Origin of the sequence: Rhodococcus indonesiensis (genome assembly GCF_047782815.1) — a bacterium.
Taxonomy (GTDB): domain Bacteria; phylum Actinomycetota; class Actinomycetes; order Mycobacteriales; family Mycobacteriaceae; genus Rhodococcus; species Rhodococcus indonesiensis.
Genome location: NZ_CP180630.1, coordinates 1,355,465 through 1,413,135 on the forward strand (window position 1 = coordinate 1,355,465; position 57,671 = coordinate 1,413,135).

The 57,671-nt window shown below is 70.7% G+C and carries 53 protein-coding genes and 1 tRNA gene (2 of these 54 running past the window's edge); 29 read left to right on the forward strand and 25 right to left on the reverse strand.

The genetic code is table 11. The features are described from left to right. The 3 genes from ACM26Y_RS06455 to metG form a co-directional block, all read right to left on the reverse strand. A protein-coding gene (locus tag ACM26Y_RS06455) for an NAD(P)/FAD-dependent oxidoreductase (RefSeq protein WP_416062953.1) crosses the window boundary here: on the reverse strand, positions 1-132 show its 5' end (the start). It extends 1,014 nt beyond the left edge of the window; the window shows 132 of its 1,146 coding nt (coding positions 1-132); its start codon is at positions 130-132; its stop codon lies off the left edge, out of view. A gap of 87 nt (positions 133-219) precedes the next feature. After that, a complete protein-coding gene (locus ACM26Y_RS06460) occupies positions 220-1,398 on the reverse strand; it encodes a DUF2786 domain-containing protein (RefSeq protein WP_416062954.1) in 1,179 nt (392 codons plus the stop codon). 42 nt (positions 1,399-1,440) lie between these two features. After that, positions 1,441-2,988, reverse strand: coding sequence for a methionine--tRNA ligase (metG, locus tag ACM26Y_RS06465; RefSeq protein WP_416062955.1), 1,548 nt, complete (start codon positions 2,986-2,988; stop codon positions 1,441-1,443). A 36-nt stretch (positions 2,989-3,024) separates the two neighbouring features. Between metG and ACM26Y_RS06470 the strand changes: the two genes are divergently transcribed. After that, a complete protein-coding gene (locus ACM26Y_RS06470; protein WP_416062956.1) occupies positions 3,025-3,855 on the forward strand; it encodes a TatD family hydrolase in 831 nt (276 codons plus the stop codon). A 43-nt stretch (positions 3,856-3,898) separates the two neighbouring features. Beyond that, positions 3,899-4,966, forward strand: coding sequence for a maleylacetate reductase (locus ACM26Y_RS06475; RefSeq protein WP_416062957.1), 1,068 nt, complete (start codon positions 3,899-3,901; stop codon positions 4,964-4,966). 183 nt (positions 4,967-5,149) lie between these two features. On the opposite strand, the gene ACM26Y_RS06480 is transcribed toward ACM26Y_RS06475, so the two are convergent. Then, positions 5,150-6,127 (reverse strand): pirin family protein, encoded by a 978-nt coding sequence (locus ACM26Y_RS06480; RefSeq protein WP_416062958.1) that lies wholly within the window; start codon positions 6,125-6,127, stop codon positions 5,150-5,152. After that, the gene (locus tag ACM26Y_RS06485; protein ID WP_416062959.1) at positions 6,128-6,637 is read right to left on the reverse strand and encodes a VOC family protein; all 510 of its coding nucleotides are present in this window, start codon (positions 6,635-6,637) and stop codon (positions 6,128-6,130) included. Positions 6,638-6,833: 196 nt separating this feature from the next. Between ACM26Y_RS06485 and ACM26Y_RS06490 the strand changes: the two genes are divergently transcribed. Then, on the forward strand, positions 6,834-7,259 hold the full coding sequence (locus tag ACM26Y_RS06490; protein WP_416062960.1) for a DoxX family protein: 426 nt from the start codon (positions 6,834-6,836) through the stop codon (positions 7,257-7,259). A gap of 42 nt (positions 7,260-7,301) precedes the next feature. Here ACM26Y_RS06490 and ACM26Y_RS06495 read toward each other — a convergent pair whose 3' ends face one another. Then, positions 7,302-8,072 carry an amino acid ABC transporter ATP-binding protein gene (locus tag ACM26Y_RS06495; protein ID WP_416062961.1) on the reverse strand — a complete coding sequence of 257 codons (771 nt, stop codon included), beginning with the start codon at positions 8,070-8,072 and terminating at the stop codon, positions 7,302-7,304. Continuing rightward, positions 8,069-9,469, reverse strand: coding sequence for an amino acid ABC transporter substrate-binding protein/permease (locus ACM26Y_RS06500; protein WP_416063624.1), 1,401 nt, complete (start codon positions 9,467-9,469; stop codon positions 8,069-8,071). The genes ACM26Y_RS06495 and ACM26Y_RS06500 overlap by 4 nt, the downstream gene beginning before the upstream one ends. Positions 9,470-9,754: 285 nt before the next feature. On the opposite strand from ACM26Y_RS06500, the gene ACM26Y_RS06505 reads away from it, so the two are divergent. From ACM26Y_RS06505 to ACM26Y_RS06525, 5 genes are all read left to right on the forward strand, one after another. Then, positions 9,755-10,882, forward strand: coding sequence for a transglycosylase family protein (locus tag ACM26Y_RS06505; RefSeq protein WP_416062962.1), 1,128 nt, complete (start codon positions 9,755-9,757; stop codon positions 10,880-10,882). 48 nt (positions 10,883-10,930) lie between these two features. Beyond that, positions 10,931-11,083 (forward strand): hypothetical protein, encoded by a 153-nt coding sequence (locus tag ACM26Y_RS06510; RefSeq protein WP_416062963.1) that lies wholly within the window; start codon positions 10,931-10,933, stop codon positions 11,081-11,083. 68 nt (positions 11,084-11,151) lie between these two features. Beyond that, positions 11,152-12,066: a 16S rRNA (adenine(1518)-N(6)/adenine(1519)-N(6))-dimethyltransferase RsmA gene (gene rsmA / locus ACM26Y_RS06515; protein WP_054371885.1), complete on the forward strand. Its 915-nt coding sequence runs from the start codon at positions 11,152-11,154 to the stop codon at positions 12,064-12,066. A gap of 239 nt (positions 12,067-12,305) precedes the next feature. Further along, entirely contained in the window at positions 12,306-12,512 is a 207-nt protein-coding gene (locus tag ACM26Y_RS06520) for a cold-shock protein (RefSeq protein WP_003937832.1), read from the forward strand. A 411-nt stretch (positions 12,513-12,923) separates the two neighbouring features. Further along, positions 12,924-13,130 (forward strand): cold-shock protein, encoded by a 207-nt coding sequence (locus ACM26Y_RS06525; protein ID WP_003937833.1) that lies wholly within the window; start codon positions 12,924-12,926, stop codon positions 13,128-13,130. 82 nt (positions 13,131-13,212) lie between these two features. Here ACM26Y_RS06525 and ACM26Y_RS06530 read toward each other — a convergent pair whose 3' ends face one another. Beyond that, positions 13,213-14,202 (reverse strand): helix-turn-helix transcriptional regulator, encoded by a 990-nt coding sequence (locus ACM26Y_RS06530; RefSeq protein WP_416062964.1) that lies wholly within the window; start codon positions 14,200-14,202, stop codon positions 13,213-13,215. 75 nt (positions 14,203-14,277) lie between these two features. Here ACM26Y_RS06530 and ACM26Y_RS06535 point away from each other — a divergent pair, with 75 nt between their 5' ends. Together ACM26Y_RS06535 and ACM26Y_RS06540 are read left to right on the forward strand one after the other, a co-directional pair. After that, entirely contained in the window at positions 14,278-15,204 is a 927-nt protein-coding gene (locus ACM26Y_RS06535) for a 4-(cytidine 5'-diphospho)-2-C-methyl-D-erythritol kinase (RefSeq protein WP_054371883.1), read from the forward strand. A 21-nt stretch (positions 15,205-15,225) separates the two neighbouring features. Then, positions 15,226-17,022, forward strand: coding sequence for an ABC-F family ATP-binding cassette domain-containing protein (locus tag ACM26Y_RS06540; RefSeq protein WP_416062965.1), 1,797 nt, complete (start codon positions 15,226-15,228; stop codon positions 17,020-17,022). Between the two features lie 285 nt (positions 17,023-17,307). Here the strand turns inward: ACM26Y_RS06540 and ACM26Y_RS06545 are convergent, their stop codons facing one another. Both ACM26Y_RS06545 and ACM26Y_RS06550 read right to left on the reverse strand, forming a co-directional pair. Next, positions 17,308-18,102: an enoyl-CoA hydratase-related protein gene (locus tag ACM26Y_RS06545; protein ID WP_054371881.1), complete on the reverse strand. Its 795-nt coding sequence runs from the start codon at positions 18,100-18,102 to the stop codon at positions 17,308-17,310. Next, positions 18,099-19,613, reverse strand: a complete 1,515-nt coding sequence (locus ACM26Y_RS06550; protein ID WP_416062966.1) for an acetyl-CoA acetyltransferase — start codon at positions 19,611-19,613, stop codon at positions 18,099-18,101. The genes ACM26Y_RS06545 and ACM26Y_RS06550 overlap by 4 nt, the downstream gene beginning before the upstream one ends. Before the next feature lie 97 nt (positions 19,614-19,710). Between ACM26Y_RS06550 and ACM26Y_RS06555 the strand changes: the two genes are divergently transcribed. From ACM26Y_RS06555 to ACM26Y_RS06570, 4 genes are all read left to right on the forward strand, one after another. Then, positions 19,711-20,334 carry a TetR/AcrR family transcriptional regulator gene (locus tag ACM26Y_RS06555; protein ID WP_416062967.1) on the forward strand — a complete coding sequence of 208 codons (624 nt, stop codon included), beginning with the start codon at positions 19,711-19,713 and terminating at the stop codon, positions 20,332-20,334. A gap of 97 nt (positions 20,335-20,431) precedes the next feature. Beyond that, entirely contained in the window at positions 20,432-20,911 is a 480-nt protein-coding gene (locus ACM26Y_RS06560; RefSeq protein WP_003937841.1) for a nuclear transport factor 2 family protein, read from the forward strand. A gap of 45 nt (positions 20,912-20,956) precedes the next feature. After that, positions 20,957-21,403: a VOC family protein gene (locus ACM26Y_RS06565; protein ID WP_054371878.1), complete on the forward strand. Its 447-nt coding sequence runs from the start codon at positions 20,957-20,959 to the stop codon at positions 21,401-21,403. 84 nt (positions 21,404-21,487) lie between these two features. Beyond that, positions 21,488-22,525, forward strand: coding sequence for an enoyl-CoA hydratase/isomerase family protein (locus ACM26Y_RS06570; protein WP_416062968.1), 1,038 nt, complete (start codon positions 21,488-21,490; stop codon positions 22,523-22,525). Positions 22,526-22,616: 91 nt separating this feature from the next. Here ACM26Y_RS06570 and ACM26Y_RS06575 read toward each other — a convergent pair whose 3' ends face one another. Next, positions 22,617-23,129 carry a hypothetical protein gene (locus ACM26Y_RS06575; RefSeq protein WP_416062969.1) on the reverse strand — a complete coding sequence of 171 codons (513 nt, stop codon included), beginning with the start codon at positions 23,127-23,129 and terminating at the stop codon, positions 22,617-22,619. A gap of 106 nt (positions 23,130-23,235) precedes the next feature. Further along, the gene (locus tag ACM26Y_RS06580) at positions 23,236-24,906 is read right to left on the reverse strand and encodes a peptide chain release factor 3 (protein WP_416062970.1); all 1,671 of its coding nucleotides are present in this window, start codon (positions 24,904-24,906) and stop codon (positions 23,236-23,238) included. Between the two features lie 217 nt (positions 24,907-25,123). Here ACM26Y_RS06580 and ACM26Y_RS06585 point away from each other — a divergent pair, with 217 nt between their 5' ends. Next, positions 25,124-26,758 carry a fatty acyl-AMP ligase gene (locus ACM26Y_RS06585; protein WP_416062971.1) on the forward strand — a complete coding sequence of 545 codons (1,635 nt, stop codon included), beginning with the start codon at positions 25,124-25,126 and terminating at the stop codon, positions 26,756-26,758. A 47-nt stretch (positions 26,759-26,805) separates the two neighbouring features. Here ACM26Y_RS06585 and pth read toward each other — a convergent pair whose 3' ends face one another. The 4 genes from pth to ACM26Y_RS06605 all read right to left on the reverse strand — a co-directional run bounded on the left by pth (position 26,806) and on the right by ACM26Y_RS06605 (position 31,028). Beyond that, positions 26,806-27,378 carry an aminoacyl-tRNA hydrolase gene (gene pth / locus ACM26Y_RS06590; RefSeq protein ID WP_003937848.1) on the reverse strand — a complete coding sequence of 191 codons (573 nt, stop codon included), beginning with the start codon at positions 27,376-27,378 and terminating at the stop codon, positions 26,806-26,808. Between the two features lie 103 nt (positions 27,379-27,481). Further along, positions 27,482-28,087, reverse strand: coding sequence for a 50S ribosomal protein L25/general stress protein Ctc (locus ACM26Y_RS06595; protein WP_416062972.1), 606 nt, complete (start codon positions 28,085-28,087; stop codon positions 27,482-27,484). A 204-nt stretch (positions 28,088-28,291) separates the two neighbouring features. After that, positions 28,292-29,761, reverse strand: a complete 1,470-nt coding sequence (locus ACM26Y_RS06600; protein WP_416062973.1) for an FAD-dependent oxidoreductase — start codon at positions 29,759-29,761, stop codon at positions 28,292-28,294. An 88-nt stretch (positions 29,762-29,849) separates the two neighbouring features. Continuing rightward, complete coding sequence (locus ACM26Y_RS06605) at positions 29,850-31,028, reverse strand: aminotransferase class V-fold PLP-dependent enzyme (RefSeq protein WP_416062974.1); 1,179 nt, start codon at positions 31,026-31,028, stop codon at positions 29,850-29,852. A 45-nt stretch (positions 31,029-31,073) separates the two neighbouring features. On the opposite strand from ACM26Y_RS06605, the gene ACM26Y_RS06610 reads away from it, so the two are divergent. From ACM26Y_RS06610 to ACM26Y_RS06635, 6 genes are all read left to right on the forward strand, one after another. Further along, entirely contained in the window at positions 31,074-32,315 is a 1,242-nt protein-coding gene (locus ACM26Y_RS06610) for an APC family permease (RefSeq protein WP_416062975.1), read from the forward strand. A gap of 79 nt (positions 32,316-32,394) precedes the next feature. Then, entirely contained in the window at positions 32,395-33,627 is a 1,233-nt protein-coding gene (gene egtA / locus ACM26Y_RS06615; RefSeq protein ID WP_416062976.1) for an ergothioneine biosynthesis glutamate--cysteine ligase EgtA, read from the forward strand. Beyond that, positions 33,624-34,919: an ergothioneine biosynthesis protein EgtB gene (gene egtB, locus ACM26Y_RS06620; protein WP_003937854.1), complete on the forward strand. Its 1,296-nt coding sequence runs from the start codon at positions 33,624-33,626 to the stop codon at positions 34,917-34,919. The genes egtA and egtB overlap by 4 nt, the downstream gene beginning before the upstream one ends. Continuing rightward, complete coding sequence (gene egtC, locus ACM26Y_RS06625) at positions 34,912-35,658, forward strand: ergothioneine biosynthesis protein EgtC (RefSeq protein ID WP_040783192.1); 747 nt, start codon at positions 34,912-34,914, stop codon at positions 35,656-35,658. Before egtB ends, egtC begins: the two co-directional genes overlap by 8 nt. Then, positions 35,655-36,611, forward strand: a complete 957-nt coding sequence (gene egtD / locus ACM26Y_RS06630; RefSeq protein ID WP_289377323.1) for an L-histidine N(alpha)-methyltransferase — start codon at positions 35,655-35,657, stop codon at positions 36,609-36,611. Before egtC ends, egtD begins: the two co-directional genes overlap by 4 nt. Positions 36,612-36,682: 71 nt before the next feature. After that, on the forward strand, positions 36,683-37,879 hold the full coding sequence (locus ACM26Y_RS06635; protein WP_081005119.1) for an MFS transporter: 1,197 nt from the start codon (positions 36,683-36,685) through the stop codon (positions 37,877-37,879). Between the two features lie 4 nt (positions 37,880-37,883). Here the strand turns inward: ACM26Y_RS06635 and ACM26Y_RS06640 are convergent, their stop codons facing one another. Continuing rightward, entirely contained in the window at positions 37,884-39,113 is a 1,230-nt protein-coding gene (locus ACM26Y_RS06640) for an MFS transporter (protein WP_416062977.1), read from the reverse strand. A gap of 54 nt (positions 39,114-39,167) precedes the next feature. On the opposite strand from ACM26Y_RS06640, the gene ACM26Y_RS06645 reads away from it, so the two are divergent. Then, positions 39,168-39,809, forward strand: coding sequence for a class I SAM-dependent methyltransferase (locus ACM26Y_RS06645; RefSeq protein WP_003937859.1), 642 nt, complete (start codon positions 39,168-39,170; stop codon positions 39,807-39,809). 94 nt (positions 39,810-39,903) lie between these two features. Here the strand turns inward: ACM26Y_RS06645 and ACM26Y_RS06650 are convergent, their stop codons facing one another. The 6 genes from ACM26Y_RS06650 to ACM26Y_RS06675 form a co-directional block, all read right to left on the reverse strand. Continuing rightward, positions 39,904-42,465: a LuxR C-terminal-related transcriptional regulator gene (locus tag ACM26Y_RS06650; protein ID WP_416062978.1), complete on the reverse strand. Its 2,562-nt coding sequence runs from the start codon at positions 42,463-42,465 to the stop codon at positions 39,904-39,906. Between the two features lie 237 nt (positions 42,466-42,702). Beyond that, positions 42,703-43,356, reverse strand: coding sequence for a hypothetical protein (locus ACM26Y_RS06655; RefSeq protein ID WP_054371866.1), 654 nt, complete (start codon positions 43,354-43,356; stop codon positions 42,703-42,705). A 194-nt stretch (positions 43,357-43,550) separates the two neighbouring features. Continuing rightward, complete coding sequence (locus ACM26Y_RS06660; RefSeq protein WP_054371865.1) at positions 43,551-44,180, reverse strand: DUF2461 domain-containing protein; 630 nt, start codon at positions 44,178-44,180, stop codon at positions 43,551-43,553. Positions 44,181-44,234: 54 nt separating this feature from the next. Then, positions 44,235-45,215, reverse strand: coding sequence for a ribose-phosphate diphosphokinase (locus ACM26Y_RS06665; protein WP_003937863.1), 981 nt, complete (start codon positions 45,213-45,215; stop codon positions 44,235-44,237). Then, entirely contained in the window at positions 45,212-46,690 is a 1,479-nt protein-coding gene (gene glmU / locus ACM26Y_RS06670) for a bifunctional UDP-N-acetylglucosamine diphosphorylase/glucosamine-1-phosphate N-acetyltransferase GlmU (RefSeq protein WP_289377318.1), read from the reverse strand. Before glmU ends, ACM26Y_RS06665 begins: the two co-directional genes overlap by 4 nt. Before the next feature lie 71 nt (positions 46,691-46,761). After that, positions 46,762-46,833 (reverse strand) — tRNA-Gln (locus ACM26Y_RS06675). Positions 46,834-47,069: 236 nt separating this feature from the next. Between ACM26Y_RS06675 and ACM26Y_RS06680 the strand changes: the two genes are divergently transcribed. From ACM26Y_RS06680 to ACM26Y_RS06705, 6 genes are all read left to right on the forward strand, one after another. After that, positions 47,070-47,663, forward strand: a complete 594-nt coding sequence (locus ACM26Y_RS06680) for a TetR/AcrR family transcriptional regulator (protein ID WP_003937865.1) — start codon at positions 47,070-47,072, stop codon at positions 47,661-47,663. Between the two features lie 159 nt (positions 47,664-47,822). Then, positions 47,823-48,458 (forward strand): ScbR family autoregulator-binding transcription factor, encoded by a 636-nt coding sequence (locus tag ACM26Y_RS06685; RefSeq protein ID WP_416062979.1) that lies wholly within the window; start codon positions 47,823-47,825, stop codon positions 48,456-48,458. Between the two features lie 51 nt (positions 48,459-48,509). Beyond that, a complete protein-coding gene (locus tag ACM26Y_RS06690) occupies positions 48,510-48,842 on the forward strand; it encodes a helix-turn-helix domain-containing protein (RefSeq protein ID WP_416062980.1) in 333 nt (110 codons plus the stop codon). A gap of 12 nt (positions 48,843-48,854) precedes the next feature. Continuing rightward, positions 48,855-49,424, forward strand: coding sequence for a PIN domain-containing protein (locus tag ACM26Y_RS06695; RefSeq protein WP_371384225.1), 570 nt, complete (start codon positions 48,855-48,857; stop codon positions 49,422-49,424). Positions 49,425-49,567: 143 nt separating this feature from the next. Beyond that, positions 49,568-53,200 carry a transcription-repair coupling factor gene (mfd, locus tag ACM26Y_RS06700; protein WP_416062981.1) on the forward strand — a complete coding sequence of 1,211 codons (3,633 nt, stop codon included), beginning with the start codon at positions 49,568-49,570 and terminating at the stop codon, positions 53,198-53,200. Positions 53,201-53,329: 129 nt separating this feature from the next. Continuing rightward, positions 53,330-54,217 carry a MazG family protein gene (locus ACM26Y_RS06705; protein ID WP_416062982.1) on the forward strand — a complete coding sequence of 296 codons (888 nt, stop codon included), beginning with the start codon at positions 53,330-53,332 and terminating at the stop codon, positions 54,215-54,217. Here ACM26Y_RS06705 and ACM26Y_RS06710 read toward each other — a convergent pair. Beyond that, on the reverse strand, positions 54,202-55,572 hold the full coding sequence (locus tag ACM26Y_RS06710) for a glutamate-1-semialdehyde 2,1-aminomutase (protein WP_040274485.1): 1,371 nt from the start codon (positions 55,570-55,572) through the stop codon (positions 54,202-54,204). The genes ACM26Y_RS06705 and ACM26Y_RS06710 overlap by 16 nt on opposite strands. Before the next feature lie 292 nt (positions 55,573-55,864). Between ACM26Y_RS06710 and ACM26Y_RS06715 the strand changes: the two genes are divergently transcribed. Continuing rightward, positions 55,865-57,259, forward strand: a complete 1,395-nt coding sequence (locus ACM26Y_RS06715) for a polysaccharide pyruvyl transferase family protein (protein ID WP_052455340.1) — start codon at positions 55,865-55,867, stop codon at positions 57,257-57,259. Positions 57,260-57,547: 288 nt separating this feature from the next. On the opposite strand, the gene ACM26Y_RS06720 is transcribed toward ACM26Y_RS06715, so the two are convergent. Continuing rightward, on the reverse strand, positions 57,548-57,671 hold the final stretch of the coding sequence (locus ACM26Y_RS06720; protein ID WP_416063625.1) for a GNAT family N-acetyltransferase. Its footprint extends 596 nt past the window's final position; 124 of the gene's 720 nt are visible here — the last part of the coding sequence; its start codon lies off the right edge, out of view; the stop codon is at positions 57,548-57,550.

Genomic DNA, 57,671 nt, shown 5'->3' on the forward strand with positions numbered 1-57,671 from the left:
CCGCACCCTCTCGACGAACACCGGTCGCGGCGCGACGACCGTCACCGATACCTCCGGATGCGCGGCGAGCAGACGGTTCGCTGCCATCACTCCCGCGTACCCGGCTCCGAGTACCACCACGTCGGTTGCCATCCTGATCACCCCTTCTGTTGTCGACGATGTCCGCGGTCGTAGATGGGACACCGGCCGGCCCGGGAACGTGACAGGCGGTGGCAGTGCTCACCCGGGCGGGGGTGCGAGGAAGGCGGTCTCGGCGGCGTCGCGGCCGGCGAACCACCCCTCGGCATCGACGCTGCGCGTGCGGGTCGACCGGGTCGTCGGAAACAGCCGGCGGAACTCCGCGTCCACGGCCTCGGAGCGACGGGCCAGCAGCGGCGCGAGTTGCGTGACGGACATACTCGCGTCGGCCGCGGCGGCCGCGGTGGCACCTGCGTCGGCCTGCCGTAAACGTTCGCCGATCCGGTATGCGTACCCAGTCAGGAAGGCACGGCGGAACGCCGTCGCCGCACCGCCGGTGCGGCCCTCTGGTCCGGCGGCGCGTACGGCCCGGGCGGCCTGCACCGACAGCGACGCGAACAGCACTTCGACCTGCTGCAGGTCGACCTCGGCCCCGACGATCGTGGCGATTCCGACCTTGGTGAACCACACCGTGCGCGTGCGGTTCGCGTTCCCGATCGCGGTGAGCAGCAGCACCTTCTCCTTCGCGTACGGATTGTCGACGTGCACGCGGCGCCCGCGCGTGGTGTCCGCGCCGGCGCGGGTGACCAGGGCCGTGCCGATCGCGTACCGGGTCATCAGTTCCTGGGCCTTGGCGGTGAGGGTCTCGGCCTCCTCCGGATAGTTCGTGGACTCGGCCTTCGCCAGGAGGCCGCGGATCCGTGCGAGCATCCTCGGATCCGGGGTCGCGGCCTCGCCGGCCGCAGGCACCGGTCGCAGCGGCGGCCACTGCGAGGGCAGCGGCAGGAGTGGGGCGAACTGCGGCAGGTACTTCCAGGCGAACGCCAGCCCCATCACCTGGAAGCGGGACAGGCCGGGCAGCTCGCGCAGCAGTTCCGCGCCCAACCGTCGTGCGGGCGCATCGGGTGGCACCCGATCGGCGATCCGCGCGGCCGAGGGGCAGCGCTGCGCGATCGCGCCGAGTTGGCCCACCCAGTCGAGCGGTGCCCGGTCGGCCGCGCCACTGCGGCGGGCGTCGAACAGCACCGCGGCGGCCGCCAGCGGAACGTCCGTGGTGTCACCGGAGCGGGCCGTCACGTGCAGCACGTCGACCGGTTGCCAGCCGCACTCGTACGCGGCGCCCAGTTCGTCGAGAAGCGGCCGGATCCCGAGGTGAAAGGCCTCCTCGGATGCGCCGGACCCGCCGGCCGCCTGTCGAAAGTGTGTTCTATATCGCCCCATGCGCGGAGTGTGCACGAGGCCACCGACAGGCGGCGTGACGCGCTATTCGTACCGCGGGAACACCGGGGCCGGAGCCGGCAACTGCGTGCCCGGCGCGAGGCGCGTGGCGATGTCCGCGAACTGCCGCGCCTGCGGATCCTGCCCCACCAGATCCAGGATCTTCGCGGCGGAGTCCGGCATCACCGGCTGCACGAGCAGGCCGACGATCCGCACGACCTCGAGCGTCACGTACAGCACCGTGGCCATCCGGGCCGGGTCGGTCTTGCGCAGCACCCACGGCGCCTGGGCGGAGAAGTACCGGTTCGTCTCGCCGAGGACGTGCCAGATCGACTCGAGGGCCAGGTGCAACGCCTGCACGTCGAACTCGGCGCGGACCTTGTCGAGCAGCGCGTCCGCCTGCGCGAGCAGCGCTCGGTCGTCCTCGGTGAACTCACCGGGGTCCGGCACCACACCGTCGAGGTTCTTGGCGACCATCGTCAGCGAGCGCTGCGCCAGGTTGCCGAGTTCGTTCGCCAGGTCCGCGTTGATGCGGGTCACGATCGCCTCGTGGCTGTAGCTGCCATCCTGGCCGTAGGAGATCTCCCGCAGCAGGAAGAAGCGCAGCGGATCGAGACCGTACTGTTCGACCATCTCGAGCGGGTCGACGACGTTGCCGACCGACTTGGACATCTTCTCGCCCTTGTTGAACAGGAAGCCGTGCACGAACACCCGCTCGGGCAGCTCGATCCCGGCCGACATCAAGAACGCCGGCCAGTACACGGTGTGGAAGCGGGTGATGTCCTTGCCGATGATGTGCAGGTTCGCGGGCCAGTAGCGGCGGAACGACTCCGACCCGGTGTCGGGGAAACCCGCACCGGTCAGGTAGTTGGTGAGCGCGTCGACCCACACGTACATCACGTGATCGGGATGGTCCGGCACCGGCACGCCCCAGTCGAAGGTGGTGCGGGAGATCGACAGATCCTTCAGTCCGCCCGAGACGAAGCTGACGATCTCGTTGCGCCGGGTGGCAGGCGCGATGAAGTCCGGCCGTTCTTCGTACAGCTTCAGCAGCTTGTCCTGATACGCCGAGAGCCGGAAGAAGTACGTCGACTCCTCCGTCCACTCCACGGGGGTCCCGGACTCGGTCGCGATACGCGAGCCGTCCTCGAGCGCGGTCGTCTCGGCCTCCGCGTAGAACGCCTCGTCGCGAACGGAGTACCACCCCGAGTAGGTGTCGAGGTAGATGTCGCCGTTGTCGGCCATCCGCTGCCAGATCGCCTTGCTCGCCTCGAGGTGGTCGGCGTCCGTGGTGCGGATGAACCGGTCGAAGGAGATGTTCAGCGACTTGTCCATGGCCTCGAACACGCCGGAGTTGCGGGCCGCGAGGTCCCGCACGTCCAGGCCCTCCTTCGCCGCCGTCTGCTGCATCTTCAGGCCGTGCTCGTCGGTGCCGGTCAGGAAGTACACGTCGAAGCCGTCGAGGCGCTTGAACCGGGCGATCGCGTCCGAGGAGATGTACTCGTAGGCGTGGCCGATGTGCGGTGCGCCGTTCGGATATGCGATCGCGGTCGTCAGATAGAACGGCGGGCGGGAGGCGGCAGGAGCAGTCATGGTGCGTCCACTTTATAGGTAGATAGTGTATGGGCCGTGAGCCGAACCCGTCCCGCGCCCGAGCCTCCGCAGCCGCTCTCGCCTCTCGTCGACGCCCACACGCACCTCGACGCGTGCGGCGCCCACGATGCCGAGTCGGTGGCGGCCGTCCTCGACCGGGCGGCGGCGGTGGGCGTCGGACGCGTCGTCACCGTCGCCGACGACATCGCCGCAGCCCGCTTCGCCGTCGACGCCGCGCACTGGGACCCACGGGTCTACGCTGCCGTGGCGCTCCACCCCACCCGGGCGAACGCGCTCGACGACGCCGCGCGCGCCGAGATCGAGAAGCTCGCCGCCGACCCGCGTGTCGTCGCGGTGGGGGAGACCGGCCTCGACCTGTACTGGCCCGGCAAGCTCGACGGCTGCGCCGACCCGCTCGAGCAGGAGGACGCGTTCCGCTGGCACATCGACCTGGCCAAACGGCTCGGCAAGACCCTGATGATCCACAATCGTGACGCCGATGCCGAGTTGCTGCGCGTGCTGCACGACGAGGGCGCGCCGGAGACGGTGATCTTCCACTGCTTCTCGTCGGACGCGGAGATGGCGCGGGCCTGCGTCGACGCCGGCTACCTGCTCAGCTTCTCCGGGACGGTGAGCTTCAAGAACGCGAAGGCGCTGCGTGCCGCCGCCCCGTTGGTGCCGCCCGAGCTGGTGCTCGTGGAGACCGATGCTCCCTTCCTGACGCCCCATCCGTTCCGCGGGGCCCCCAACGAGCCGTACTGCCTGCCCTACACGGTTCGGGCGCTGGCGGAGGTGCGCGGTGCGGACCCGGCCGAGCTGGCCGCTACGACCACCGCGAATGCCGAACGGGTCTACGGACTTTCGTAACGGTGTCCCCGTTCCGAGGCGCCCGGAGCGGGTGGCCGGGACAATGGGTGGCATGCACAGTTTCGTCTACAACGCTCAGCCGTCACGGGTGGTCTTCGGTCCGGGAACCGCGGCGCGGGTCGCCGACGAGGTGCGCCGCCTCGATCGCTCGCGGGTCCTGCTGCTCGGCGGCGAACACGTCCGTCCGCAGGCCGAGCTGGTCGAGAAGGCCCTCGGGGGCCTACAGGTCGCCCGGTTCGACGGGGCCGTCATGCACACCCCCGTGGCGGTCACCGAGAAGGTGCTGGGCCTGGTCTCCGAGCACGACATCGACGCCGTCGTCGCCGTGGGCGGAGGATCGACGACGGGGCTGTCGAAGGCGATCGCGGTGCGCACAGGCGTGGACCAGGTGATCCTGCCGACTACCTACGCCGGATCCGAGGTGACTCCCGTCCTCGGGGAGACCGCGGACGGTGTGAAGACCACGCACTCGTCGCCGGCCATCCTGCCCGAGACCGTCATCTACGACGTCGAGTTCACCCTGTCGATGCCGATCCCGATGGCACTGACCAGCGCGATCAACGCGATGGCGCATGCCGTGGAGGCGTTGTACGCCGAGCACGCCAACCCGATCATCGACACGCTGGCGCTCGAGGCGATCCGCGCGATCGCCCGGGGTGTGCCGGTCCTGGGTGCCGATGCCGCGGACCGCGAGGGACGCTCGGACCTGCTGCTCGCGGCGTGGCTGGCCGGCACCTGCCTGAGCGCGGGGGGAATGGGCTTGCACCACAAGCTGTGCCACGTCCTGGGCGGCAGTTTCGACCTGCCGCACGCGGCGACGCACACCGTGGTGCTGCCGCACGTGATGGCGTTCAACGCGCCGTCGGTGCCGGCCGTGATGATCCGCATCGCCGATGCCCTCGGCACGCCCACCGCTCCGGCCGGGGTCTTCGACCTGGTGGCAGCCGCGGGTGGTCCGACGACACTGGCCGAACTGGGGATGTCCGAGGGGGACCTGGACGAGGCGGCACACCTGGCCACCGAACGGCAGTACCCCAACCCGCGCGAGGTGACCCGGGTGGGGGTGCGGCGCCTGCTGGGCGATGCCTACGCCGGGATCCGTCCCGAGTGAGGGTGCCCCTCGGTGGCATTGGTGAGGGTGCCCCTCGGTGGCATCGGTGAGGGTGCCCCTCGGTGGCATCGGTGAGGGTGCCCCTCGGTGGCATTGGTGAGGGTGCCCCTCGGTGGCATTGGTGAGGGTGCCCCTCGGTGGCATTGGTGAGGGTGCCCCTCGGGGCCCTGTCCAGGCGCTTCCTCAGTGGGTGGGGGGATTGCGGCGCGGCCGGATCCGGGCGTTGGGCAGCGCCGGTGCGGGTAGCCGCGCCACCTTCCCGGTGTAGCCCTCGACCCGGCCGAAGCGTTCTCCCTCGCGCTGCCACTCGTCGCGGAACGCGACGATCTCGTCGTGGCTGCGACCGACGAAGTTCCACCACATGACGATCTCCTCCCCGAACGGCGTACCGCCGAGCAGCACGGCGCGTGCGGGTTCGTCGGTGAGATTCGTCAGCGAAAGCGTGGAGACCCCGGTGCCGACGTAGCCGAGCGCGGAACGGGTCAGAACGGTGCCGGCGAGCCGGACGCTGCCGGTGTCGACGAGCAGTCCGTGCTCGAACTCGGGATCGACGGCCAGTTCGACGCTCGCGCCCGGGTCGAGGGTGATCTCGGCGCCGAGCAGCGGGGTGAAGGTGGGCACGGGCGACGTGGACCCGGCGAGGGAGCCGAGGAAGACGGCGACGGTCGCGCCCGCGATCCGGACCGGTTCGGGCACGTAGTGCCGGAAGTCGCGGGGGGCGTCACGGTGCGCGTCGGGCAGGGCCACCCACAGTTGGACGCCGTGCAGGACCGTCGTGGCGGGCGTGGAGACCTCCGAATGGGCGATGCCGTGGCCGCCCGTCATGAGATTGAGTTCGCCGGGACGGACGAACGCGTGCTTGCCGAGGCTGTCGCGGTGCTCGATCTCGCCGGCGAACAGCCAGCTCACCGTCTGCAGGCCGGTGTGCGGGTGCGGCGCGACGTCCATTCCGCCGGTGGCGGCGACGTCGTCGGGCCCGTAGTGGTCGGCGAAGCACCAGGCTCCGACGAGGGACCGGGCGCGCTGCGGCAGCGTTCGGCGGACCGGCATCGCGCGCGGGCCGCCGAGCGGAACCTCACGGGAAGTGATGATCTGCACACGGGTGGGTGCCGGCTCGGATTCGCAGACGATCTCGGTGGGCTCGGCGTCGACGTTGCTCATCTACAAGACCTTGCTTCCGTACATCTCGCCGAGGGGATCGGCGATGAGTTCGATGCGGGCACCGTCGGGGTCGCGGAAGTACAGGGAGACCTCGCTGTGTTCGACGAGGTCGACGCCGGCCTCGGTCAGTTTGGTGCGCAAGTGTTCCCAGCGGCCCGGCTCGACGCTGATCGCGATGTGGTGCAGCCCGCCGAGGACCTCCTGGTAGGGGCCGACGTCGAGCCCGGGAAAGTCGAAGAAGGCCAGCAGGTTTCCGTTTCCGATGTCGAAGAAGAAGTGCGACGAACCGGGGTAGTCGCGGTTCTCGATCAACTCGGTGAGCGGGAACTCGAGCACGTCCTGGTAGAAGCGCACCGTGCGCTCGACGTCGCTGCTGACGAGTGCGGTGTGGTGCAACCCGCGCGCCGACGACGCGGGTCGTTCGCCGACGGGCCGGAGGTATCGGGTGCGGAGTTCTTCCCGCAGCGTCGCGGAGCGGCGGCTGCGTTCCTCTTCCACGCTGGTGCTCACGATGGGGCTCCTTCGACCGGTGGTTGCGCCTTCGGTGAGAAGCATACCCCCTGTGGTTGAGCAATCAACTACTTTGCGGGTAGTCACGGAGTGGTAGCCGATCGTTTAAGTTGAACCTTCAACCTTGCGTCGCTACCGTAGGGGCGGCTTCGATCGAAGGACGAGCCCCCACCGCCCGCACCGAAAGGTCACCCCCATGAACAACCCCGCCCTGCGCAACGTCGGGCTGCTCGTCGCCCGAGTGGTCCTCGGGATCGTCTTCCTGGCCCACGGGCTGCAGAAGGTGAACCAGGGATACTCCGCCACCAAGGCCGGATTCGAGGGCATGGACGTGCCCGTGCCCGCACTGTCCGCCTTCTACGCCACCTGGGTGGAGACACTCGGTGGCATCGCCCTGATCATCGGCCTGCTCGTGCCGGTCTTCGGTGTCCTGCTGCTGGTGAACATGCTCGGTGCGTTCTTCTTCGTCCACATCGGCAACGGCATCTACGTCACCGACGGCGGATGGGAGCTCGTCGGGGCGCTCGGCGCGGGAGCGTTGGTTCTCGCGGTCGTCGGTGCCGGCGCGTACAGCGTCGACGCCCTGCTCGGCCGCCGGGTGCGGTTCCTGCAGACCGCGTAGCCGTGGGTGAGGGCCGGCGTCCGGGGGACCGGGCGCCGGGCCTCAGAGCACCTTCGCGAGGAAGTCGCGGGTCCGTTCCTGGCGGGGGCTCCCGAACAGTTCCTTCGGCGTGCCCTCCTCGAGGACGTACCCGTCGGCCATGAACAGCACCCGGTCGGCAACCTCCCGGGCGAAACCCATCTCGTGCGTAACCACGACCATGGTCATGCCCTCGGCCGCCAGGTCGCGCAGCACCTGCAGCACCTCGCCCACCATCTCCGGGTCGAGGGCGCTGGTCGCCTCGTCGAACAGCATGATGTCCGGATTCATAGCCAGCGCCCGTGCAATCGCGACGCGCTGCTTCTGCCCGCCGGACAGGTTGGCCGGCTTCGCGTCGGCCTTCTCGCTCAGCCCCACCCGGTCCAGCAGGGCGAGCCCCCGCGCCCGTGCCTCCTCCTTGGTCGCCCGCTTCGTCAGCACCGGCGCGAGCACGATGTTCTCGAGGGCCGTCATGTGCGGGAAGAGATTGAAGTGCTGGAACACCATCCCGATATGGCGGCGCACCCGGTCGATGTCGATCTTCCGGTCGGCGAGGTCGAACCCGTGCACCACCACCGAACCGGCGCTGATGTCCTCGAGCCGGTTCAGGCACCGCAGGAACGTCGACTTGCCCGAACCGGAGGGGCCGATCACGCACACCACCTCGCCGGCGAGGATGTCCACATCGATGCCCTTGAGCACCTCGTTCTCGCCGAACGACTTCTTCAGGCCGCGCACGCGGACCTTCACCTCGCGACCGTCCTCGAGCGGCTGAGCCGCGGCTGCCTCGGTCAACGGTTGATCCTTTTCTCGAGTCGGTCCGACAATTTGGTCAGCGCCATGATGACGACGAAGTAGATCACCCCGATGATCAGCCACATCTGGAACGACTGGAAGTTGCGGGCGATGATGATCCGCCCGGTCTGGGTGAGCTCGGCGATGCCGATCACCGACAGGATCGAGGTGTCCTTCAGCGTGATCACGAACTGATTGATGTACGACGGGATCATGGTGCGCACCGCCTGGGGCATGACCACCTTGCGCATCGCGGGCAGGTAGCCGATGCCGAGGCTGCGGGCGGCCTCCATCTGCCCCTTGTCCACGGACAGGATGCCGCCACGCACGATCTCGGCCATGTACGCGCCCGCGTTGAGCGAGAGTGTGATGATGCCCGCGGTGAACGCCGACATCTGAAATCCGGCCGCGGCCGGGATGCCGAAGTAGATGAAGAAGGCCTGCACCAGCAGCGGGGTGCCGCGGAAGACGTCGACGTAGGCGGTGCCGATCCCGCGCAGAACGATGTTGCGTGAGACCCGCATGAGGCCGAACAGCGCGCCGAGCACCAGCGCGATCGCGATCGAGACGACCGACAGCACGAGGGTCAGCCACAGCCCCTCGAGCAGCAGTTGCCAGGTGCTGCGGAGCAGGCCGGGGATGGAGTTGTCGGCCTGCACGGCGCCCTCGCCGAGGTAACTCTCCACGATCTCGTCGTAGCGGCCGTTGTCCCGCAGATTCTGCAGGCCCGCGTTGAACGCGGTGAGCAGCTCGGGATTGCGGCCCTTGTTCACCGCGAACCCGTAGTTCGCACCGGCCTCCTTCTCCGTGACCGTCTTCAGCCCGTTGCCCTGGGCGATGCCGTACGCCAGCACCGGGTAGTCGTCGAAGACCGCGACCGAGTTCCCAGTGCGGACCTCGTCGTACATGCTCGCCGAGTCGGCGAAGTAGACCGTGGTGAACCCGTACTCGCCCTTGATGGACTCGGCGAACGCGGCGCCCTCGGTGCCGTTCTTGACCGCGACGCGCTTGCCTGCCAGATCGGCGTACGACGCGACCTCGTCGTTGCCGGCGAGGACCGCCATCTGCACGCCGGACTCGAAGTAGGGATCCGAGAAGTCGAAGACCTGCTTGCGCTCCTCCGTGATCGACATGCCCGCGATCACGCCGTCGGCCTGGTCGGCCTGCACCGCCTGCAGGGCGGCATCGAAGCCCAGCGGACGAACCTCCACGATGAAGCCCTGGTCCTCCGCGATCTCCCGGATCAGGTCCATGTCGATGCCGACGAAGTCGCCCTGCTCGTTCTGGAATTCGAAGGGTGCAAAGGTCACGTCGGTGGCGATGACGTAGGTGCGGCCGGCGGCGGGGGACTGCGCCAGGGCCGCCGGGGTGGCAGCGAGCAGCAGCGCGCCGAGCATGCCGAGCAGGGTCAGCAGCGCCGCACTCCGCCGCGCCGGAGGACGGTGAATTCGGTCACCCAAAGTAATCTCACCTCTGTAATTCGCGCGTCGTGCGGCACGTTTTCCCGAGCGTCGAATCGACGCTAGCCCGCACCTTCGGTCGCGGCCCGCTATTGATCGAAAATTACGAATCGTCACCTGTCTCGTTACCGAGAAACTGCAGTTAGAGACGGTGCAGTTGCCGTATCAATGCCGATTCGTTACCGTGCCGTGATCGAAGTTGTCGACAGTGCAGGAATAGCCGTGTCACCTTTCACCAAGATCAACAGAGCGAAATCGCCGACGCTGTACGTGGTCGTCGCCGCGCTCTTCCTCACCCTGGCGGCCGGCGGAATCGCCGCGCTGATCCAGCACAAGGAACTCACCCTCGACGTGGACGGTGAGCACATCGCGCTCAGCACCATGAGCTCCGAGGTCGGTGACGTTCTCGCCGGCGCCGGCTACCCGGTCGGCGAGCACGACGTGGTGGCCCCGGCCGTCGACGCCGAGGTCTCGGACGGGGACACGGTGGTGCTGCGGCGGGCCCGTGAGGTGGCGTTGAGTGTCGACGGTGTCGAGCGCACGGTGTGGACGACGGCGTCGACGGTGGATGAGGCGCTGGCGCAGTTCGAGCTGGCCGCGGATGTGTACACCTCGGCGTCGCGGTCGCACCGGTTGCCGCTCGAAGGTGCCGAGCTCGACGTGGTGAGCCCGAAGACGGTGCGGTTGCTCGACGGTGGCGCTCCGGCCGTGGAGGTGCGGATGGCGGCACCGACGGTCGGGGAGTTCCTGTCCGCGCACGGTGTGGCGCTCGAGCAGGCCGATTCGGTGGTGCCCCCGGTCGACGCGGCGCTGACCGAGGGTCTCGAGATCCGCGTCACCCGCGACCGCATCGAGACCCGCATCGAGAACCAGCCGGTGCCGGCCCCCGAGCAGCGCGTCGACGACCCGAACATGCCTCAGGGCGAGACCGCCGTCGACACCCCGGGTGCTCCCGGTGAGCGCACCGTGACCCTCGATGTGCACACGATCGACGGGGTCGAGGTCGGCCGCACCGAGAAGGCCTCGACGACCCTCCGCGAGCCGGCCCCGGCCGTCGTCCGCGTCGGCACCAAGCCCGCGCCGGCCGTGCCCGCTTCCGGCCGCGCCTCCACCTGGGACGCCCTCGCGCAGTGCGAGGCCACCGGCAACTGGGCCATCAACACCGGTAACGGCTTCTACGGCGGCCTGCAGTTCACCCAGCAGACCTGGGCCGCGTTCGGCGGCACCGAGTACGCGCCGCGCGCCGACCTGGCCAGCCGCGAGCAGCAGATCGCCGTCGCCGAAAAGGTCCAGGCCGCGCAGGGCTGGGGAGCCTGGCCGTCGTGCACCAGCAAGATGGGCCTGCGGTAGGAATTCCGGCTCGTGTCCTCGGTGACGAGGATCGATGACTCACGTTCCGTGCTGTCGCACGTCGTCGCGGCGCTTCCGGTGACATTCGTCGCCGGGAGCGCCGCGACGACGCTCGTCCGGCACGAGACCGTGACGATCGACGGGGAACAGCACACCCAGGGCCGGGGAGCGTGGCCGTTCTACTCGTCCGCCCCGGCGTGAGCTAGGTTCGGCACGTGCCAGACCACTCATCCGGCGATCCCGGCTCGGCCCCTCGCGAGGGTTCCGACGTGACCGCTCGCGACGGTTCCGACGGGACCGCTCGCGACAGTTCCGACGTGACCGCTCGCGGTCGTGCCGCCCTGCTCGGCCCCGCCGAGGTGCGCGCCCTCGCGGAGGAGTTCGGCGTCCGGCCGACGAAACAACTCGGCCAGAACTTCGTGCACGATGCCAACACGGTGCGCCGCATCGTCTCCGTCGCCGGTGTCGGCCGCGACGACGTGGTCCTCGAAGTGGGCCCGGGCCTCGGCTCGCTGACGCTCGCCCTGCTCGACGTGGTCGACCGCGTCGTCGCCGTCGAGATCGATCCCAGGCTCGCCGAGCGGCTGCCCGCGACGGTCGCCGACCGCGCACCCGATCTCGCCGACCGACTCGACGTCGTCCTGAAGGACGCCATGCGGGTGCAGCCCGCCGACCTGCCGGTCGCCCCGACTGCGCTCGTCGCGAACCTGCCCTACAACGTCGCGGTCCCCGTCCTGCTGCACCTGTTCGCCGAATTCGACTCGTTGCGTACCGCTCTGGTGATGGTGCAGGCCGAGGTGGCCGACCGGCTCGCCGCCCGGCCCGGCAGCCGCGTATACGGCGTGCCCAGCGTCAAAGCCGGGTTCTTCGGCGACGTCCGTCGTGCCGGCTCGGTCGGCCGGGCCGTGTTCTGGCCGGTGCCCCAGGTGGAATCGGGACTGGTGCGCATCGACCGCTACACCGAGCCGCCGTGGCCCACGGACGAAGCGCACCGCCGCAAGGTGTTCGCCGTCGTCGATGCCGCCTTCGCGCAGCGTCGCAAGACACTGCGCGCAGCCCTGAGCGGCTGGGCCGGCTCGGCCGCCGAAGCCGAGCGTCGCCTGCTCGCCGCCGGGATCGATCCGTCGACGCGGGGCGAGAAGCTCGACGCCGCCGCCTTCGTGCGGATTGCCGGCACGTCGTGACGGCGCTGCGCAGACCGGTTCCCACGCAACGCTTGGCAGACGGGCGGATCTGTGCTCTACTGGTACACGGTCGTTAGGTAGTGTGTTCGTGGTTTACCCCTCGCACATTTTCTAGTTGCGAGCGGATGCGAAATTCCCACGGAATCCTTCTCAGCCGTCGAGTGACAGGCCCGGGCGACGTCGTGTCGTTCGACGAAACGTGAAGGCCTCGAGGCTTTCCGAGATGTATGAGGTTGAAAATGGTTGAAGGTACCGTGAAGTGGTTCAACGGCGAGAAGGGCTTCGGCTTCATTGCCCCCGCCGACGGCTCCGCGGACGTCTTCGTGCACTTCTCCGAGATCCAGGGTCGCGGCTTCCGCACCCTCGAGGAGAACCAGCGCGTGAGCTTCGAGGTCGGCCAGGGTCAGAAGGGCCCGCAGGCCACCGGCGTCACCGTCATCGGCTGACGTAGCTCGCTGCGCGTTCTTCCGGACGCGTGCATTCCCCGACGGCCTCGTGAGGTCGTCGCGGAAGAGCCGCCGGCAGAGGTGTGACAGGCAATGAAGAGGGACCGGTCCGAACGGGCCGGTCCCTCTTCGTGTCCCGATCCGACTCGTGCTCCCTGAAAAAGGGCCCGGCACAATGCAGTTTCGTGTCCCCTGCGGCGATCTCGCTAGCGGTGCGGGCGCCGATGTGATCTACTTGCACACGGTCGTTAGGTTGTGTTCGTGGTTCACCCCTCGCACATTTCTGGTTGCGAGCGGATGCGATAGCCCACACGGAATCGTTTTCTACCGTCGAGTGACAGACCCGAGCGGCGAGGTGTCGCTCGACGAGTGGGGAAGCCCGGCGCTTCCCGAATCTTCTTAGGAATGAACATGGTTGAAGGTACCGTGAAGTGGTTCAACGGCGAGAAGGGCTTCGGCTTCATTGCCCCCGCCGACGGCTCCGCGGACGTCTTCGTGCACTTCTCCGAGATCCAGGGCGGCGGCTTCCGCACCCTCGAGGAGAACCAGCGCGTGAGCTTCGAGGTCGGCCAGGGCCAGAAGGGCCCGCAGGCCACCGGCGTCACCGTCATCGGCTGACCCACCTGCCTCACCGACCGAATGTCACACGCACTCGATCGAATCGAACCGGTGTGACATTCGGTCACCCGCACGCGCCGGCTCAGTCGCTTCCCGCGACGGAGCCGGCGCGTTCGTATCGACGGGCGAGCAGCTCGTGGCGCCGGCCTGCCTGCAGGCACGCGTCCCGCAGCTCCGGCGGATCCAGCACGGTGAAGTCGACGTCGAACTCCGCGAGCCAGCTCGCGATCGACCCGAGCGACGTGCCGCCGAGGGCGACCGCGCAGTGATTCGCGTCCACCGGCTCCAGGGTTCCCCACTGCTCGTCGACCATCGGCACGATCGCGTCGAACGGGGCGTGCAGCAGCACGCGGGCCCGCGTCCGGACGATGCCGCGGGCGATGCCCCGGCTCACGAACTCCGCCGCCCCGCCGGGCGGCAGCTCGCGCGGGACGAACCGGGGACCGGTGGGGATCTTCGGCTCCATCCGGTCGACCCGGAACGACCGCCAGTCCTGCCGATGCAGATCCCACGCCACCAGATACCAGCGTGCGCCCGACCGCACCAGCCGGTACGGCTCCACCTCCCGCCGCGAGCAGCCGCCGTCGTGCGCGCGATAGTCGAACCGCAGTCGCTCGTGTGCGTGGCACACCCCGGCGACGCCGGACAGCATCGCCGCGTCGACCGCGGACGCGGCGGGCGCCCGCTCGACGACCTCGACCCGCAGCGCCTCGAGCCGGTGCCGCAGCCGCGACGGCATCACGTGCCGCAACTTGGCGAGGGCACGAGCCGACGCCTCGCCGATGCCCGTCACCGATCCGGTCGCCTCCGACTGCAGAGCGACGGCCACCGCGACGACCTCCTCGTCGTCGAGCAGCAGCGGTGGCATCTCCGCGCCCGCGCCGAGGCGGTACCCGCCGCCGACCCCGACGGTGGCGTCCACCGGGTAACCGAGGTCGCGGAGTTTGTCCACGTCCCGCCGCACCGTGCGGGTCGTGATCTGCAGGCGGTCCGCCAGTTCGGCACCCGACCAGTCCCGCCGGGTCTGCAGCAGCGACAGCAGGCGCAACAGGCGAGCGGACGTTTCGCGCATGGTCCGAGCATGCCAGCGAACGAGGACAGCTGCCGTCCGCATTCGGAGCCGCACGGGTGCGTAAGCTGTATATCCGTGCTGTCCGTCGTCCCGAGCCCCGTCACCGTACGAGCACCGTCCAAGGTGAACCTGCATCTCGCGGTCGGTGACCTGCGCGAGGACGGGTACCACGAGCTGCGCACGGTCTTCCACGCGCTGTCCCTGAGCGACGAGGTGTCGGTCGTGCGAGCCGACGCGTTGAGCCTGCGGGTGCGCGGAGCCGACGCCGCGGCCGTCCCCGCCGACGCCACCAATCTCGCCTGGCGGGCCGCGACCCTGCTGGCCGAACGCGCCGGGCGCGCACCCGAGGTCGCCATCACGATCGACAAGGGCATCCCCGTGGCCGGCGGGATGGCCGGGGGCAGCGCCGACGCCGCTGCCACCCTGGTCGCACTCGACGCCCTGTGGGGACTCGGCCTCGCCCGCGACGACCTGGACGACCTCGCGGCGGAACTGGGCAGCGACGTGCCGTTCTGCCTGCACGGTGGCACCGCCATCGGCACCGGCCGCGGTGAGCAGCTGGTGCCGGTCCTCTCCCGCGGCACCTTCCACTGGGTGCTGGCCCTCGCGAAGGGCGGTCTGTCGACCCCGGTGGTGTTCCGCGAACTCGACCGTCTGCGCGCCGAAGGTTCCCCGCCTCGGGTCCGCGGCCTCGACGACCTGCTGCAGGCCCTCGCTGCCGGCGACCCGCACGCGCTGGCACCGCTGCTGGGCAACGACCTGCAGTCCGCGGCCCTCTCGCTCGCGCCTGCGCTGCGGCGCACCCTGCGGGCGGGCGTGGAGGCCGGCGCGCTGGCCGGCATCGTCTCCGGGTCCGGGCCCACCTGCGCGTTCCTGTGCGCCGACTCGGCCGCGGCGGTGACGGTGAGCGCCGAACTGGCCGGGGCCGGTGTGTGCCGGACGGTGCGCGTGGCCTCCGGCCCGGTCCCCGGCGCACGCGTCGTCGACAACTCCCACCCCTGATCTCGGAAGGCATTGCTCCGCGTGGCGAATCTGATCAACCTCGAACAGGTCTCGAAGTCCTTCGGCATCAAACCGCTGCTGGACTCGGTGTCGCTCGGTGTGCAGGAGGGTGAGCGCATCGGCGTCGTCGGCCTGAACGGCGGCGGCAAGACCACCCTCCTCGAGGTCCTCACCGGCCTCGAGGAGCCCGATTCGGGCCGGGTCAGCCGGGTCGGCGGGCTGCGCATGGCGGTCGTCACCCAGCGCGGCGTCCTGCCGGCCGGCTCCACGGTCGGGCAGGTCGTGCTGGGACCGCTGGGGGTGGCCGAGCACGAATGGGCCGGCGACGCCCGGATCCGTTCCGTTCTCGCGGGTATCGGTGTCGACCGGCTCGGCCTCGACGCGCTCGTCGACGGTCTCTCCGGCGGCGAACGTCGGCGCGTCGCGCTGGCCGCCGCGCTCGTGCAGGACCTCGACCTGCTCGTCCTCGACGAGCCCACCAACCATCTCGACGTCGAGGGTGTGCAGTGGCTCGCCGAGCACCTGCTCTCCCGGCGCAGCGCCCTCGTCGTCGTCACCCACGACCGGTGGTTCCTCGACACCGTCGCGACCCGCACATGGGAGGTCGTCAACGGCCAGGTGGAAAGCTACGAGGGCGGATACAACGACTGGATCTTCGCGCGCGCCGAGCGGGCCCGGCAGGCTGACGCGATGGAGGAACGGCGCCGCAACCTCGCGCGCAAGGAACTCGCCTGGCTGCGGCGCGGGGCCCCGGCCCGCACCTCGAAGCCGCGCTACCGCATCGAGGCGGCGGAATCGCTGATCGCGAACGTGCCGCCACCGCGGGACACGGTGGCGCTGGCGTCGTTCGCCAAACGCCGTCTGGGCCGGGTGGTCATCGAACTCGAGGACGCGACACTGACCACCCCCGACGGTCGCGAGCTGGTGCACGACCTGACGTGGCGGCTCGGCCCAGGGGAGCGGATCGGCCTGGTGGGTGTGAACGGCTCCGGCAAGACGACGCTGCTGCGCACCCTCGCCGGGGAGATCGAACCGGCGTCCGGCCGTCGCATCCAGGGCAAGACCGTCGAGATCGGCTGGCTGCGGCAGGAACTCGACGACCTGCCCACCGACCTGCGGGTGCTCGACGCGGTGAAGGACGTGGCCGAACGGATCACGCTGGGCGACAAGGAGATCTCGGCCGGTCAGCTCGCCGAACGGCTCGGGTTCACCCCGGCGCGGCAGCGCACACCCGTCGGCGACCTCTCCGGTGGCGAGCGTCGACGGCTGCAGCTGACCCGGGTGCTCATGGCCGAGCCGAACGTGCTGCTGCTCGACGAGCCCACCAACGACCTGGACATCGACACCCTGCAGCAACTCGAGGACCTGCTGGACGGGTGGGCGGGCACCCTGGTGGTCATCTCGCACGACCGCTATCTGATCGAGCGGATCTGCGACTCGACGTGGGCGCTGTTCGGCGACGGCAGGCTCACCAACCTGCCGGGCGGGATCGACGAGTACCTGCGCCGTCGCGCGGCGCTCGGTGACGGGGACATCCCGTCGTCGGCCTCCACGGTGGCGAAGACGTCGATACCCGAACAGGATGCGGAACAACCGAAGCGCGACGGTGCCGCCGAGCGGGCCGCCCGCAAGGAGCTGGCGCGGCTCGAACGGAGCGTGGCGAAGCTGACCGAGCGGGAGGAGAAGCTGCACCACGACCTCGCCGACGCGGCCACCGATCCCGATCGCCTGCAGAAGCTCGACGCCGAGCTGCGCAGCGTGGTCGCCGAAAAGGAAGCCGCCGAGGAGCAGTGGATGGAGCTCGCCGAAGGGTTGTAGAGCGGTGTGTCCTTTGGGCGGCGGTAGCAGCCCAAAGGACACACCGGCGGCGGAGCCGCCCGCTCTCGCGCATGCGGGTTGCCGCCGGAGCCGCCGTGCTCCTCGGCGACCGAGGCGCCGAGCAGCCCGGCCTCGGCAGCCTTGCGGTGCAGTTCACGGCGACGACGCCGTCGCGCTCCCAGGTGTCCAGGTGCGGCACGATCTCCTTGCGGGTGAAGTCCGCGGTGAGACGGCGCAGCGCGGTCCGCTCGGGAGTGTCCCAGGTTTCCCGGTCCAGTGCCGTGGTCATCGTCCGCTCCAGACGGGTGCGCGCTTCTCGAGAAAGGCCATGACGCCCTCGACGGTGTCGGCGCTGGTGGTCAGCCGGGCCAGGGCGGCTTCGGTCGCCTCCCAGTCCGGTTCCTCGGACGGGACGGCGCCGTCGACGATGCCGCGGGCGATCGTCTTGCTCGCCTGCACGGCCAGGGGTGCCCCGGCGGCGACGAGGTCGGCGAGCTCGAGCGCGGTGGTGAGGACGTCGGTCCGGGAAACGACGCGGTTGACCAGGCCCCAGCGCAGAGCATCGGCGGCGGAGATCGGCTTGCCGGTGAGCACGAGTTCCATCGCGACGGACCGCGGGATGGCCTGCACGATGCGGAACACCCCGCCGGCGCCGGCGATGAGGCCGCGGTGGACCTCGGGCAACCCGAATTCGGCGGTGTCGGCGGCGACGACGAGGTCGCTCGCGAGGGCGAGTTCGGTGCCGCCGCCGAGTGCGGTGCCGTTGACCGCCGCGACGATCGGCTTGGCGATGGGGTGTCTGACGACGCCGGCGAACCCCCAGTGCGCGGTCTCGGGCGGGGTGACCCCAGCCGGTCCGGCGGTCCCGAGGGCCTTCAGGTCGGCGCCGCCGCAGAACACCCGGTCTCCGGCGCCGGTGAGGACGACGACGCGCACGTCCGGGTCCTGGTCGGCGCGTTCCCACGCCTCGCCGAGGCCGGTGTGCACCTCGGCGTCGATGCTGTTGGCGGCCCCGGGCCGGTTGATGGTGACGAGCAGCGTGTGGCTGCGCTGCTCGACCAGGACGACGGGCTCGGTCATGCGGGGGTCTCCTCCGTGACGGGATCGGTCAGGGTGACGGTCAGGGCGCCGCCGCGGTCGACGACGTGGACGGTGCGGCCCACGATGTCCGCACCCGCCGCGAGCACCTGCGCGCCGGCGGCGTCGGTGTAGCCGGAGACTCGACGGCCGTCGGGGGTGGTGCCCACCAGGAACCCGATCGCCGGGTGGCCGTCGCGTCCGTATTCCGCGGTTGCCGTATGGACCTCGACGTCACCGCTGTAGTCGACGACGGGCTCGGGTCCGGTGGCGGGGAGCACGCGGGGCTCGGGATCGCCGACGTACCCGCGGGTGTGCGGTGCGGCGGCGAGCACGACGGTGTGCTGGTAGGTCAGGTAGCCGCCGTTGCCGTGGACGAGGGCGATCTCGCCGTCGGTGCGCAGCCGGCGGGTGACGGCGACGAGGGAGTGCAGCGTGTAGCTGTTGAGCGGTCCGCCGAAGAAGGAGTGGCCGCCGGTGACGCTCGGGACGGTCTCGCGGGTCAGGCCGAGGTGTTCGACGAGCAGCTTCGGCACCACCGGGAAGCAGCTGTAGGCGTCCACGATGTCCAGGTCGGCCGGCCGCAGATCGGTGCGCTCGAGGGTCCGGGCGAGGGCGTCGGCGAGTGCCGCGGACCGGCCGAAGCCGGCGCGGGCGAGGATGTCGACCGGTTCCGTCGCGCCGGCCCCGCCCCACACGTACACGATCCGGTCCTCGGCGACGCCGAGTTCGCGGGCGGTGGCGAGGGAGGTGACGACGACGGCGGCCGCCTGGTCGACGAACGGCATCGCGTTGAGCAGCAGCGGGTACGGGGCGGTGACCATCCGGTTGCGCGGGCCCACGGTGGTGATGTCCTCGGCGGTGCGCAGATCGGGGTTCCAGGCGGCGGGGTTGCGTCCGGCGATCTCGGAGAACGCGGCGTACAGCTGCGCGGACCAGGCCAGCGATTCGTCGTGGGAGTGCCCGAGTTCGTGGCTGAGCCGGGTCTCGAACAGCGGGTAGACGCGGGTGGGGGCGAGCATCCCGGCGCGTTGCATGGCGGGGCTGCCGAGGTCGTCCGGGTCGAAGGCGGGCGGTCCGCCGGGCGCGGTGGTCCAGCCCAGCGTGGCCGGGTCCGTGCCGGTCTTCGTCGCGGCGGTGACCGAGGCCTGGGATTCGCCGCCGACGAGGAGCGCGACGCCGATCGTGCCGATGGCGATCTCGTGGCCGATGCGGTCGAGCAGCGCTGCCGGCCAGTGCCCACCGAGGGGACTGGTGTGGGTGCGGGCCGCCGCGGCGCCGAGGCGGGCGGCGAGGAGCGCGGGCAGGTCGTCGTACGCCCAGCTCGCGGTCTTGACGGCATACACGGCGTCGATGTGCCGCGCGATGTCGTCGACGCCGGTGTCGGCGAGAGCCGCCCCGGCGGCGTCGTGGATCAGGTCGAGCGGTTCGCGGGGATCGGCGGGGGCGCCGGCGCGTCCGGAGCGCAGATCGCCGACGCCGACGACGACGGGTGTTCGGGCAGGGTCGGTCATCTGCGGCCTCGGAGGGGTCGGGGAAACGGTCACCCGCACAGTAATACGGACTGATTCAGTCTGTAAATGGGGTGCCGGGTCTGGCACACTGCACACCGTGACCGAGCCGATCGTGCGTCGCCGTGGCCGACCCCGCGACGCCGACCTCGAGGATCGCGTCTACGACGCGGTGATCGAGGTCTACTCCGAGACGAGCTGGCGCGGCTTCACCCTCGACGCGGTCGGCCGGCGCGCCCGGGTGGGACGGGCGGCGCTGTACCGCCGCTGGGCCACCAAGGACGAACTGCTCGTGCAGGCGCTCGAGGCGCGCAGCCCGCTGCCGGTGCCGATCGACACCGGGGCGTTGCGCTCGGACCTGGTCGAACTGGTCACCCAACTCCTGCGCGGCTACCGCACGACGCCCGGACTGGTGAGCCTGCGCGTCGCGCTCGACGCACGCGTGCACCCGGACCTGCTGGCCCACCTGACCACCACGCTCAACCGCAGCCGCCTCGTCGCGGCCCGCACCATTGTGTTGCGGGCGGTCGAGCGCGGCGAGCTGCCGCGGCAGGTCTCGGTGACGCTGCTGCTCGAGATGGTCACCGGTGCGGCGCTCAGTCACGTGCTGTTCTCCCTCGCGGGACCCGCGGCGGACGACGACGCCTACGCCCGCACGCTCGTCGACGCCGCGATCCGCGCCCTGATCGCGAAACGGGAACACGATCCAGGTCCCGTGACCTAACTGCAATCCAATTGCCCGGCGAGCCGCCGGAATCGATACCCCCCGAGGGGGATCCCGGCTAGCCTGGCTGACAGGCCCTGTGGTGGGAGGCGCGAGAATGGACCTGCAGGCGATACGTGAGATCGAGCGACTGAAGTACCGTTACGCGCGGGCGCTCGACACGAAGTCGTGGATCGAACTGGCCGACACCATGGTTCCCGAGGCCACCGCCGTCTACGGCGAACATCTGAGTTTCGAATCGCGCGACGCGTTCCTGAACTTCCTCGAGAACACCCTCGGGTCCCATGTCATCACCGAACACCACTGCGGCCACCCCGAGATCGACGTCGAGGGGGACACCGCCACGGGGGTCTGGTTCCTCGCCGACACGGTGGTGGTGCCCGAGGACGGGCTCGTGATGCGCGGGTCTGCCTACTATCACGACCGCTACGTGCGCGGGACGGACGGGCTCTGGCGCATCTCCCACACCGGATACGAAAGAAACTGGGAGACAGTCACATCCGTTGCCGACATGCCCAGCTTCCGGCTCACCTCGAACCGGTGGTCGCTGCTGCAGCAGCCGCCCCGCGCGTCCTGAACCGAGCGAGAACTCGCGCCGGCCGAGAGGAGGGGACCTCGTCCCATGACCGCGACCGACACCGAAGTCTTCCCCCGGGCCGGTGCGCTCCCGTACCTCATCGTGGGACGCGCCCGCAGTGCCATCGACTGGTACCGGCAGGTGTTCGGCGCGAGGCTGGCGGGAGACCCCGTGGTGCTCGAGGACGGCCGGATCGGCCACGCCGAGTTGGTCTTTCCCACTGGAATGGTCTATCTGGCGGAGGAGTTCCCCGAGATGGGCCTGTCCGCGCCCGAGGCCGGCGCGACGTCGGTGAGCCTGATGCTCCCGGTCGACGACACCGACGCCGTGCTCACCAAGGCCCGCGACGCCGGGGGCACCGTCGAGCGCTGGATCGCCGAGAGCCACGGCCACCGCAACGCCACGCTGCTCGATCCGTTCGGGCACCGATGGCTGCTCGTCGGTCCACTGACCGGCCGTCGGCAGGATGCCGCCGCCGGTACCGGCCGGTAGGCACGGTGCGCCGCGCAGACACGTGCGCAACCGGGGCTCCCACATGATCGGTTGCCGGGGCAGCGGCCCGGTAGGCTCCGGCGCGTGACCGACACCTTCATCCGCACCCGCGTCGCCAACGGCATCGGCGAGGTGGTGCTCGACCGGCCGGTGGCCCTCAACGCCCTGGACTCGTCGATGATCCGCGACATGTACGAGGCCCTGCTGGCATGGCGCGACGACCCGGAGATCACCGCGGTACTGGTCACCAGTGCATCCGACCGGGCGTTCTGCGCCGGCGGCGACATCAAGTCGGTCCGGGACGCCGCCGTGGCCGGCGACACCGACGCGGTCCGGGACTACTTCGCGAACGAGTACCGGCTCGACGAACTGGTCGCCACCTACCCCAAGCCGTATCTCGCGCTCGTCGACGGAGTCACGATGGGCGGCGGGCTGGGCATCTCGGTGCACGGCGCGGTGCGCGTCGTGACGGAGCGAGCGGTGCTGGCAATGCCGGAGACGGCGATCGGCTTCGTCCCCGACGTCGGCGCCAGTCATTTCCTGCCGCGACTGCGCGGCACCACCGCCCGTTGCGACGCCGTCGGACTGTACCTGGCGCTGACCGGCGCCCGCGCCGACGCGGGCGATGCCATCGCCGTCGGCCTCGCGACGCACTTCGTTCCCGGTGACCGGATCGACGCCCTCGCCGACCGGATCCGCGAGGGCCACTGGCAGCCGGCGCTCGACGAGTTCGCCGAGGCGGCTCCCGCGTCGGCGATCGCCGATCGATACCCGGACATCGACGCGGTGTTCGGCGACGGCACCGTCGCCGACATCGTCGAGCGCCTGTCCGGCAACCACGACCTCGACGAGACGTGGGCCGTCACCACCCGGGCAGCGCTCGGTGCGGCATCCCCGACGAGTCTCTGGGCCACCGCGGAGCTGCTGCGCCGCGGCGCCGAGAGCCCGCTGCGCGAGTGCTTCGCGCGGGAACTCGAGGTCGCGGTCCGCATCACCGCCGAGCCGGACTTCGCCGAGGGGGTGCGCGCGGTGCTCGTCGACAAGGACGGCAACCCGTCCTGGTCGCCGCGGGGGATCGGCGACGTGGACCCGGCCCTCGTCGCGGGACTGTTCCGGGAGTAGACGCTCGGCCGGCCGGCCATCCGCGCACGAAATGTTCAGCCGCACACGTTGTTTCGGGTGCGTCTGACGAGGGGGCGCGCGGATGCGGACGTCAGGGCGCGGTGCGCCGCGGGGCGAGCAGATCGACGACGATCTCCTGCCCGCCCAGCACGGCGCGGATCTCCGGATTCTCGAATCCGCCCGCGACGAGATACTCACCCAGCAGGGTGAGCAGTTCGTCGGTCTCGACCGTCGGATCGGATGCGCGGGAACGCTGCGCACGGGCGGCGAGCTCGGTGTGCGCCAGTCGCGCCGCGATCCGCACGGATGCCACTCCCATCGAGTTGCGGCGCGACGCGGCGGTCGGCGTGCTGTGCCCGGCAACGCCGTCGCTGCCGTCGAAGCTCGGCAGCGGGAACGGGTCGCTGCCGTTACCGCCGGCCTCGTCGACGTCCGCCGCGTGACTTCCCGTCGAGTGCAGGGAAGACGCTCCGTTGCCGGTCAGGGTTCCCGGCAGGGGATAGACGAAGGTGCCTGCCCGCTTGGGTCCGGGCGACTCGTCCGCCGGCTCGGAACGGCCGCGCAGCGGCGTGCCGTCGGTCGATACGGCCGAGTCGTCGTCCATGAACGCTCCTGAGATCCGCGAGCTCGGTTCGGCTCGACGGCACAGCAAGCTACCAGGAACACCGGCGCCACGCACAGCAACACCGGCCCCACGCCCACCACGGGTGTCACTGGTCGGCGGCGGCCACCAGCGGCTCGAGGGTGAGCTCGGGCAGTTCCTTCCGCAGGTACTGCAGCCGCCACTTGTCGCTCACCAGCGCCAGCAGGACACCGTCGGAGCGGGTGAACACTTCGACGCCGCGCTGCCGGTTCAGCTCGTCCACCGAGGCCGCATCGGTGCGACGGGCCAGCGCGTAGCCCAGCGGCTCCATCCGCGGCTCGACGTTGTATTCGGCCTTCATCCGGGCCGCCACCACCTCGAACTGCATGGGACCGACGGCGGCCATCACCGGGGACGCGTCCCCGCGGATGTCGTTGCGCAGGATCTGTACCACGCCCTCGGAGTCGAGCTGATCGACGGCCTTGCGGAACTGCTTGTACTTCGAGGCGCTCTCGGCGCGCAGGATCGAGAAATGTTCGGGCGCGAACGACGGGATCGGCGGGAACTCCACCTTCCGGTCCACGTACAGGGTGTGCCCGGGGGCGAGGGCCGTGGCGTTGACGAGCCCGACCACGTCGCCGGGATACGCGTTCTCCACCGTGGACCGTTCCCGGCCGAACACCGTCAGCGCGTACTTGGTGGCGAACGGCTTACCCGTCTGCGCATGGGTGACGACCATGCCGCGCTCGAACACCCCGGACACCACCCGCATGAACGCCAGGCGGTCGCGGTGTGCGGTGTCCATCCCCGCCTGCACCTTGAACACCACGGCACTGAACGGGTCGTCGACGTTGCGGGGAGTGTCGTTCACGTCGAGCCGGGCGCGCGGCGGCGGCGCCAGCGCAACGAGCGTGTCGAGGATCTGCCGGACGCCGAAGTTGAGCATGGCCGACGCGAAGATCACCGGCGACGTCTGCCCGGCCAGGAACATCTCCTGGTCGTGGTCCTGCCCGCTGGCCGACAGCAGCTCCGACTCCTCCACCGCCTCGGTCCACGTCTCGCCCTCCCGTTCCTCGGCCTCCCCGGGGGAGAGCCGGTCCTCGGGGGCGATCCGCGCGCCGCCGGCGGTGCGGGTGAACTTGACGTACTCGACGGGCGCGCCGTCCTCCCCGCGCCGCAGCAGGCCCCGGAAGTCCCCGGCGATGCCGACGGGCCAGAACAGGGGAGTGGGGGTCAGGCCGATGCGCTCGTCGATCTCGTCGAGCAGCTCCAGCGGGGTCCGGCCGGGCCGGTCCCACTTGTTGATCACGGTGATGACCGGGATGCCCCGGTGACGGCACACCTGGAACAGCTTGAGGGTCTGCGGCTCGAGGCCCTTGGCGGCGTCGATCAGCATCACCGCCGCGTCCACGGCGGTGAGCACCCGGTAGGTGTCCTCGGAGAAGTCGGAGTGACCGGGTGTGTCGACGAGGTTGATCACGTTGACGACGTCGTCGTCGGACTCCTCGGAGCGGTAGTTGAACTGCAGCGCCGTGGAGCTGACGGAGATGCCGCGGGCCTTCTCCATCTCCATCCAGTCGGACACCGTGGACTTGCGCCCGGCCTTGCCGTGCACCGCACCGGCCTCGGCGATGACCTTCGCATGCAGGGCCAGCGCCTCGGTCAGCGTGGACTTGCCGGCGTCCGGATGGGAGATCACCGCGAAAGTGCGGCGGCGACCCGCTTCCGCGAGCACTTCCTTCGACGACGCGGCGGTGGTGCCGGCGTCGTTGCCGGTGGAAACGGGCGGGGTAGTCAACGCGGAAGTACCTCTCGAAGCGGATGTGCGGCTCGTCGATGCGCGCGGGCGGCTCCCGCATCGCAGACAACTCGTCCATGTTACTCGGCAATCGAATGTCGATTTCCGTGAGATTCGGTCACATTCTCCGAAGAGACTCCCCCTCGGGACGGATCGGGGGCACCCTGGGCAACGTCGTACCCGGTGCCCGGGGTCGTATCGACGTGAGGAGTGGTTCGTGAGCAGATTCACCGACGAGATGTACGAGACCGCGGATCGGTCCCCGCACGGTCTGGTCACCGGCGAGCCCGACGCCCCCCGGCGGCAGAGCTGGGGGCAGATTCACGAGCAGGCCCGGCGCATGGCCGGTGCCCTCGCCGCGGCCGGCATCGGTCACGGCGACGCCGTGGGCATCCTCGCGGGGAATCCGGTGGACATCGCACCCGCCTGTCAGGCGGTGTGGATGCGCGGCGCCTCGGTGACGATGCTGCACCAGCCCACACCGCGCACCGACCTGGCGCTGTGGGCACGCGACACCGAGGTCGTCATCGGCATGATCGGCGCCCGCGCAGTGGTGCTCGGCGCGCCGTTCGAGATCGCCGCGCCGCTCCTGACCGAGCGAGGAATCCCCGTCGTCACGATCGCCGAGATGGATGCCGGCACGCCGGTCGACCCGCTGCCCACCGACGAGCACGACATCGCGCTGCAGCAGCTGACCTCCGGGTCCACAGGGTCCCCGAAGGCCGTGCAGATCACGCACGAGAACTTCTACGTCAACGCGTACGCGATGATCGAGCGGATCAAGTTCTCCCTCGACGACGACGTGATGGTCAGCTGGCTGCCGCTCTTCCACGACATGGGGATGGTCGGATTCCTGAGCGTGCCCATGCAGGTCGGCGCCGAGGTCGTCTCCGTGACCCCGCTCGACTTCCTGCGCTCCCCGCTGCTGTGGGCCGAACTGATGAGCAAGTACCGCGGAACCGTGACGGCCGCACCGAACTTCGCGTACTCACTTCTGGCGCGCAAGCTCGCCCAGGCCCCCGACGGCGCCGTCGACCTGTCGTCGGTGCGGTGGATGTGGAACGGCGCCGAACCGGTCGATCCGGACACCATGGAGGCCCTCGCCGCCGCCGGCGCCCGATTCGGCCTCGATCCGGCGGCGCTCGCGCCGGTCTACGGCATGGCCGAGACCACCCTGGCGGTCTCCGTGCCGGATCCGGGACGCGGGCAAATTCTCGATCTCGTCGACCCCGACCTGCTCGAGGCCGGTGGGATGGCGGTTCCGTCGACCCGGTCCAACGCCCGGCGGCTGCCCACCCTCGGGCATCTCGTGCCCGGACTCGAGGGCCGCGTCGTCGGGGAGGACGGGCAGGTACTGCCGCCCCGCGGCGTCGGCATCATCCAGCTGCGCGGCAAGGCCGTCACCCACGGATACCTCACCGTCGACGGTCCGGTGCCCGCGCAGGACCCGCAGGGCTGGTTCGACACCGGCGACGTCGGCTACTTCACCGAGGACGGTCTGGTCGTGGTGTGCGGGCGCGTCAAGGACGTCATCATCATGGGCGGCCGCAACGTCTATCCCACCGACATCGAACGGGCCGCGTGCAGCGTCGACGGCGTGCGCCCCGGCAACGCCGTCGCGATCCGGCTCGATTCCGGCGAGAAACGGGAGTCCTTCGCCGTCGCTGTCGAGACCAACCGGATCGACGACCCGGAAGAGGTGCGCCGCATCGAACACGACGTCGTGCACGCGGTCGTCGCGGAGGTGGGGGTGCGGCCGCGCACCGTCGCGGTGCTCGGTCCGGGAAGCATCCCGAAGACGTCGTCGGGAAAGCTGCGGCGTGGCAGCTCCGTCCATCTGCTGGGCGGGTAGCGCCGTGCTGTCCTTCCGGACCTCGCCCGGTCCGGAAGGACACCACGTCAATGGACCCGGTTCTGGGCCTCCTCCAGGCCGACCCGCAGCAACAACTCCACCGCGTCCGCGGCCTGCTCGCGGATCAGGTCGAGTTCCTTGCGTTCGGTCGAGGAGAACGGTTTGAGCACGTAGTCGGCCGGGTCCATGCGGCCCGGTGGGCGGCCGATCCCGACCCTGGTACGCAGGTAGAGCTTGGTGCCGAGGGCACTCGAGATCGACCGCAGCCCGTTGTGGCCGTTCTCCCCGCCGCCGAGCTTGAGCCGGACCGTGCCGAAGTCCAGATCCAGTTCGTCGTGCACGACCACGATGTCGGCGGGCTCGACCGAGAAGAAGCGCGCGAGACCCGCGACGGGTCCGCCCGAGAGATTCATGTAGGTGCGCGGCTTGGCGATGATCACCTGCCGGCCGTCGAGGCGGGCCTGGACGATCTCGGCGTTGCTGCGTTTGTGCGCGCTGAACTTCCCGCCGACCCGGGCGGCGAGCGTGTCGGCCACCATGAAGCCGATGTTGTGGCGGGTCTTCTCGTACTGCGGGCCGGGATTGCCCAGCCCGACGACGAGTGCGGTGGCGTCGCTCACCTGGCGGTGTCCTTCCGTTGCGGCGGGTAGTGCTACGACGACGGCGCGTCACCCCGTGGGGATGACGCGCCGCTCGCCCATGTCACGCGGAGCCGGTGACGGCTCAGGCCTCTTCGGACTCGGCGGTCTCACCCTCCGCGGATTCGCCCTCCATTGCGGCGGCGGTCGGTGCGGCAACCACGTTCACCAACAGCAGCTCCGGATCGTCCTGCAGGGTGGCGCCCGTGGGCAGCTGGACGTCGGCGGCGGTGATCTGGGTGCCGGCCTCGGCGTCCTCGATCGAAACCTCGATCTGCTCGGGCAGGTTCAGGGCGTCCGCCTCGAGCTTGACGGTGCTGATCTCGTTGACGACCAGGGTGCCGGACGCAGGCTCGCCGGTGACGACGAGGGGGACCTCGACGGTGACCTTCTCGCCCTTCTTCACGACGAGCAGGTCGGCGTGCTCGATGTAGTTGCGGATCGGGTGGACGACGACCGACTTGGTCAGCGCCAGCTCCTCCGAGCCGTCGACCTCGAGGGTCAGCACGGCGTTGGTGCCGTGGGCGCGCAGCACGGCCGCGAACTCACGGGCCGGGAGCGACAGGTGCTTGGGATCCGTGCCGTGGCCGTACAGGACGGCGGGCACCTGACCGTCGCGGCGGGCGCGGCGGGCGGCACCCTTGCCGAACTCGGTGCGGACGACGGCGGCGAGACGGTTTTCGTCGGACATGCTGAATGGCTCCTACGCGTATGGCTCGAACTGGGGCGGTCTTCCCGGCGAGGGGCGACGCGCGCGGCCAGGAGCGTGGGCACGCTCGAGCGGAGCCGCAGCCGCGTCGATCACGGTGAGCCAGCGATTTCGCGGTTCACCCTCGCCGAGACAACTCGATCGACTCTACCGGATCCGCCCGAGCGGGTCGAATGCCCCCTGCGCTCAGCCGCCCGCGGCGGCGATGCCCGCCCGCCGGCCGAAGAAACTGCCGTCGCCGAGGGAGACGCCGCTGCAGTACCCCCACGCCGACAGTCCGGCCGCCGCCCGTCCCGCCGCGTACAGCCCGGGAATCGGGGCACCGTCGACGTGCAGGACCTCCGCGTGCAGGCTCGTACGCAGGCCGCCGAGCGTGAACCCGCCGGTCATGCCGCGCAGGTCGATCGCCGCGACGGGCGATCCGATCGGCTTCACCCATTCGCGCTTCTTGCCCAGCAGCGGGTCCGCGCCGCGTTCGGCGTGCAGGTTGTACACCTCCACCGTGGACTGCAGCGCCCGCTCGGGCAGACCCATCTCGGCCTCGAGCTCCGCGACGGTCTCGCACACCCACTTCGGCTGGTGGCGCAGCTGCGGCGACGACGTCGGGGCGGCGACCCCCGCCTTGTACGACTCCTCGTCGATGACGAGGAACGCCTCGTTGTCGTTCTTCAGCAGGGTCAGCTGCCCGATGCGGCCCGGGTAGGTGTCCTCGGGCACGTACCGCTGGCCGCGACCGTTGACGAGAATGCCCCGCGCGATCAGCTGCGGATCGCAGAAGAACGCCACCTCGGTGGCGTCCATGTGGGCCAGGTCGGCGCCGAGCGCCTGCGCCATCCGGATCGCGCGACCGTCGTGTTCCTCGATCGACGCGGCGGGACGACCCACCAGGTGCGGGGCGTAGGCCCGCACCATGTCGTCGTTGTAGGCGAAGCTGCCCGTGGCGAGGACGACCCCGCGGCGGGCCCGGATGGCCAGATCGGTGCCGTACCGCTTGGCCAAGACCCCGACCACCCGGCCGGACGCATCGGTGACGAGGGTCTGCACCCGGACGTCGTACTCGGCGCGGACCCCGAGGGCGGCGGCCTTCTCGGCGAGCGGCTTCACGAGCATGTAGCCGCCGCCCTGCTCACCGGTCCGCTTGTCGCTCATCTGCGGCACGTGGCCGCGCGGCGCGGGCCGGGCGACGGTGGCGTACGGCGCCGAGTTCTCCCCGCCGGTGTACTGCAGGCCGGCGTCGGTGGGGGGCTCCCAGCCGGGCTCGCCCCAGAATTCGTGCTTGAACGGCACACCGCAGTCGACGAGCCAGTCGAAGTGCTCGACGGAGCCGGCACAGTAGGCGGCGATCTTCTCCTCGTCCACGCCCGGTCCGAGTGCCGCAGTGAGGAACGCGCGCATGTCGTCCACCGAGTCCTCGAATCCGCAGGCCTTCTGCACGGCCGTGCCGCCGCCGAGGTAGACGAATCCGCCCGCGAGGGCGGCCGCGCCGCCCCACCCGCCGGTGCGTTCGAGCACCAGCACGTCGGCTCCGGCGTGGGCAGCGCCGACGGCCGCGCAGACCCCGGCGATGCCGTACCCGGCGATCACGACGTCGGCTTCGAAATCCCAGGCGGAGATCCGGTCGACGGGAACAGGACGGACGGGGTTGGTCTCGGTCATCGCGATCCTCTCGGGGTGTGGCGGGGATTCGCACACCTTGACCGCGCGAGCTGCCGGACGGAACCGATCGTCCCGGTTGCCGGGACGGTCAGGACCGGGTCAGCGCCCGCACGGCCGCCAGGAACCGGTCCACGTCGGCGGGGGAGACGAAGTAGTGCGGTGAGGCGCGCACCACCGACTCGAGCCGTCGCGCCGACATCTCGAGCAGCGTCGACCCGCGCCCGCTGACCGTGACCGTGATCGCCTCGGCGGCCAGCGCTTCCCGCAGTCGCGGCGGCTCCCAGTCGTCGACGGTGAACGAGACGATGCCGCTGTGCTCCTTCCCGAGGTCGCGCACGGCCACGCCGGGGATCCGGCCCAGCCCGTCGCGCAGGTGCTCGGCGCGGTAGGCGACCGCCTCGGTCACCGCGTCGACCCCGAGGTCGAGCAGGTAGTCGACGGCGGCGCCGAGACCGAGGCGGGCGGCGACGTTCGTCTCCCACAGCTCGAATCGCGTCGCGTCGTCGGCGAGCCGGTACTCGTCCGGAGCGGTCCACTGCGCGCTGTGCAGATCGATGACGGCCGGTTCGAGCTCGGTCACCAGCCGAGGGCGGACGTACAGGAAGCCCGTGCCGCGGGGTCCGCGCAGCCACTTGCGGCCGGTCGCGGAGAGCGCGTCGACATCGAACTCGGGCACGCTCACCGGCAGCTGGCCGACGGACTGGCACGCGTCGAGCAGCACCAGCGCGCCGACCTCGTGCGCCGCGTCCGCGACCTCCCGCACCGGGTTGACGAGCCCGCCGTTGGTGGGGGCGTGCACGACGGACACCAGCTTGACCCGCTCGTCGAGCGTACGGGTGAGGGCGTCGACATCGATGCGGCCGAGCGCGTCTGTCGGCATCGTCTCCACCGTCGCGCCGGTCGCCCGGGCGCGTTGCAGCGCGGAGACGGCATTGCTGGCGTATTCGGAACGAGTGAGCAGGATCCGGTCGCCCGCGCGCAGCGGCACCGAGTAGAAGAAACTCGCCCACGCCCGGGTAGCGCTCTCGACCAGTGCGATCGACGGCGCCTGCGCACCGATCAGCCGCGCGATCGAGGTCTTCACCGCGGCGAGGTCGTCGGCGCGTTCCGCGGCGGCGACGTACCCGCCGACCTCGGCCTCACGCCGCAGGTGGGCGACGGTCGTCTCCAGCACCGGTGTCGGCGGCAGCGACGAGCCCGCGCTGTCGAGGAAGACCCGGTCGAAGCAGCCGGGCGTGTCCCGACGGGCGCGCTGCAGGTCGAGCATCGAGGACGCACCTTTCGTTCATATCTTCGTGCTTGGAATGTATACGTGAGCGAATCGAAATCCCTGCAACGCCGGCTCGGCACCGGCGACGCCGTCGCCATCGGGCTCGGCGCGATGATCGGGGCGGGCGTGTTCTCGGCGTTCGCGCCGGCCGCGGCCGCCGCCGGCGCGGGCCTGCTCGTCGGCCTGGCCCTCGCCGCGGTCGTGGCGTACTGCAATGCCACCTCCTCCGCGCAGCTCGCCGCGCAGTACCCGACGTCCGGTGGCACCTACGTGTACGGGCGGGAACGGCTCGGACCGTGGTGGGGTTTCGTGGCGGGCTGGGGCTTCGTGATCGGCAAGACCGCCAGTTGCGCGGCGATGGCCACGACCTTCGCGTCCTACGTCGTGCCGGAACCGTGGCGGCGGCCCGTCGCCGTCGCCGCGGTCCTCGCCCTGACCGCCGTGAACTACTGCGGCATCACCCGCACTGCCCGGCTCGCGCGCATCATCGTGGCGCTGGTGCTCGTCGCGCTCGCCGCGGCGGTCACGGCGAGCTGGGCCGGCCCCGGCGCGCAACCTGCCGATCCGTTCGGCCCCGTCGGCGGCGTGTACGGGGTGCTGCAGGCGGCCGGTCTGCTGTTCTTCGCGTTCGCGGGCTATGCGCGGATCGCGACCCTCGGTGAGGAGGTGCGCGACCCGCGCCGGACCATCCCGCGTGCGATCGTCGGTGCCCTCGGATTCGTGGTGCTGCTCTACGCCGTCGTCGGGGTGACCCTGCTCGCATGCCTCGGTCCGGACCGGCTCGCATCGAGCAGCGCGCCGCTGCTCGACGCGGTCCGCGCTGGTGGCTGGTCGTGGGCGGCGCCCGTCGTGGTCGCCGGGGCCGCGGCCGCATCGCTGGGGGCTCTGCTCGCCCTCGTCACGGGCGTCGGCCGCACCGCGCTCGCGATGGCGCGGCACGATGATCTGCCGCGGCCGCTCGCCGCGGTACATCCGCGATTCGCGGTGCCGTACCGGGCCGAACTCGCCGTCGCCGCGGTGGTGTGCGTGCTCGTCGCGACCGTCGATCTGCGCGGAGTGATCGGATTCTCATCCTTCGGTGTTCTCGTGTACTACCTCGTCGCGAACCTGGCCGCCTTCACCCAGCGGGACGAGCACCGGCGTTATCCCCGGTTCCTGCAGGTCATCGGGACCGTGGGATGCATCGTCCTGGTGCTGACGCTGCCGCCGAGCGCGGTCGTGGCCGGCGTCGCGGTGCTCGCGGCCGGTGTCGTCGTCCGCGCGACGCGCCGGGCCACGGCGTGAGCGTTCAGCCGCCTCCTGTCACCGGTTGACGTTAGGCTCGTCCGTGAGCTGGCCCACAGGCGAGGGAGGGGCGGACCGAGTGGTGATCACAGTCGACCCGGCGGTGCCGCGCGCAGACGCCGGCATCGCCTCACGAACCGCCGCCGAGCTGCATGTGCGCCGGGTGAGTTTCCGTTTCGGGCCGCCCCGGCTGATCGGCGTGGAACTGGAATGGCTCACCGCCCGGGCCGACGGCACCCGCGCCCGGCCGGAGTTGCAGGCCGTCCTCGAGGCCCTCGGTCCGCACGCCCCCCGGCAGCTGGCTCCCGGCTCCTCGGCGCGGCCGTTGCCGTCGGGCAGCGCCGTGACCCTCGAGCCGGGCGGGCAGGTGGAACTGTCGAGCGTGCCCTGTGTCTCGGCGCGGCAGGTCTGCGACCGTCTGACCGCCGACGCCCGCATGTTGCGTGCATTGCTGGCCCGCCGGTCGGTGGACCTGATCGACGGGGCGGCCGACGGACTGCGCCCACCGCAACGGCTGCTGCGCACTCCCCGCTACAGCGCGATGGAACTGCGGTTCGACCAGATCGGGCCGCTGGGCCGGCTGATGATGAACAGCACCGCCGCCACCCAGGTGAGCGTCGACGCCGGCGCCGACGACGACGAGCTGGCCGGCCGGTGGCGGGTACTGCACGCCGTCGGACCGGCGCTGGTGGCCGCGTTCGCGTGCTCGCCTTCACTGCGGGGCGCACCGGACGGGAACTGGGCATCGCAGCGGATGCGCACCTGGCTGGCGCTGGACGCCGACCGCACCACCCCCGTGCCCGATCCGGCGCGCTACCCGGCGTGGGCGCTCGACGCGCCCCTGCTGTGTGTGCGCGCGACCGGCGGGGACTGGCATGCGCCGCCCGGTGCGTCGTTCGCGGACTGGCTCAGCGGCGATCTGGACGACGAGATCGGGCGCCGGCCCACCGTCGCCGACCTGGACTACCACCTGACCACCCTGTTCCCGCCGGTGCGTCCCGCCGGGCATCTCGAGGTCCGGTACATCGACGCGCAGCCGGGGGCCCTGTGGCAGGTCCCGGTCGCCGCGGTCGAGGCACTGCTCACCTCGCCGGCGGTCATGGACGAGGCCCTGGCCGTCGCCGCCCCCGTCGTGGACCGCTGGCAGGAGGCGGCGGAGTTCGGACTCGCGGATCTCGAGATCCGGGCCGCGGCGGTCGGACTGCTCGCGCTCGCCGCGGAGGCGTCGCCGGACATGCGGTTCACCGCGGCGCTGGACGCGGCGGCGGAGCGGTGCTGCCGCGGTCGCACCCCGGAGGTCCAGGATCGGTGAGCGATCTGCACGCCCGGCTCGACCGGGACCTCGCGCGAGCGCGGGCGCGAGTGCTCGCGCTGACCGACGTCGACGACGCGGAACTCACGGCCCAGCATTCACCGCTGATGAGTCCTCTCGTATGGGACCTCGCGCACATCGCCAACCAGGAGGAACGCTGGCTGCTCCGGGCGGCCGGCGGTCACGCCGGTGTGCGCCCGGACGTCGACGACCTCTACGACGCCTTCCGCCATCCGCGGGCGGACCGCCCGGCGCTGCCGCTGCTCGGGCCGCAGGCGGCTCGCGACTACGCGGCGGAGGTTCGCGCGCACACGGCGGACGTGCTGGCGCAGTGCAGCTTCGACACCGACCTCACCCGCGAGGGTTTCGTGTTCGCGATGAGTGTCCAGCACGAGGTGCAGCACGCGGAGACGATGCTCGCGACACACCAGCTGCGGGCCGGGCCCCCCGTGCTCGACGCCGCGCCGGCGCCGCGGCGCGCCGAACCACCGGCCGCGGCGGAGGTGCTGATCCCGGGCGGTGAGTTCGAGATGGGGACGTCGACGGATCCGTGGGCGTTGGACAACGAGCGGTCCGCCCACCGGGTGTACGTGCCGGCGTTCGCGATCGACACGGTGCCGGTCACCAACGGGCGCTACCTCGAGTTCCTCGCCGACGGCGGCTACGCCCGCCGGGAACTGTGGAGCCCGGAGGGGTGGCTGCACCGCGAGCAGGCGGGACTCGAGGCTCCCCAGTTCTGGACCCGCGACGACTCGGGCACGTGGTGGCGTCGCCGGTTCGGGGCGACGGTGCCGCTCGACCCGGACGAGCCCGTCGTGCACGTGTGCTTCCACGAGGCCGAGGCCTTCGCCCGCTGGGCCGGACGCCGGTTGCCCAGCGAGGCCGAATGGGAGAAGGCCGCGCGCTGGGACCCGCTGACCGGGGAGAGCCGGCGCTACCCGTGGGGCGACGAGGAACCGACCGAGGCCCACGCCAACCTCGGTCAGCGCCATCTCGAGCCGGCCGTCGCCGGTGCGTACCCGGCGGGTGCGTCGCGCCTCGGGGTCCACCAGCTGATCGGCGACGTGTGGGAATGGACGGCGTCCGGGTTCGAGCCGTACCCCGGATTCGCCCCCTTCCCGTACCGGGAGTATTCGGAGGTGTTCTTCGGCGGCGACTTCCGGGTGCTGCGCGGCGGCTCCTTCGGCACCGACCCGGCGGCCTGCCGCGGCACCTTCCGCAACTGGGACCTGCCGATCCGACGGCAGATCTTCGCCGGCTTCCGCTGCGCGCGGGACGTGCCGGATGTGTAGACACCTGGGATATCTCGGGCCGGTCCGCTCGGTGAGTTCCCTGGTGACCGAGGGACCCCGGTCGCTGGTGCGCCAGTCGTGGGCGCCGAAGGACATGCGTGGTGGCGGCACGATCAACGCCGACGGGTTCGGGGTGGCATGGTGGGGTGCGGACGGCTTCGGCCGCTATCGGAACCCCGCCCCGATCTGGTCCGATCCATTTGTCACCGAAGGACTTTCGCATATCGGCGCGGGGGCCGTCATGGCGTCGCTGCGTTCGGCGACGGAAGGCATGCCGGTGGAGCGCTCGGCCTGCGCTCCGTTCACCCGCGACGGCTGGGCGTTCAGCCTCAACGGCGTGGTCCGCGGCTGGCCCGGGTCGCTCGTCTCGCTGGCCGAGCGGCTGCCAGTGGCCGAACTGCTGCGACTCGAGTCGCCCACCGACGCTGCCGCGCTGTGGGTGCTGTTGTATTCGCGGCTGCGTTCCTCGCGGCCCGAGCAGGCGTTGATGCGGCTCGTGCACGAGGTGCTCGACGTCGCCCCGGGTTCGCGGTTGAACTTGTTGCTGGGCAACGGTTCCGGACTGTGGGCGACGGCCTGGTACCACTCGCTGTGGACCCTCGTCGACGAAGACGTCGCCGTGGTGTCCTCGGAACCGTACGACGACGATCCGCGCTGGCGCCAGGTGCCGGACCGGCACCTGGTCAGCGCCCGACCGGGGCACCTCATCGTGTCCCCCATGGAGGTGGCCGTCTCATGACGGTGGATGTGTACCTGACGCCGGAGCAGCTCGACGAGTCGCTGCGGGCCGACGCGCGCCGCGGGCTGACGTCGTCGCCGAAGTGGCTCTCGCCGACGTGGCTCTACGACGAGCGCGGCGGCGAGCTCTTCGAACAGATAACCCGGCTGCCGGAGTACTATCCCACTCGCACCGAACGAGCTCTGCTGCAACAGCATTCGGCGGAGCTCGCCGACGAGGCACGGCCGGAGATGCTCGTCGAGCTCGGATCGGGTTCCTCCGAGAAGACGGAGATACTGCTCGATGCGCTGCGACCGTACATCCATACGTACGTACCGCAGGACGTGTCCGAGGTCGCCCTGCAGTCCGCGGTGACCCGGCTCTGCGCCGAATACCCGGACCTGACCGTGCGGGGCGTCGTCGGCGACTTCACCGGATCGCTCACGCACCTGCCCGGCGGCGGACGCCGCCTGATCGCCTTCCTCGGCGGCACCATCGGCAACCTGGCGCCCGCGGAGCGCACCGCGTTCCTCACCGACCTCGCCGCGGTGCTCGAGCCGGGGGAGTGGTTACTGCTCGGAATCGGTCTCGTCACCGATCCCGACGTGCTCGTGCCGGCCTACGACGACGCCGCCGGGGTCACCGCGGAGTTCGACCGCAACGTGCTGAACGTGCTCAATGCCCGGCTCGGCGCGGACTTCGAACCCGGCAAGTTCCGGCACGTCGCCGTGTGGGACCCGATCAACGAGTGGATCGAGATGCGGCTCGAGGCCACCGAGCCCATGACCGTCCGGATTCCCGGCCTGGACCTCGAGATCTCGTTCGCGGCGGGCGAGCAGCTGCGCACCGAGATCTCCGCCAAGTTCCGGCTCGACGGCATGGGCCGCGAACTGACCGAGGCCGGGTTCGTCGTACGGCGCGAGTGGATCGATCCCGACGGCAGGTTCGCGCTGATCGGCGCGAGCCGCAGCTGACCCACACGGTCCCGGCCGCCGACGCGAGGCCGGTTGGACAGCACGGTCCCGGCCGCGCGAGGCTGGCAGGCGTGACGTCCACCCGGCCCGTGCTGACCACCCCCGTCCTGCTGTTGATGGCGACGGCCACCGGCCTGTGCGTGGGCGGCAACTACTTCAACCAGCCCCTGCTCGAGTCGATCGCCGTCGCCCTGGGCACTTCCCACTCCGCCGCCGCGGCCACCGTCACCGTCGCTCAGGTCTCCTACGGCCTCGGGCTGCTGTTCCTGGTGCCGCTCGGCGACATGTTCGACAAGCGCCGCCTCACGGTGGGGCTCATGCTCGCCGCCGCGGCCGGCCAGGCGCTGAGCGGTTTCGCCCCGACCATCGCGGTGCTGGCCGTCGGCACGGCGATCGCGGGGCTGTTCTCGGTGGCCGCGCAGGTGCTGGTGCCGTTCGCCGCCACCCTGGCCGAACCGGAGCGCAGCGGGCAGGCTGTCGGAACGGTGATGAGCGGCCTGGTGCTCGGCATCCTGCTCGCCCGCAGCGTCGCCGGGTTGCTCGCCGGTATCGGCGGATGGGCCACCGTCTACCGGGTGAGCGCCGCCGCGATGGTCGTGGTCGCGCTGGCCCTGTGGCGAGCGCTGCCGACGTCGCGGCCCGCCGAGCGCATCGGTTACGGGACCACGCTGCGCTCGCTCGGCACCCTCGTGCGCACCCAGCCGCGGCTGCGGACCCGGTCGCTGCTCGGCGCCCTGTCGTTCGCGTCCGTGAGCGCCCTGTTCTCCACGATGGCGTTCCTGCTGGCAGGCGAACCCTACGGATTCGACGAGGTGCAGATCGGCCTGGTGGGCCTGGCGGGGGTCGCCGGCGCGGTGATGGCGAACCTCACCGGCCGCCTCGCCGACCGTGGACTCGCGCAGCTCGCCTCCGGTGCGGGGGCGGCGGTGCTCGTCCTGTCCTGGGCCGCGCTGGCGGCCGGCGCCCACTCGCTGGCGTGGTTCCTGATCGGGATGGTCGCGATCGACCTGGCGTTGCAGGCCGTCCACATCAGCAACCAGAACATCGTCTACGCGCTGGCGCCCGCGGCCCGTTCCCGCATCAACGCGGTGTACATGACGACGTACTTCATCGGGGCCGCGGCCGGTTCGGCGCTCGGCGCGCTCGCGTGGACGAGCGCCGGCTGGACCGGGGTGTGCGTGTTCGGTGTCGCGGCGGCCGTCGCCACCGCCCTGGTGTGGCTGGTGGATCTGCGGGTCGCGCGACGAGCCGTCGCCGTGCCGGCCTGACGCGCTAGCGGAGGGCGGGCTGCGCGACGGACCGTCGCGCGAGGACGGGAAGGATCACCAGCGAGACCGCCGCACCGGTCAGCGCCAGCGCCGGGAACCCCGCCGCCGCGACGACGAGGCCGGAACTCAGACCGCCGCCGGCCCCTGCCAGCGCGACGAACAGGTCCGCGGTGCCCTGCGTGGCCGCGCGGGACTCGAGCGGCACCGCATCGGTGACGAGCGCGGTGCCGCTCACCAGGCCCAGGCTCCACCCGAAACCGAGCAGGCCCAGCGCGAACGCGAGGGCGGGCACCGACTGCGGCGGGGCCAGTGCCGCCGACACCCCGGCGGCCAGCAGGACGAGTCCCGCGGCGGCCGCGACCCGGTAGGGCCCGACCCGGTCCACGAGCATCCCCGAGATCGGGGACGGCAGGAACATCGCCGCGACGTGGATCGCGATGACCACGCCCGTCGCCCCGACGTCGTGTCCGTGGTCGCGCATGTGGATCGGGGTCATCGTCATCACCGCCACCATCACGAGCTGGGTCACGATCATCACCACCACCCCGGCGGTCACCGCGGGCGACCACTGCCGGGCCACGGCCGGCCGCTCGCCGTCCGGCACCGGCTCCGCGCCGGCCGCGCGACTGCGCGCGAGCAGGAGCGGGTCCGGGCGCAACAGGACCCACAGGACGACGGCGGCGAGCCCGTAGGCGACGCCGGAGAGCACGAACGGCCCGGACAGCCGGGGGATGCCCCACGATTCGGCGGCATCACCCATGACGGCGGTCAGGTTCGGGCCGACCACCGCCCCGAGGGTCGTCGCCACCAGAACCGTGCTCACGGCGCGCCCCCGGCGCTCCGGAGCGGCCAGGTCGGCCCCGGCATAGCGCGCCTGCAGGCTCGTCGCGGTGCCCGCTCCGTAGACGAACAGGGCCGCGAACAGCAGCACCGCGGTGTCGAGCGCCGCGGCGGCCACCACCCCCGCGCTGCCGATCGCGCCGGTGGCGTACCCGAACGTCAGGCCGCCGCGGCGCCCGGCGCGCTGCGAGATCCGCCCCACGGCGACGGCCGCGGCCGCCGACCCGATCGTGAACAACGCGCTCGGCACCCCGGCGAGACTCGTGCTGCCCAGCATGTCCTGCGCGAGGAGCGCGCCGACGGTCACGCCGGCCGCCAGGCCTGCGCCGCTGAGGATCTGCGCGGCCACGAGAACGGTCAGGACGTGGCGCTGTTCCGGGATCGGTTCGGTCACAGCCGGGACGGTACGCCGGTAACGTCGGCGGTGACACCTCGGTGAGGAGACACGGTGACCGATCCGGAGCAGCTCGAGAACGAGAACGCGCGCGTCTCGCGGATCTTCGACGAGATGTCGAAGAACTACGACCGCGGCATGAGCCTGGTCGAGAGGCTGATACTCGGCCCGGCCCGGCACTGGGCGGCCGCGCAGGCCCGCGGCCGTGTCGTCGAACTCGCCGTCGGCACCGGCCTCAACCTGCCGCTCTACGGACCCGAGGTCGACCACGTCGTCGGTGTCGACATCTCGCCGAGGATGCTCGAACTCGCCCGGACGAAGGCCGCCGCCGACCCGCGCGTCGAGCTGCGCGAGGGCGACGTACAGGCCCTCGACCTGCCCGATGCGAGCGCCGACACCGTGCTCTCGACCTTCACCTTCTGCACCGTGCCCGACCCGGCCCGCGCCGCGGCCCAGGCGTACCGCGTGCTCGTCCCCGGCGGCCGGATCGTGCTCGCCGAGCACGGCCCGTCGACGAACCGGGTGCTGCGCGCCCTGCAGCGCGGCATCGAGCCGCTCAGCATCCGCTTCGGCGCCGACCACCTGCTCCGCGACCCCGCGCCCTATCTCACCGAAGCCGGGTTCGTCGTCGACGACGTGCACCGCACCGGTCGGATGGGCATCGTGTTCCGGGTGCTCGCCCACAAGCCGGCGTGACCGTCCCCGGGCCCGGGCGAAGGTGCCGTTGCGTCGGTCCGAGGGGTGAGCGATACCTCCGCGCGGGTCGGCGGGGCGGTACCGGCCGACCGGTCTAGAGATCACTGCTGACGGGCAGCAACCGCAGCTCGCGTGCGCGGGTGATCGCCTCGACCCGCGTGTGTGCTCCGAGCTTGCGGTAGATGCTGCGCAGCTGTGTCTTGACCGTGTTGGGGGAGACGAACAGGAGGCGGGCGATCTCGCTCTGCGGGCATCCGTCGGCCAGTAGCGCGAGCACCTGCTGCTCCCGCGGGGACAACTCGACCCGTGCGACCTCGTCCGGGAACACCGTCCCGACGGGACCGCCCGGCACCGCAATTCCGCTGCACGCTTCGAGTTCGCGCCGGTGCCGGTCCGGCACGGTGGTGAACGCGCGCCGATTGCCCAGCGTCCGCGCCAGGGTGCAGGCGCGCTCCCAGCACACGGCTGCGGCCCGCGGATTACCCAGGTCCAGCTGGGCGGCGGCCTCGAGCAGGAGCGCCTCGAGGTGGGCCCGCGGGAAGCCACAGTCCGGCCAGGACACTCGCGCGAGCTTCTTGACGGCCCGGCCGGGATTCCCGCCCAGGAGATCCACCCGTGCGTCCGGCACGACGAGGATCGGATGGTGCCGGGGCTCGAGATCCGCCACGGCGCGCGCCAGGTTGCCGTTGCCGAGAGCCAGGTGCAGGTCGATCTCCGTCGCGGTGAGCAGCGTCCGGGAGAACGCGCCGTCGCCGTGCCGGTGGGCGTGGCCGGCCACGGTGTGGTGCAACCACGTCAGGCCCGCGTACGCCTCCACGGTGAGCAGGGTGTGCTGAGCGTGGGCGTAGGCGACGAATCCCCACAGCTCCTCCCGGTCGCTGGGCGCGCCGAGCAGGTCGATCATCGCCTCGGCCGCTCCGACGTCGAGGGCGTCGAGATGGGTCAGCGCCGCGGCGACCCGGCCGCCGACCTTGACGAGTTCGCCGAAGAGCCCGTCGGACGGTTCCGCCGTCGCCTCCCGGGCGAGCCACCGGCGGGCGCGCGGCACGTCGCCGACCAGGGCCCAGTTCAGCGCGGAACTGCCGGCGGCGTTCTGGACGATGTAGGGAGTGTCCGCGGCGACGCCGCCCCGGTAGGCCAGCTCGAACTGCCGGTTGGATTCGGCCAGGTCCGCGACGAGCTGGAAGGTGATCGCCCATTGGACGCGCAGCAGCGGCAGCTGCGGGGTGATGTTGTCCGGCTGGTGCACGAGCATGCTCTGCACCAGCGGTTCGAGCCGCCGAGTGCAGGCGGCGCCCTGGACGAAGTCGCCGGCGACACGCAGCGCGAGCGACTGCACCGTCGCCAGGTGCAGGACGTTCGCGGCGTCCGGCCCGGCGCCGAGCGTGTGCAGGTCGTCGGGCTCGCTCGGCAGCGACGCCCGCAGGATGGGATGGTCGGCGAGCATCTGCACGAACAGCGCCCGCCCGGCGAGCACCGCCGGGTGGTCCTGCAGGAAGTCCTCGGGAATCGTCCGCAGCACGAGGATGAGCTCCTCGAGATGCTCGGCGACCATCTGGCCCCAGCTGCGTTCGACGATGCCCGCGGCCATCGTCCACTTGCGGGCCTCGGCCGCATACATCGCGGCCGGCGCCGGCCGGCCCGCGTCGTGATGGCGGCGCGCGAGCAGGGTCATCAGCTCGTCGGCTCGTCCGGGTTCCTCCTGCCGGGCCTGGTCGAGCACCGCGAGCCGCAGGGCCGACGGCCACACCCACGTCCGTGTCTCGGCTGCCTCGTCGACGACGAGCAGGCCCCGCGCTTCGAGACGGTCGAGAAGCCCGGCCGCGTCCGGCCGGCCGGTGAGCTCGGCGGCGAGTTCCGCGTCGAGAGCACGGGCGGCGACCACGCACAGCGCGAACGAGCGCTCTTCGGCGGTCAGCGAGTCGAGCAGAACCGATGCGGAGCCGGCGATGGCGGCGGCCAGCTCGGGCGACGGCCGGCCCTCCTGGTCGACCGGGGAGCCTCGGTGCAGCCGCGCGACGTTCAGCGCGCCCGAGATCAACTGCGGCAACCCGCCCAGCGCGCGGCACAGGTCGCCGTATTCGTCGGCTCCGAGCTCCACCCCGGCGGCGCGGAAGAACTCCGCAGTCTCCCGCGGCGTGAACCGCAGATCGTGAGCGGAGACGAACGTGCAGTCCACGCCTGCCGTGGCTACGGCCGACGTCGTGGCGCTGCCCCGCACGCAGACGGCGACGTCGACGGACGGGCAGCGGTCGAGCAGGTGCCGGATCGCCGGCAGCAGGTCGTCGAGCGCGGTGGCGGGGAACCCGTCGAGGACGAGCAGGGTCGGCGCCGGGCGGGACCGGAGGACCTCGGCGAGCCGTCCGGCCGGGTCACCGGGTGCGACGTGTTCGCCCAGCACCGTGCAGGCGTCGGACCAGATGCGTTCCGGTGTCGCGTCGTTCGCCACCGGCACCCACGCGATGTCGCGTTCGGGTGCGCCGCCCCGGTGCAGCCACGTGGCCAGGAGTGTGCTCTTGCCGAATCCGTCCGGGGCGTGGACCACCGTGAGCGCGGACCCGCGGCCGAGCATGTCGAACAGGCGAGGGCGGGGCAGGGCGGTGGCCAGCGTCCGCCACGTCGGCACCCCGGTTCGGACAGCGCCGGGGACACTCACGGCAACTCCTCTCGCTCGCTCGGTCGACGCACGCCGGCATGTGCGGTCTCCACCGTTGTCCCGGTGTCCCCGACAGACCCCTCGGCACGGGCAGACTACCCGGTCTCTTCCGGGCCGAGCGGAGGGATGTCCGGTTTGCGCAGTCCGACCAGGCACTACAGACGACGAGGGGAGGTTGTCGACTGCGGCACCCGGACGGTGCCGCGACAACCTCCCCTCGGGGGCGAGAGTTCGTTCCTACCTCGTCGCGCTGAGCCGCGCCTTCTCCAGGGCGGCCAGGGTGCGCAGGATGGTGGCCTTCTGCTTCTCGAGGTCGCCGCGGCGGGCGCGGGCGGCGAGGCCGGACTGGTCGGCGACGAGCGCGAGCTGCGCATCGACTGCGGAGAGCTGATCGAGCAGCGCGAGGGCGCGGTTCTGGATCTCGTCGACGTCGACGCCGCCGGTGCGTACGGGCGCCGGGTCGGCGGCGCGCTGCGACGGGCGCACCGAGGAGGTGCGCGGGGTGGCAGGGCGGCGCACGTTCTCGGCGACGACGGCGGCGGCGCGGGGGCGCAGGGCCTTGCGCACGAGGGCGGGATCGGGTTGCTCGGCGAGCCGGATGTCGTTGAGGACGCGACGCGAGTCGCGAGCGGCCTTGCGGTGCTCGTACTCCTCTTCGTCGTCCGACTGCAGTGTGCCGCCGATGGGGCGCAGACCGTACATGCCGACGAACTTGCGGGCCTCGTCGATGATGGATTCGTGGGTGCGGCAAGTGCCACAACGGGGTTCGTTACGGAACGGCTCGACGGACTCGGTGTCGCCGCACCAGACGCAGGCTCCGGGTTTCCACCGTCGGACGGTCTCGAGTTTCGCGTTTTCGGTGGGGGCCTCGAGGGTTCGCGCGTCGATCACGAGGAGCCACCTTAGGTGAAGGTCGGCGGGGTCCGCTCGGGTGGGTCCGGCGCGACCTGCGACAGGAGGATGTCGACGTGACGAAGATCATGCCGACGCCGGGTGTACGGGCGGCAAACTCTTGTGCCGCAGCACTTTCCGTACCGATCGGTACGGCACGGAAACCCTCGGATCGTCCGCGATGCGAACGCTTTTCAGGTGGCGGTTGCGGCGGTCAGCCACTCCACGAGCGGCCGGACGTCGCGCCAGGCGGTGCGCACCTCGTCGAGGGTGCGCGGGGTGTCGATCCACTCGGGCGAGGGGTGTGTCCGCGCGGCGGTGAGGGACTTGTGCCGTAGCAGGTCGAGGCGGGGGTGGTCCTCGGCAACACCGCGCGGACGGGTCTTCAGCCGCTCACCACCGATCTCGTACCCGGCCCGGTGCAGCCGCCGCACGAGCGGTTCGAGTCGCGGGCCGCGGCGCGTATCGTCCACGGCAGCACGGAATGCGGCGACCTGGGCGGACGAGCCCCGGTAGAAGCCGCCGGCGACCCGCAGCCCGGCCGCGTCGATCTGCACGTAGAAGCCGACGCCGGGTCCGGTCTGCACGAAACCGCCCTGATGGGTCTTGTACGGCGACTTGTCCGCACTGAAGCGCACGTCGCGGTGCGGGCGAAACGCCTTGCCCGCTCCGAACTCCGGTTCGAGTTCCGCGAGCAGCGCAAGCATCGGGCCGCGCACGCAGTCGTCGTAGACGGCCTTGTGCGCGGCCCAGAACGGCTTGCTGTTGTCCGCCTCGAGATCCTCGTAGAAGTCGAGGGCGGCAACGGGGAAGCCGGTGAACATGCCGGTGTCCTTTCGGTCCGGTGACGGTCCGAAGGTACACCGCGCCTTCCGCGGCTACGCGGAACCGTTGAACAGCGACGTCACCGAGCCGTTCTCGAACACCTCCTGGATGGTGCGCGCGAGCAGCGGTGCGATCGACAGAACGGTGAGCGTCGGGAAACGCTTCTCGTCGTCGATCGGCAGCGTGTTGGTGACGATGACCTCCTTGGCACCGCAGGACGCGAGGCGCTCGGAGGCCGGATGCGAGAGCACGCCGTGGGTGGCGGCGATGACGACGTCGCCTGCGCCGGCCTCCTTCAGGATCTTCACGGCGCCGGCGATGGTGCCGCCGGTGTCGATCATGTCGTCGATGAGGATGCAGGTGCGTCCCTCGACCTCACCGACGACCCGGTTGGACTTGACCTGGTTCGGCACGAGCGGGTCGCGGGTCTTGTGGATGAACGCCAGCGGGGCACCGCCGAGGGTGTCGGCCCACTTCTCCGCGACGCGGACGCGACCGGAGTCGGGGGAGACCACGGCGATGTTCTCGACGCCGTACTTGTCGCGGATGTACTCGGCGAGCTGGCCCTGGGCGTGCATGTGGTCGACGGGGCCGTCGAAGAAGCCCTGGATCTGGTCGGTGTGCAGATCGACGGTGATGATGCGGTCCGCGCCGGCGGTCTTGAGCAGGTCGGCGATCAGGCGGGCGGAGATGGGCTCACGGCCGCGGTGCTTCTTGTCCTGGCGGGCGTACGGGTAGAACGGCAGGACTGCGGTGATGCGCTTGGCCGACCCGCGCTTGAGCGCATCGATCATGATGAGCTGTTCCATCACCCACTGGTTGAGCGGGAACGGGTGACTCTGCAGCACGAACGCGTCGGAGCCACGGACGGACTCCTCGAACCGCACGAAGATCTCGCCGTTGGCGAAGTCCCGCGCGGTCTGCGGGGTGACCTGGACGTCGAGCTCCTTCGCCACCTGCTCCGCCAGCTCGGGGTGGGCCCGGCCGGAGAAGAGCATCAAGTTCTTCTGGTTGTCGATCCAATTGGAGGTCACTGGTCCTGGCCGTCCTTTTGCCGTTCGATCTCTTGCTGCTGCCGTGCTGCAGACGCTGCCTCGGCGGCGGGGGTCCCGGGGCGGTTCCGCTGGACCCAGCCTTCAATATTGCGCTGTGGCGCACCCGACACCGCAAGCGCCCCCGGTGGAACGTTGCGGCGCAGGACCGTGCCGGCGCCGGTGTAGGCGCCGTCGCCGACCGTCACGGGCGCCACGAACATGGTGTCCGATCCGGTCCGGACGTGGGATCCGACGACCGTGCGCGACTTGTGCACGCCGTCGTAGTTGACGAACACGCTCGAAGCGCCGATGTTCGAATGCTCGCCGATGGTGGCGTCGCCGACGTAGGTCAGGTGCGGCACCTTCGAGTGCGGGCCGATCTCGGCGTTCTTCGTCTCCACGAAGGTCCCGATCTTGCCGGATTCGCCGAGGTCGGTGCCCGGACGCAGGTAGGCGAACGGCCCGACGGTCGCCCCGTCGCCGATCACGGAGTCCGAACCGTGGGTGCGCACCACCGACGCTCCGGCACCGACCCGCACGTTCGTCAGCGTGGTGTCCGGACCGATCACCGCGTCCTCGTCGACCACGGTCCGGCCGTGCAGCTGCACCCCGGGGTGCAGGGTCACGTCCCGGGCGAGGACGACGTCCACGTCCACCCACGTGCTGGCCGGGTCGACGATGGTCACCCCCGCGCGCATCCAGTGCTCGAGGGTGCGCCGGTTCAGCTGCGCCGCGAGCGCGGCGAGCTGCACCCGGTCGTTCGCGCCCGCAACCTTCGTCGCGTCGGCGAGCTGGGCGGCGAACACTGCCCGACCGTCCTGGCGAGCGATCGTGACCACGTCCGTCAGGTACAGCTCGCCCTGGGCGTTGTGGGCCCGCAGCCGCGTCAGTGCGCTGCGGAGGAACTCCGCGTCGAAGGCGTAGATGCCGGCATTGACCTCGTCGATGGCGGCCTGCTCGGCGTCGGCGTCGGCCTCCTCGACGATCTCGCGGATCTCACCGTGGCCGTTCCGGACGATGCGGCCGTACCCGGTGGGATCGTCGGCGAGGAACGTCAGGACCGTCACCGCGGACTGCGTCGGCTCGGCGAGGTGCTCGGCTTCGAGTGCCTCGAGGGTGTGGCCGTCGAGCAGCGGGACGTCGGCATTGGTGACGACGACCACGCCGGAGAAGTCGCCGGGCAGGGCGTCGAGCCCGCACTGCACCGCATGCCCGGTGCCGAGTTGCCGATCCTGGACCGCGATGGTCACCTTGCGGTCGAGCGTCTCGGCGATATCCGCGGTGGCGGCGGAGACGCGCTCACGCTCGTGCCCGACGACCACCACGAGGTGGCTCGGGTCCAGCTCCGCGGCCGCGTGCAGCGAATGGGCGAGCATCGTGCGACCCCCGAGGGTATGCAGCACCTTCGGGGTCTTGGACCGCATTCGCGTACCCGCTCCGGCCGCCAGGACGACAACTGCGGTCTGCACTTGCATGAAGCTCCCTCGACGTTCGACATGCGCAGGTTCGGCACCGGCAGGGGAGCTCACGGGCCCCGACTGCCCTGCTCCGCCGCCAGGACTCGAACCTGAACTATCTGAACCAAAATCAGAGGTGCTGCCGATTACACCACGGCGGACTGCCGCATTCCCGGCGCCGACGCCCCGGTCATGCGTCTGTGATCCTCGCATGCCGCCACGCCCGGAGTCGAACGCGGGGCCGGGCGCGTCGTCGTCACGGATAGGCTGAGCGCAACCCGCCGCGCGTCGTCCCCGGGGTTTTTTCCGGTGGCCCGGGGTCCGGCCGGGGCCGGAAAGGATGTATTACGTGTCGAAGCCGTCGCAGAACCACGCCGACCGCAGCCCGCGGGTCCGGATGACGGGTACCCAACGCCGCGAACAGCTCATCGAGATCGGGCGGGCAATCTTCGCCGAGCGTGGCTACGAGGCGGCGTCGATCGAGGAGATCGCCCAGCGGGCTCAGGTCTCCAAACCGGTGGTCTACGAGCACTTCGGCGGCAAGGAGGGGCTGTACGCCGTCGTCGTGGACCGGGAGATGTCGACCCTGATGTCGATGATCAGCGCGAGCCTGACGCAGAACCGCTCGCGCATCCGGGTCGAGCGGGTGGCGCTGGCCCTGCTCACCTACGTCGAGGAACGCACCGACGGCTTCCGCATCCTCGTGCGCGACTCCCCGGTCACCGCGGAGGAGGGCACGTACTCGTCCCTGTTGAACGAGGCGGTGCGGCAGGTGGCGCACATCCTCGCCGGCGACTTCTCCCGCCGGGGCTTCGACCCGGACCTGGCTCCGCTCTACGCGCAGGCGCTGGTGGGCATGGTCGCGACGACCGCGACGTGGTGGCTGGACGAGCGCAGCCCGTCGAAGGAGGTCGTGGCCGCCCACCTGGTGAACCTGTGCTGGAACGGACTCACGCACCTCGAGGCGGATCCGCAGCTCGGGACTGCCTGAGGGGGTGGCGCAGTCCCCCGATCGTCCCTCTACCAGGTGGTATCGTTGCGCAGCCGACTCGAGAAGGGATGCGAGGTGATCGCGGTGATCAACCGAGCGGCGATCGGAGCCGATCGCCCGGGTCGTCCCCTGCGTACGAGTCTGTCCGGGAGGCCGTGAATGGCTCGGCAGGTCCGCGCGGAAGTCACCCGCGAATCCGTGGTCCGTGGCGCCGCGGAGATCTTCATGAACCTCGGCTACGCCAACGCCAGCCTCAACGAGATCATCCAGGAGTCCGGGGTCACCAAGGGTGCGCTGTACTTCCATTTCGCCTCCAAGGAAGAGCTCGCCCGCGGTGTCGTCGACGCGGGCTTCGCTCGCCTCGCCGAGGCCGCGGTGGCGACCATCAACGACCGCACTCCGGCCCTCGAGACACTGATCGAGCTGTCCGTCCTCACCGTCGACCTGTCCCGGAACGATCCGGTGGTCCGGGCGATGTTCCGCTTGGCCGTGGAGATCGGGGACTACCGGGGCACCGGCGACCGCTTGTTCGACACCTGGCTGGTGACGATGCGCGACCTCGCGAAGCGCGCCCTGGCCGAAGGTGACCTGAACGAGGACGTGGACCCCGACATGGTCGGTCTGTTCCTCCTGCAGGTGCTCACCGGCGTACGCATGGTCGCGGCGGCGCTCGACTGTCGTGACGCCCTCGTCGAATACCTCGAGAACGCGTGGGGACTGATGTTGCCGGCCCTGGTACCGCCCGCCAAGGCTGAGTACTTCAAGCAGTTCGCCTCGCGCCGGCTCCGGGTCTGATCCCGGCGGCAATCGTTGCGCCGGCCGCCACCGCCTGACACGATCGCCGCCGTGACCCTGGGACCCTTCGACGCGGCTGCGGCCGGTGCGGCACTCGCCCGCGCCCTCGACGAGTCCGGAGCCGACGCCGCGGTGACCATCGTCCCGGTGCCCGCGCTGCTGACCACCGCCCAGGCGGCGGACGTGCTCGGTGTCGGCCGGGCGTACGTGGCCCGTCTCGTCGACGACGGCACCCTGCCCTCCCGGTTCCACGGCCTGCACCGACGCATCCGCCGCGCCGACGTCCTCGCCTGCGCCGAGCACACGGCCGAGGCCCGGAGCCGGGCTCTGGACGCCGTCGCGGATCTGAACCGACGCGACGGTCTGTACGACGACGACTTCTGAGGGGGAACGATCGTGCCGATCCGGGCGGTCCTCGACGCGCCGGCACTGACGCCGCCGCGCGTGCGCGACGTGCTCCTCGCCCTGGCCGAGGACGCGCTGTACCGGCCCTACTGGAGCGACGGCATCGTCGCCGAGGTGGAGCGCAGGCTGCCGGCGCACATGTCGCGCCCGGCGCGGGACTTCCTGTTCGCCGAACTCGACACAGCCTTCCCCGAGGCACGGGTGACCTGGCCCGCCACGGTGCTGCGCGAGGTGCCGTACGTCAGCGATCCCCGCGACGCACACCTGACGGCGGTGGCGCTGTTCGCACAGGCCGACGTCGTCGTCACCACCGACGCCGCTCTCGCGCGCTCGCTCGAGCGGTCCGGGGTCGAGCCGCAGACACCCGACGCCTTCGTCGCGTACGTCCTCGACGCCGATCCCCGGCGGTCCGTGCGCGTGCTGCACCGGATGGCGCGACGGCGGTGGCTCGGGCCCGGCGAGGAGCTCGCCGACGCCGCCCTGCGGGCGCGGCTGGCCGCGTGGGCGCGTGCAGCGCTCGGCGACAACAGCGCCGACCTGCTGGCGACCGACCCAATCTGACCGTGCCGCTCGCGGCTGTGCTGGCGGTGCCGTTCGCGGCTGTGCTGCCGGTGCCGCTCGCGGCAGTGCTGCCGGTGCCGCTCGAACCGGACACCGCATAGACTCGGACGGTCCTCTTCTCGAACCCCAGGAGCGCCCTTCCCGTGTCCGACGTGTCCGTCACCCCCCTGTCCGGATTGGCGCGGATCGCGCTGGCCGACGCTCAGCTCGAGCGTGTGGCCGCCCTCGCCGGGACCGCCGAACAGGCCCTGGTGGCCCCGCCCGCGGCCCGGCCGTTCGTCGCCGCCGCGCTCGCCGCGAAGACGCCGCTGCTCGTGGTGACCGCGACCGGCCGTGAAGCGGACGATCTCACGGCGGAGCTGCGCGAGATGCTCGGCGACGTCGTTGCGCAGTTCCCCTCGTGGGAGACGCTGCCGCACGAGCGGCTCTCGCCCAGCGCCGACACCGTCGGACGCCGGTTGCAGGTACTGCGCCGGCTCGCGCACCCCGAGGACCGCGACTACGGCCCCGAGCTGCGGGTGATCGTCGCGACCGTGCGCTCGCTGGTGCAGCCGATGGCCCCCGGCCTGGGCGACATCGAGCCCGTCACCCTGCGTGTCGGCGCGGAGCACGACTTCGACGAGCTGATCGAGCGGCTCGTCGAGCTGGCCTACACCCGTGCCGACATGGTCGGCAAGCGCGGCGAGTTCGCCGTGCGCGGCGGCATCCTCGACGTCTTCCCGCCGACAGCGGACCACCCGGTGCGGGTCGAGTTCTGGGGTGACGAGGTCACCGAGCTGCGCCCGTTCTCCGTCGCCGACCAGCGGTCCATCCCCGAACTCGAGGTGAGCACCCTCATCGCCCCGCCCTGCCGGGAACTGCTGCTGACCGAGCAGGTCAAAGAACGCGCGGCGCGACTCGCCCAGGACAACCCGGCCGACGCGGCGCTCGTGGAGATGCTCGACAAGATGGCCTCCGGCATCCCGGTCGAGGGCATGGAGGCGCTGCTGCCGGTGCTGCAGACCGGCGAGCTGCAGTTGCTGACCGACGTCGTGCCGGACGGTACGCACGTGCTGCTGTGCGATCCGGAGAAGGTCCGGACCCGCGCGGCGGACCTGATGCGCACCGGCCAGGAGTTCCTCGAGGCGTCGTGGACCGCGGCCTCGCTCGGCGGGGCCGCGCCACTGGACACCGCGAACATGAAGGGTGTGGATCTGGCCGCCTCCGCGTACCGGCCGCTGACCGGGGTGCGGGAGACGGCGGAAGCCGCGGGCCGGCCGTGGTGGACGCTGAGCCCGCTGGCGTCGGGCGCCGACACCGAGGTCGTGCTCGACGTGCAGTCGGCGCCGGAGGTGCGCGGTTCCGAGGAACTGCTGACGATGCTCTTCGCGAACCTGCGTGCACACGTCACCACCGGCGGGCGGGCGGCGATCGTCGTCGCAGGTGCCGGCACCGGGCAGCGGGTGCTCGAGCGGCTGCAGGAGAACGACGTACCCGCAGCGCGGCTCGATCCGGGGGCCGAACCGGTCCGCGGCACGGTCGGGGTGCTGTGCGGCGCGCTGCACGACGGCCTGGTTCTGCCGGGCGACGGCGCAGACGTGCCCGGACTGGTGCTCGTCACCGAGTCCGACCTCACGGGCAACCGGGTGACCGCCGCCGAGGGTCGCCGCACGCCGGTCAAGCGCCGCAACCAGGTGGATCCGCTGGCGCTCACCGCCGGAGACATGGTGGTCCACGACCAGCACGGCATCGGCCGGTTCGTGGAGATGGTGGAGCGGACCGTGGGCGGCGCCCGCCGCGAGTACCTGGTCATCGAGTACGCGCCCGGCAAACGCGGGCAGCCGGGTGACCGGCTGTTCGTGCCGATGGAGTCCCTCGACCAGCTCTCCCGCTACGTCGGCGGCGAGATGCCCGCCTTGAGCAAGCTCGGCGGCTCCGACTGGGCCAACACGAAACGCAAGGCGCGCAAGGCTGTCCGCGAGATCGCGGGAGAGCTGGTGCAGTTGTACGCGGCCCGTCAGGCCGCCCCGGGGCATGCATTCGCGCCGGACACCCCGTGGCAGAAGGAGATGGAGGACGCGTTCGCGTTCACCGAGACCCAGGATCAGCTCACCGTCATCTCCGAGGTCAAGGCCGACATGGAGAAGGCGGTCCCGATGGATCGCGTCGTCATCGGCGACGTCGGTTACGGCAAGACCGAGATCGCGGTGCGTGCCGCATTCAAGGCCGTGCAGGACGGCAAGCAGGTCGCGGTGCTGGTGCCCACCACGCTGCTGGCGCAGCAGCATCTGCAGACCTTCACGGAGCGGATGGCGTCGTTCCCGGTCACCGTCAAGGGCTTGAGCCGCTTCACCGATTCCGCCGAGGCGAAGGAGACGATCGCCGCCCTCGCCGACGGTGAGGTCGACATCGTCGTCGGCACCCACCGGCTGCTGCAGACCGGCGTGCGCTGGAAGGACCTCGGTCTCGTGATCGTCGACGAGGAGCAGCGATTCGGCGTCGAGCACAAGGAGCACATCAAGGCCCTGCGCACGCACGTCGACGTGCTGACCATGTCCGCGACGCCGATTCCGCGCACCCTGGAGATGAGCATGGCCGGCATCCGTGAGATGTCGACGATCCTCACCCCACCCGAGGAGCGGCACCCGGTGCTCACCTACGTGGGCGGCTACGCGGACAAGCAGGTCGCCGCCGCCATCCGCCGCGAGCTGCTGCGCGACGGACAGGTGTTCTACGTGCACAACCGGGTGAGCTCGATCGACAAGGCCGCCAAGCGGATTCGTGACCTCGTCCCCGAGGCGCGGGTCGCGGTGGCGCACGGGCAGATGAACGAGGACACCCTCGAGAAGACCGTGCAGGGCTTCTGGGAGCGTCAGTACGACGTCCTGGTGTGCACCACCATCGTCGAGACGGGCCTCGACATCTCCAACGCCAACACCCTCATCGTCGAGCGCGCCGACTCGCTGGGGTTGTCGCAGTTGCACCAGCTGCGCGGACGCGTCGGTCGTTCCCGCGAGCGGGGTTACGCGTACTTCCTGTACCCGCCGGAGAAGCCGCTGACCGAGACGGCATACGACCGGCTCGCCACGATCTCCCAGAACTCCGATCTCGGCGCGGGCATGGCCGTGGCCATGAAGGACCTCGAGATCCGCGGCGCGGGAAACGTTCTGGGCGCGGAGCAGTCCGGTCACGTCGCCGGCGTCGGATTCGATCTGTACGTGCGGCTCGTCGGCGAGGCGGTGGAGGCGTTCCGGGCCGCCGCGGACGGCCGTCCCGTCGCCACGGACGAGGCCGCCAAGGAGGTGCGGGTGGATCTTCCGGTCGACGCCCACATCCCGCCGGACTACGTGACATCCGACCGGCTGCGGCTCGAGGCCTACCGCAAGCTCGCCGCGGCGCACGACGACGACGCGATCGCCGCGGTGGTCGAGGAACTCGTCGACCGCTACGGTCCGCTGCCCGAGGAGGTCGGCCGGCTCGTGTCGGTGGCCAAGCTGCGCCTGCTGTGCCGCGAGTACGACCTCGAGGAGGTCGCGGTCTCCGGCACCCAGTTGAAGATCTCGCCGATGCACCTGCCGGATTCGAAGCAGATGCGGCTCAAGCGTCTCTATCCGGCGGCGCAGTACCGCGCCACGAGCGGCATCGTGCAGCTGCCGTTGCCGCGAACCGGTGGCGTGGGTTCCGAGCGGGTGCGCGACGTCGAGCTGCTGCAGTACATCGCGGACTTCCTGCTCGCCCTGGACGGCAAGGCGCAGGGATCGGTTGACGTGTGTGTGCCGACCGCCGCGAGCGTGTGACCGGGCGAGCGCAGCGACGGGGATTGCGACCGGGGCGAGCGCAGCGACGGGGATTGCGACCGGGGCGAGCGCAGCGACGGGGATTGCGACCGGGGCGAGCGCAGCGACGGGGAAAGTGAGGCGACGGCGGTGACGGTGATTCTGCTCGACCCGTACCGGCCCGGATCGGTGCCGCTCGAGGCGGTGCCGCTGCTGACCGGGCCGCTCGACTGCACCGACGACGTTCCGGCAGAGGTGTGCGAAATCCTCGGTGCCACCGTGGGATCCGGAGCCGAGACACTGATCGCCGTCGACCCGGAGCACGAGGCGGTGCGTGAACGCGTACGGCGGGGAGAGCGGGTGATCGCCGCCCCGCCCGCTCCGGGGGAGCGCCTGCTGCGTGCCGTGGACGTGATGGACCGGCTGTGGGGATTCGGCGGCTGGGAGGTCACCCAGACGCACGACTCTTTGCGCCGCTACCTGCTCGAGGAGACGTACGAGCTGCTGGACGCGATCGAGGAGGGCGACCCGCACGGTCTGCGCGAGGAACTCGGAGACCTGCTGCTCCAGGTGCTGTTCCACTCGCGGATCGCCGAGGAGTCCGACACCGATCCGTTCACCGTCGACGACGTCGCCGACACGCTCGTCGCCAAGCTCGCGTCGCGCAGCCCGCACCTGACCAACGGTCACACCGGCCCGATCGACGTGGCCGAGCAGGAGGCAGCGTGGGAGGTGGCCAAAGCGGCGGAGAAGGCGCGGCCCTCCTGCCTGGACGGCATCGCGACGGCACAGCCGGCGCTGGCCCTGACCGACAAGGTGATCGCCCGGGCCACCCGGGCCGGACTCCCCACGCATCTCGTCCCGCCCGAACTCCGGACGGTGCACGTCACCGGCGACGGTGGCGCGGAGGACGCGCTGCGCAGCGCGACGCTGCAGTTCGTCGCGACGGTGCGCGCGACGGAGAAGGCTGCCCACGCCGACGGCGTGCCGTACGGCGGTCTCGACGTGGACGCATGGGTGCGTTACTGGGAGAAGTGAGTCCCGACCGGCGCTTCTCCGAGCCGACGCGGCTCCGCACGGGCACGCAGTGCCGGGGCGACGGGGCGGCCGTGCAGGAAGCCGGTGACCCCGCCCGCGTCGAGGGCCCGCCGGTACACCGCGAGAGCGCCGCGCGCTGCCTCCACGGTCTCCTCGAGGTCGGCGTCGGTATGGGCCGCCGAGATCACGAACGACTGTCCGAGCACACCCCGGACGAGCATCTCCTGCAGGAACAGCGTGCGGAATTCCTGCGAGGGCAGCAGATTCGGGTCACGGGTGACGAAGATCAGGCAGGACGGGCGTCCGACCACCTGGACGTAACGCTCCACGCCGAGATCCGCGGCCGCGGCGTTGACGGCGTCGGCAAGCCTGCGACCGGATGCTTCCATCCGGCCGATGGGGTCTTCGGTCGCGTAGGCACGCACCACCGCACGGAAGGCAGCCAGTCCGCCGGACTCCGGTCCGTGCGTGGTCGACAGGAGGAACACCCGGTCACCGTCGGTGCGCAGGCCGCCGAGTTCCATGAACTCGCGCCGACCTGCGAGCGCGGCGACGGGGAAGCCGTTTCCCATCGCCTTGCCCCAGCACGACAGGTCCGGCCGGACGCCGTACACGCCCTGCGCCCCGTGCTCGGACCAGCGGAATCCGGTGATCATCTCGTCGAAGATCAACAGGGCACCGTGCCGGTCGCACAGGCGGCGCACGCCGGGCAGGAAGCCGGGATCGGGCTCGGCGAGGGCGGTGGCGGCCTCGAGGATCACGCATGCGGTCGGCCTGGCCGACAAAGCATGTTCGAGCGAGTCGAGGTCGTTGTACCGGAACCGGTGGGTGTGCTCGGTGACCTCCTCGGGGATTCCCGCCTTCATCGGGGTGGTGCCGATGAACCAGTCGTCGACGGAAAAGAACGGCTGGTCGCATGCCACGACGTGCCGGCGGCCGGTGACAGCCCGCGCCAGGCGCACGGCCGCGGTTGTGGCGTCGGAGCCGTTCTTGGCGAACTTCACCATGTCGGCGCCGGGCACCAGAGCGAGGAAGTCCTCGGCTGCGGCGAGTTCGAGGGTCGTTGGCCGGCTGAAGTTGGTGCCGTCGGCGATCGCGGCGGCGACGGCGTCGACGACGGGACGGTAGCCGTGCCCGAGCGTCACCGAGCGCAGGCCCATCCCGTACTCGACGTAGCTGTTCCCGTCGGCGTCCCACACGCGGGCACCCGCTCCGCGCTCGAGGACGGGTGCCATGAATTCCGGATACTGGTCGGAGCCCCGGGCATACGTGTGCGCACCGCCGGGCACGATCTCGTGGAGCCGGGCCTGGAGTTTCGTGGATCGGACGAACGAGGGTGGAGAAGAGTGCGGCACTGTCGGCTCCCTTCGACGACGACGCCTGGAGCGAGGGGCGGACACGAGAGGAAGTGGGAGGCTCCGAGGGTACACAGGTATGAGGCAGCGTCATCATTCTCGGTAGGAGTACGCGCGATCGCAACCTTCTCCGGTGTTCCCCAACAACTTCGGGGTTCAATCGGTAGGCCTTGTGCGGTATCGTAAACGGTAACGACCCTCCGCCCTGAACATTTCTACCCGATGGAACGAACAGCCGTCGAGTAGGACGACGCCGCGATCGAACTGTGCTCGATCCGATGGGAGTTTGCGGATGGTGAAGATTCCGCTCGGTCTGTCTGCCGGTGGGGAGCCTCCCATCCGGGTCCTGATCGACAACGGCGAATACTGGCTCAACAACAAAGGTGACCTGGCGTTACTCGATGTCACCGTGCGCCGGATCCGGGCGCGCTGGCCCGACGCCCGCATCGGCGTCCTGACCTACGCACCCGGTCTGCTACGAGCATTCGAGCCCGCTGCCGAGCCGGTCGGGTACCGGCGTGGAGCCCACTGGTCGAGGCTGGGACGGTCTTCTCAGCTGCCGGCACGGTTGGGACCTGCGGTTGTCGGACGAGTCTCGGAAGTGTGGTGGTCCCTGACCAATCCCCCGAGGCGGCAATTGCGCAAACTGCCCGACTCGGTGCGTCATCCGCTGACACGGATGAAAGAGTGGCGCAGCCACGACCGTGACAGGAACACGGTGAATCGCGGTGCTCGTATTCCGGAGGCGGCGAAGACAGCGTCGCTGATCGTTGCGATGGGCGGAGGCTACCTCGCTGACGTCGACACATACCAGGCGACGCGCACCCTGGATCTGCTCGAATATGCCTGTGAAAAGGGGATTCCCACCGCCGCGCTAGGTCAGGGGATCGGCCCGATCGACGATCCGGTTCTCTTCGCTCGGGCCGCGAAGGTGCTGCCGCGGGTCGATGTCATCGCGTTGCGGGAGGATGTGTGCGGTCCGGACCTGCTGGCGAGGATGGGAGTACCGGACGAGCGGATATACATTACCGGAGACGACGCCGTGGAGCTCGGATATGACGCCGGCCGGCCTGAGATGGGCTCCGATCTCGGCGTTTGTCTGCGTATTGCAGACTATTCGCCCGTGGGGGCTCAGGCTCGGACGAGTGTGCGCCGGTCCGTGCAGGAGTTCGCTCTCGGGGTCGGTGCCACACTCGTGCCACTGATCGTTTCGGAGTGCGAGTCGGAGGACCGCCGATCGACGCTGCCGCTGCTCGAGGGTTATCCGTCGGTGGCCGCGCCCCTGGATCGCTACGCACGTGCCCGAGATCTCGCTGCTGCAGTCGGACGGTGCCGGGTTCTGGTCACCGGCGCGTACCATGTGGCTGTTTTTGCTCTGTCTCAAGGTATTCCGGTCGTCGGCCTGTCGTCGTCGAAGTACTACGACGGTAAGCTAGGTGGGTTGAGGGCGATGTTCGGCGGCGGTCTCGAGTTGATTCACCTCGATGCCCACGACCTCGACGACCGGCTTTCCAAGTCGATCCGGGAACTGTGGGACGCGGCTCCGCAACTACGTCCGGTACTACGGGAGCGGGCGCGGGCTCAGGTCGCGGCAAGTCGTGAAGCCTACGAGCGGATGTTCGGTCTGGTCGAACGGACTTCCGGTGCATCCGCACAGTCCATGCTCGATCGGCAGTCGAGCGTTTGATTCGCGGCCGAGTGCACGAGTACAGGTGTACCGAGAGCGCAGGGAATATCGCGAGCGCAGGTAATCCCGCAAGGGCCCATCCGAACCTGAAGGCTCCGAACCTGAATGCGCGAGGCCGCTCCCGGCCCATCGGCATGGGTGCAGTTTCCCTGCACTACAGGCGATTCCCGCCCTACAGGAGCCTGGCCTAGAGCAGTACCCGACCTGCAGCAGTACCTGACCTACAGCCTGACCTAGGGACCCGGTCGGTAAACGGGCCTGGTCCGGCGCGAGCCGTCCGATGTTTTCTCATCCGGGACGGCGCAGATGTGCGGTTTCGGCCTCGTGTGTGCCGGTCTCTTGCATGCCCGCCACCGGAGGTGTGTCCGACGCTGCGACCTGCTCGAGTTGCGCGCGGAGCTGCTGCTGCTGC

Excerpts from the sequence above, each read along its gene's own strand:
- ACM26Y_RS06680 (WP_003937865.1), top strand. The coding sequence starts at position 47,070 with ATGACGGGTACCCAACGCCGCGAACAGCTCATCGAGATCGGGCGGGCA.
- ACM26Y_RS06530 (WP_416062964.1), bottom strand. The coding sequence starts at position 14,202 with ATGCGCGAAACGTCCGCTCGCCTGTTGCGCCTGCTGTCGCTGCTGCAG.
- ACM26Y_RS06715 (WP_052455340.1), top strand. The coding sequence starts at position 55,865 with ATGGTGAAGATTCCGCTCGGTCTGTCTGCCGGTGGGGAGCCTCCCATC.
- ACM26Y_RS06550 (WP_416062966.1), bottom strand. The coding sequence starts at position 19,613 with ATGACCGACCCTGCCCGAACACCCGTCGTCGTCGGCGTCGGCGATCTG.
- ACM26Y_RS06660 (WP_054371865.1), bottom strand. The coding sequence starts at position 44,180 with ATGTTCACCGGCTTCCCCGTTGCCGCCCTCGACTTCTACGAGGATCTC.
- ACM26Y_RS06605 (WP_416062974.1), bottom strand. The coding sequence starts at position 31,028 with ATGCTCGACCTGCAGCGCGCCCGTCGGGACACGCCCGGCTGCTTCGAC.
- ACM26Y_RS06525 (WP_003937833.1), top strand. The coding sequence starts at position 12,924 with ATGGTTGAAGGTACCGTGAAGTGGTTCAACGGCGAGAAGGGCTTCGGC.
- ACM26Y_RS06600 (WP_416062973.1), bottom strand. The coding sequence starts at position 29,761 with ATGACCGAGACCAACCCCGTCCGTCCTGTTCCCGTCGACCGGATCTCC.
- ACM26Y_RS06490 (WP_416062960.1), top strand. The coding sequence starts at position 6,834 with ATGAACAACCCCGCCCTGCGCAACGTCGGGCTGCTCGTCGCCCGAGTG.
- ACM26Y_RS06500 (WP_416063624.1), bottom strand. The coding sequence starts at position 9,469 with ATGCTCGGCGCGCTGCTGCTCGCTGCCACCCCGGCGGCCCTGGCGCAG.
- ACM26Y_RS06575 (WP_416062969.1), bottom strand. The coding sequence starts at position 23,129 with ATGGACGACGACTCGGCCGTATCGACCGACGGCACGCCGCTGCGCGGC.
- ACM26Y_RS06545 (WP_054371881.1), bottom strand. The coding sequence starts at position 18,102 with ATGACCGAGCCCGTCGTCCTGGTCGAGCAGCGCAGCCACACGCTGCTC.
- glmU (WP_289377318.1), bottom strand. The coding sequence starts at position 46,690 with ATGCAAGTGCAGACCGCAGTTGTCGTCCTGGCGGCCGGAGCGGGTACG.
- ACM26Y_RS06685 (WP_416062979.1), top strand. The coding sequence starts at position 47,823 with ATGGCTCGGCAGGTCCGCGCGGAAGTCACCCGCGAATCCGTGGTCCGT.
- ACM26Y_RS06565 (WP_054371878.1), top strand. The coding sequence starts at position 20,957 with ATGACCGCGACCGACACCGAAGTCTTCCCCCGGGCCGGTGCGCTCCCG.
- ACM26Y_RS06595 (WP_416062972.1), bottom strand. The coding sequence starts at position 28,087 with ATGTCCGACGAAAACCGTCTCGCCGCCGTCGTCCGCACCGAGTTCGGC.
- ACM26Y_RS06560 (WP_003937841.1), top strand. The coding sequence starts at position 20,432 with ATGGACCTGCAGGCGATACGTGAGATCGAGCGACTGAAGTACCGTTAC.
- egtD (WP_289377323.1), top strand. The coding sequence starts at position 35,655 with ATGACGGTGGATGTGTACCTGACGCCGGAGCAGCTCGACGAGTCGCTG.
- ACM26Y_RS06520 (WP_003937832.1), top strand. The coding sequence starts at position 12,306 with ATGGTTGAAGGTACCGTGAAGTGGTTCAACGGCGAGAAGGGCTTCGGC.
- ACM26Y_RS06480 (WP_416062958.1), bottom strand. The coding sequence starts at position 6,127 with ATGAGCAACGTCGACGCCGAGCCCACCGAGATCGTCTGCGAATCCGAG.
- ACM26Y_RS06460 (WP_416062954.1), bottom strand. The coding sequence starts at position 1,398 with ATGGGGCGATATAGAACACACTTTCGACAGGCGGCCGGCGGGTCCGGC.
- egtC (WP_040783192.1), top strand. The coding sequence starts at position 34,912 with ATGTGTAGACACCTGGGATATCTCGGGCCGGTCCGCTCGGTGAGTTCC.
- metG (WP_416062955.1), bottom strand. The coding sequence starts at position 2,988 with ATGACTGCTCCTGCCGCCTCCCGCCCGCCGTTCTATCTGACGACCGCG.
- ACM26Y_RS06475 (WP_416062957.1), top strand. The coding sequence starts at position 3,899 with ATGGGTGGCATGCACAGTTTCGTCTACAACGCTCAGCCGTCACGGGTG.